Origin of the sequence: Enterococcus sp. AZ067, assembly GCF_051715005.1 — a bacterium.
In the GTDB taxonomy this organism is placed as follows: domain Bacteria; phylum Bacillota; class Bacilli; order Lactobacillales; family Enterococcaceae; genus Enterococcus_D; species Enterococcus_D casseliflavus.
In genome coordinates this window covers 1,000,858-1,058,528 of sequence record NZ_JBIOSY010000001.1, presented here as the reverse complement: position 1 = coordinate 1,058,528, position 57,671 = coordinate 1,000,858, and the positions used below count along the sequence as shown (strand labels likewise).

Here is a 57,671-nt window from a genome sequence, read left to right as displayed (position 1 = left end):
ATTTGATCGACTTCGCTCAAAGCCCCCAAGTGGTGCATGTCAGCGATCGAGGCACGATGGTCCAGCTATTACAGCAGACGGATCTTTATGGAACCGGCTCGGGGATCGTTGCCCAACCAGAACGCCAAGGCTTGGCTTTTCTTCCTTTGTTCGACGCGTCCGAGGGTGAGATCATCCTCATTAAAAAGAACGATCGCCCGTTATCAGTGATCGGCGAGCGTTTCTTAGCAAAATTACGGCATCATCTTACAGCTTTTCCTAGTGATATATAAGCGAAGGCCTCCTCTTCCAACTCCCCATAGATGATTGGCTGCTCCTTCGCATTATATAAAAAATCCTTGAGCCACTTCCCATGCAGGAGGCTCAAGGATTTTCTTTTACGGTTACTGTTGTCGGCAATCACCGCTGATTACAGCTGCTCTGCCTGCATTTGATACATTTGCTGATAGATTCCCTGCCCTTGGACAAGACTTGCATGGGTTCCCCGTTCCACGATCTTCCCTTGGTCTAGGACCAAGATTTGATCGGCTTGTTTGATCGTTGACAAACGGTGAGCGATCATGAAGGTCGTCCGTCCTTTTTGCAAGACGGTCATCGCCTTTTGAATGATGGACTCTGTTTCAGTGTCCACATGGCTCGTCGCTTCATCCAGAATCAAGATTTTTGGATCAAACACCAGCGCACGGGCGAAACTGATCAGCTGGCGTTCTCCACTAGAAAACTCATTGCCTTTTTCAACGACTGGATGATGGATGCCTTTTTCGTAGCGGCTCAAAAGGTAGTCAGCGCCGACTTGCTTCAAGGCATCGATAATCATCGCTTCGGTGATCGTTGGATCGTTCATCCCGATGTTGCTGGCGATCGTTCCAGTAAATAGATAGGGATCTTGCATGACGATCGCCATTGAATCTCTTAAACTATGACGATCATAATCAGCGATCACTTGTCCATCCACAACGATTTTTCCGTGCTGCGGATCATAAAAACGGAACAACAGGTTCAAAATACTCGATTTTCCAGAACCAGTATGACCAACTAAAGCAATGGTCTCCCCTGCTGCAACGTCAAAGTTGATATCGTGCAAGATCGCTTGCTCAGGGTCGTAGCCAAAGGTCACTTGTTGGAAAGAAACATCGCCATTCGTAACAGTCAGCTGCTCACTTTGTTGTTTTTCAACCGGCTGATCAGCAAACTCAAAGACCCGCTGTCCAGCAGCTAATGATTGCTGCACATTGGTGATGGTTTGGACAAGCCCTTCGATGGGATCATACAGGCGGTTGATGTAATCAATAAAGGCATACAGCAAGCCTGCTGAGATCGCCAAGCGGCCATCAAGGAAAAAGGCGGCCAAGGTCGTGATCAAAATCAAGATCGTTGAATTTCGCAACAAGTTTCCTAATCCCCAAGCGATACTTGAATCGAGCAAGAGGTATTTACGTCCAGTTTTGAACCATTTCTCTACTGTTTCATTAAATTCTTTCTGCAACTGATTTTCTCGTTGGAAGGCTTGGATGATCGCCATTCCTTGGACAAATTCATTCAACTGCCCACTGATTTGTGAGATGTACTCCCGCATTGCTAAATTGTAACGAGAAGCATATTTGGTATAAAAATGCTGCCAGATTCCTAAAATCGGGATCAAAATCAGCATCGCTGCTCCTAAGGTGCGGTTCAAAAGAAACAATGCAATAAACGCACCAATGATTTGGATGATGTTGCTTAACAAATTACTGATCACGATCACGTAGAAATTCGACCGCAAGACTTCGGTGTCATTCGTGATTCGTGCAACGACTTTACCTGCTGGGATCTGGTCAAAGTAAGAAACGGGTAATTTATGCATATGGTCAAAAAGCTGATCCCGCATTTTTTTGACGATACTGTTGGACATTTTTCGCAATTGCAGCAAGCTGATATAACGAAAGAGGGAACCAATCAAATTGACCAGCAAATACCCAGCGAGCAATTGGATCAAAAGCATCGTGTCTAAATTGCTACTGTTAACCGCTGGTGTCATCACTCGGTCGATCAGCTGCTTGGCAATCAGTGGGGAAGTCAGTTCGAGCGCTGCAGCCAGCAACAGCAAGATCGCACCCACGGTAAATTGTTTTTTATAATAGCTCAAATACGTGAGCAAACGTTTAATCGTTGAGAACACTCGTATCGTCCTCCTTTAACTGTTGATGATAATACTGCTCTTGGTACCAGCCTGGCGTTTCGATCAACTCCTGATGGGTACCACGCTGTGTGATCCGTCCGTCTTCTAAGACGATGATTTGATCCGCTTCGGTGATGGCGGACAATCGATGGGTCACGATGATGGAGGTCGGTGCCTGCTTCATCGTTTTCAAATTCGTGATGATGGCTTGTTCCGTTTTGGCATCAACTGCCGAAAGGGCATCATCCAGTAAGAGGACTTCACTGTTTCGTAAAAACGCCCGTGCTAAGGACAAGCGTTGTTTTTGTCCACCAGAAAGGGAAACGCCTTTCTCACCGACGACCGTTTCGAGCCCTTCTGGCATCCGCTTGATGTCTTCGCTAAAGCAAGCAGCTTCCAGTGCTTCCCACAATACTTCTTCGGAAGCGTCTGGTTGTCCGAATAACAAGTTCTCGCGAATCGTTCGTGAAAACAAGGTATGTTCTTGCGGTACTTCTGCAAAGTGGTTGCGCACTGCTGTTGTTTGATAGGCCGTCAACAGCTGCTCGTTGATCAAGGGGACTTGATCAGAGTATGGATAGCGGTGACCGAATTGTCTTAGCAGCGTCGTTTTTCCGCTGCCGGTCTTCCCAACGATCCCTAAGACTTCTCCACGAGTGATCGTCAAATCCAGTCCTTCTAACACATAACGAGCTGCTTGCGGGTATTGGAAATGATATGCTTCAAAACGGATCGTATTGATGGCTTGCAGGTCGGCTTCACCTGGCGTTTCTAATTCATCCCCCGTCTGCAGCACTTCATTGATCCGACGCCAGGATGCGGCACCTTGCTGCATCACATTCACAAGATCTCCTGCTGAGATCATCGGCCAAACGACCATTGTCAAGTACACTTGGAAAGAGACCATCGCACCGATGGTGATCGTTTGGTTGGCAACAAGAAACGCCCCCACACCAAAGCTCATCACAAAGCTGATCGCTAAGATGATGGTAATCAGCGGCCCAAAACGGGAATCGATCTCAGAAACGATATTGTTTTTCGCTCGTGTTTCCAGTGTTTTCTTTCGAAACTGTTCCGTGGTGGCTCCTTCTAGTCCATAAGCTCGGACGACCCGAATGCCATCAATGATCTCCAGCACTTCACTGTTCATCTCAGAAACAGAATTCTGCGCTTCCGTAAACGCCTTATCGACTTGCGAGCCCCATTTGAAAATGTAATAGGCTAAAAGCGGCATTGGAATCAGGGCAATCAAGGTCAGTAGCCAAGAAACCGTCCCAGCCATCATCGCTACGATGAAACTTAGATACAAACTAGTATTTAAGAAAACCATCAGTCCATACCCAACGGTCATCCCCATCACTTGGACATCGTCACTGGAACGAGTCATTAAATCACCTGTTCGGAAACGATGGTAAAACGGCGCCCCCATTTTGAGAAAGTGGCTCATCAATTGTTCCCGTAATTGTTTTTGCAAATCGTAGGAACCAATAAATAAATTAAACGTCCAAACAAATTCGGCCAGATATCCTAACAAGATAGCTCCGGCAAAGAGGGTCACGTATTGGACCAGTACCGAATAATCAAAATTATCTTGGATCAGCGCATCAATGAATAAGCGCAAGATATAGATTGGTGCGACATACATCGCACTAGCAATCACCATAAAGACGAATACGAAGGTATAGCGTACCTTATGTTCTTTAAAATACGTTGTTAATTGTTTTAATACATACTTCATGTTTTATCCCTCACATTCTAAAAAAGTACACAAAAAAGCTCTGTCCCTTCGGAAAAAGGACAGAGCATAAACGTCGTTATTATAGACATTATCTGTACACTAATGGTTACCGAATGAGGGATTCACTTTATTCAATTTGGTTGTTTTTTTATCAAATACTTTTTGCATCGTAATCCCTCCTTCTCTTTTTATTTTTGCTGACTACACCTAACACTTTACAGATAAGTTTCTGAGAATGCAACAACTTTTATTAATTTTTTTTCAAAAAGATTGACTTTTCTAAAAAGGCGTTTCTCAATTTTTCGCTTTTTAACAACTATTTTTTGAAAACGAATTCTCGGTTTATCCTAAGCGTTGCAAGGAATCTGGCAAAATAAAAAAACAGATGCCCCTCTCTTCAACAAGCGCTGTTTGGTCAGCACACTTGGTTGAAAAAAGTTCCTCTGTTTTCTTACTGCCTGTTTATTCTGTGACAGATGCTAGGCGATAGGATACTGTTCGTCCAAAAGGAAACACTTGCACCCCTTGCAAACGATCTGTTTTCAAATACGCTACCGCTCCTTGATATAACGGCAAGACGGCTGTATCTTCAACGATCAATTGTTTCTCGAGTTCTTTCAATAAGTCCCAACGGGCAGCTGGGTCGTTTGCTAAAGTCGTCCGTGCTTCTTGTAACCCTTGGTCGTACCTTTCACTAGCATACCCAGAGGTATTCAAGCCACCTGTCGAATCATAAAATTCTAAGAAGTTGATCGGGTCCGCGTAATCTGGTGTCCAAGTCCCGAAGACGAGATCAAATTCACCTTGGGATTGCAAGTCCAAGCGGTTTTGTAAAGGAATCGACTTGGCATCGATGGTTAATCCAGGCAAATTGGTTTCTAACTGTCCTTGGACAAATTCGATGGTTTTCTTGGCTGCTGCTGTATCTGCTGACAACAGTTCCAAAGTGATCTCGTCTTGTCCCAACTCTTCTTTGGCTTGTGCCCAAAGCGCTTGTGCTGCTGTTAGATCATACGGCAGTAAATCGCCATTTTCTTCACGAAAATCTTGGTCTGTTTCAGGATCTTTGGCAAAGTTGCTTGGCACAAAGCCGTTCAATGCAGTGGATCCATCGCCTAAGATATTTTCAGCAAATGCCTCTTTGTCGATGGCTTGTAAAATCGCCTGACGTACCTTGACATTGCCTGTGACTTCTCGTTTTTGGTTGGCACTTAAATACCCCACCAGCGCCTTTGGCACATAGTTGGCTTGAGCTGAGTTTTGGTATTGCTGCGCGTACGTATCCGTTAAGGTGGTGTAGTCCAGTTCTCCTGTTTCAAAAAGGCTGACACCAGTTGCCGTTTCCTTCACTACTTGCACGTCGATCTTGGTCAATTGGACATTCTCAGCATCCCAATAATCAGGATTTTTCGTTAACGTCCATGATTCATTGGTTCCGTTCCACCCTTCGATCAAGAATGGGCCGTTGCCAACAAAATTTTCCGCTGATAACCCATAATCGGCACCTTTTTCTTCAGCAAACGCTTGGTTTTTTGGCATAAAAGGTGTCCCGACCAGAATCTGATCCAAATACGAGATTGGACTTGCCAATGTCAGCTCTAACGTCTGCTGGTCCAATGCTTTGGCTCCTAACTCACTGACCTCAGCATCTCCTTGACGTACTTGACTGCCATTTTTCAACACATCCATTTGATTGCTGCTGCTAGAACCGTTCTCTGGATTGGCAACATATTGAAAGGCGTAGACAAAATCATCCGCTGTAACAGGATCGCCATTGCTCCATTTTGCATCACGAATGGTGAAGGTATAAACCAGTCCATCTTCTGATACCGTAGGCTCTTCAGCGGCCATCGCAAGCTCAGGATCCCCCTCTTGATCCAGACGGTATAACCCTTCTGCCACTTGTCCGATCATATCGGAACTGTTGACATCCGTGTATTGCCCGCTATCAAGGGTCGATAAGGCGCCCGCGGTTGACACTTGAATCTCTTGCGCAACAGCGCCTTGCTCCTCTTGCTGTCCAGAATCCGTCGTGGGACTCGTGGTACTGCAGGCACTTAAAACCAATACTGTGAAAGCAGTGATACCAATCATTTTCTTTTTCATTTTTCTCCTCCTTGCGTGACCCTCTTTCTTACAACACATCAACGACATACTTGAAAACCGCTTGTTCTTGTAAAAGCGCATCATAGGCAAAGTCTGGATGCCATTGAACCGCCAACAAGCGCTGATCCACATGTTCAATGCCTTCAATGATGCCATCAGGACTCCAAGCTGTCTTTTGCAATGGACGAGCCAATCGATCCACCGCTTGATGATGAAAGGAATTGACCTTTGTTTTTTGACCGTATACACGAGCCAACATGCTTTTTTCAGCCGTCGCGATGGCATGGGTCGGCACTTCTTTCGGAATCGGTGCCTGCATATGAATGATCTCACTGAAGGTACTGATGTCTTGCTGCAGCGTGCCCCCAAAGGCCACGTTGACCAGCTGCATCCCCCGACAAACCGCAAAAATTGGTTTCTTTTGCAGCAGCGCTTCATCGATCAGCGCTAGTTCAAACTCATCCCGTGCCAAAAAGCCGCTTCCAGTTGCCTGATGGTCCTCCTGCCCATAAAACTTGGGTGAAACATCTTGTCCACCAGCTAATACCAGTTTATCGATCTGTGAAACATAGTCCTTGGCTGCAGCTGGCTCACTGATTGGCAAGAGCAATGGCAGTCCGCCCGCTTGCTGGATCGCTCGCACATACCCTAATGGTGTGTAGGCGATCGGCAAATGATGCAGCACATCGCCAGCATCTTGCACTTCATTCGCAGCGATCCCTATAATTGGTTTGCCCATCGACATCCCTCCTTGATTAACGATTTTTTCAGAAAAAAGCGACATCTAGCAGTTGAACAAGGCAAGCGCCGCTTTTTCCCTCAAGATATGTTTCAACTATTCTAAACCAATCAGCACTTTTTGTGAAACACTATTTTCACTTTCGCGATCATTTATTACAATCACCATTCTATTTAACCGCCTCTTTGATTCGCAATAAAGAACACCGCTAGTCAGATATAATTGAATTTTACCAACGCTTTCTCTACGTAAAAAAACATGCGAGAAGCCGTGGCTTTCCGCATGTTTCGTCATTAAAATAATCGATTGTCTTTTAAAAACTCCAGCATCTGTGTTTTTAGGGGATCTTTTTCATTACGGATCGACTTTGTTTGCGTCGGTTCATCAAGTGTCGATGGTCGCTTTTTAGGAAAAGGCGCCGCTGGTTCTTCTGCTAACTCTAAAATTTGAAAGGTATCCACCACGACTTCTGCCGCACAAAATCTTTGCCCTTCTGCTGTTTCATACGGACAGCCTTGCAAGTGTCCGTTGATTTTGATACTTGCTCCTTTTTGAGTATACCGTAAAAAGGTCTCTGCCTGTTTCCCATGAACGACACAAGCAAACCATTCATGATGCACTTCTTCACTGTTTTGCCATTGAGATACAATGACAAGATCAAAACGTACGCCCTGATCGTCCGCCGCATCAAACGCTTCTTTACTAGGCATCGCTGCGATTTTCCCAGTAAGAACCACTTTATTCATTGCCACGCTGCATCCTCGCTTTTCTCTCATTTCTTGAGTGATCTAAACTTATGCGACCTATTCTACCATATTCCAAAAAACAAGCAATCAAAGGTTAAATGGCTTAAGAAATGCTTTGAAAAAAATGAACCAACTCAAAGAATTCGTCTGCTCCTGTCAAAAAGCTGTGATTTTTTGACGGAAAAATCCTCTTTGCTCCACACAGCAAAAAAACAGTTGGTTCAATACCCCTATGAACCAACCGTCTTCTGCAAATCTTTATTTAGCAAAGGAATCTTGACTCCCATAGCGATCAAAATGGAGGGTTTCGCTTTCGAGATAATCGATGATCGCTTTGGGGATCAGGACCCCTTCTTGCTGAGCTTTTTCAAAGTGTATTTGACTGATCGCTCCAGGATAGTAGACTTGTGATTGCCCTTTTACTGGCGGGATTGCATGCAGCTCAGTCACCATCTGATCGATGCTTTGCTTGAAGGTTTCGGTGTCCGTAAAACGAGACGGATCGATCACCAAAAGGAATTGTCCTAAGCGACGTTTTTCCGTCAAGTCCGCATACATGGAGGTGACCTGTTTACCAAAAGCCAAGCCTAGCATCGAGCCGGCTAAAATATCCACCATCATCATTAAGCCATATCCTTTGGCACCAGCGATTGGCAATAATCCTTGGACTGCATAGGGGTCGGTGGTAGGCAAGCCTTGCTCGTCTACGGCCCAAGTATCGGGGATCTGCTGTTTCTTCGAGCGAGCGTCCAAAATTTTGCCCCACGCTTGAACCGTTGTCGCCATATCAAAAACCACCGGTGGATGGTTGGCTCGTGGTGCTGCAAACGCAATTGGATTGGTACCAAAATAGTTTTCGGTCCCACCAAAAGGCACCGCCATCGGATCCGATTGACACATGGCGATCGCCACTAAGTCGGCTTCAGCAGCCTGTTTGACGTAATACGCCATCGTCCCGCTATGGCTGGTCTGCTCGATTCCTACTGCAGCGATCCCTGCTTCTTTCGCCAGATGAATGGCGATCGCAATCGCTTCGTTGCACACATAATGCCCCATGCCGTTATCTCCGTGAAAAATTCCGGTAGCGGCGCCTGTTTTTTCAAAAGACATGTTTGGTTCTAGCGTGATGCCGCCTTTTACTAAGCGCTCGGCATAGTAGTCCATCCGCACGGCACCATGAGAATGGATCCCGCACGCATCCGCAAAGGTCAAATGCGCCGCTGTTTCACTGGCCGCGGCTTCTGGCAAACCAGCAGCCAAGAGTTTCTTTTTCATCAATGCTTCTAATTCCAGCAGAGAACGTCTGCTCATTTCTTCCATCTTTTTTCCTCCTTAGAAAAAGAGAAGCACGCTTGGCAACGGCTTCTCTTATTGATTAAACACGCGATAATCCAGTTCATCGGCTGACTTAGCGATCAGCAGCGCTGAATAGACGTCTGAGTTCACGTTCAAAATTGTCCGCAGCATGCCAACAAACCATTCGACACCAGCAAATAGCGCAATGCTTTCGATTGGTAAACCAAGCTGGGGAACGATGATTGCCAAGGAAACTAACCCCGCTCCGGGAACAACTGCATTGGCTAAAGAAACGAAAGTCGCAGTTACAGCTACCGTCACCATTTGGATCCCGTCAAAGTTGATTTGATACATTTGGGCGATTGTCATGACGGTAATCGCCATATGCATCGCTGACCCATTGCTGTTCAAAGACATGCCCAATGGCAATACCAAATTGGTGATGCGGCTACTGAGTCCTAATTTGTTCTGGGATTCTTCCATAGCGATCGGCAGCGTGATGGCAGAGGAGGTCGTCGCCAATGCCATGACCGACATATTCTTCATATTTTTGATCAATCGTAACGGATTGATCCGACAATACACGGTCAACAAGACTAGCCACAGCCCAAGGAACGTGACGGTGGCTAGACCGTAGACAAGCAAATAGCTGCCTAATGGCAAAATGATCTGCAAGCCCAGGGAGCTGATCGTTGAAGCGATCAAAGCAAAAATACCGATTGGTGCCACGATCATCACGTAACGAATGATGGCAATGACGACCTCATTCAGATCCACGATCAGCCCATAAAGAGCTGACTCAGGTTTCTTTTGCATAAAGCGATTGAGGGCAACACCAAAAAATAACCCAAAAACGATGATTTGAATAATTGACCCTTTACTCAACGCATCGAAAATATTCGTGGGAATAAAGTTGATCACTGTCTCTGATATAGAAATTTCTTGTGCTTGCAGAGGTTCGCCGGCAGCTTGTGAAAAGTCGATCCCTTTGCCTGGAGCAAAGAAGAGCGCCATCAGCACGCCCCATGCAGCAGCGAATAAGGAGGAAATCCCAAAGACAGCGATCGTTTTTCCACCCAAACGAGTGAGTTCTTTCGGGGCAATCCCCCCAACTGCTTGAATGATTTGGCCAACGATCAATAATGGGATCGCCATTTGCATCAGACGCAAGAAAAGATCGCCCAAAATTTTTAGGAACGAAGCGGCTTGCCCAAAGAACAAACCGCAAAGAATCCCTAGAAGAACGGCAATAACGATCTGCGTCACCATCGGTAGTTTTTTTGCTTTCACTTTGATCCCCTCTTTATTTTCGAAGTATGGTTCCTGTATGCTGATCCAGTTCAGCTAACTTTTCGATTGAGGTAATAATCGCGGTTCTGGCTGCATCTTCTTCAACAAAATCAATCGCAGCTTCTATTTTTGGCAACATACTGCCCGCTGCAAAATGGCCTTCCTCGATGTAGCCCTTGGCTTGTGCCACACTGATTTCCCCTAAGGCTTGCTGATTCGGCTGGTTGTAATTGATGTAGATATTGTCGACACCAGTCAAAATGATTAGGCGATCGGCCTGCACGTCTTTTGCTAAGACACTAGCGGTAAAGTCCTTGTCGTTGACGGCTTCCACGCCAGTAAACCCATTGTCGTTGCGAACGACAGGTACGCCACCACCACCGGCGCAAATCGTGATCACACCAGCATCGACCAATGTTTTGATGGCTTCTTTTTCAACGATTTCTTGCGGTTTCGGGGATGGAACCACTTTCCGGTAACCACGCCCAGCATCTTCTTGATATACCCCGCCATTGGCTGCCATCGCAGCATTGGCTTCCTCTTCACTATAAAAAGGTCCGACTGGTTTGGAAGGTTTCTCAAAGGATGGATCTGCTGGATCGACACGAACTTGGGTGACTAATGAGATCACCGATGGATGTGCTTGTCGTGTGGCAAACTCATTGATCAAGGCATTTTGCAGCCAATAACCGATACTTCCTTGGGTCATTGCCACGCAGCTGTCTAATTTCAATTGGGGATTTTTTTCACTTTCCCCTGCTTTTTGCTGCAACAGTAAGTTGCCGACTTGTGGTCCATTGCCGTGACAAACAATGACTTTTTCCCCTTTTTCGACAAAATCGGCAATATAACGTGCTGCTTGCGCAACAACTGCTTTTTGTCCTTCATCACTAGGGTCTTTATCTAAAATAGCATTGCCGCCTAACGCGATCACATTCAAACTCATTTTATGCTCTCCTTCTGATTTTCCTTTGCTAATACGGCAAAAACACCTAATCCGATCAGCAGTAATAGACAAGACAGGTAAAACCCGACCTGCATCGATCCTAAAGAATCGGCTAAAAAGCCAGTAACATAAGGTGCTAAGATCGACCCCGACATCCCGATAAAATTATAAGCACTCAAAGTCGTTCCTAAGGCGCCTTTTGGTGCGTTTTTCGTCACAAAGGTCACGACGATTGGATCAAGCGCCAGCTTGCCAGTCAATCCATACAAAATCAAGACAGTGATCAATAAGGTGCGATCCGTTACAAAGGCAATGGCAAATACGGAAAGGGTCGCCAATGGGACCAATAAATAGACTAATTTTTTCGTTGCGCCCGTTTTATCATTCAATCGAGCAAAAATCAACGCACCTGGAATTGATGCCCATGGGACTAAGGAAGCAATAAAGCCGACACTCGCCCCTTCAAAACCACGCTCGGCAATCAAGAATTGCGGCAGCCAAGTAATGATCACAAAGTTTGCATAAATGCTGGTAAAGCATAGAACAAAGGCTGCCACGAGATTGCGGTTTGAAAAAATCTGCTTCAAGGAAATCTTTTCTTTCGGCCCTTCTTCTTTTATTTCTTGTCCTTCATCTTCTGGACGAATCACTTTTTCTTTCAAAACAAAATAGAACAAGACACCGACGATCAAGGTCGGAATTGCCATTAGGAAGAAGGGTTGGCTCCAATGGCCCCCGTTATCCAAGACTAATTTACTAGAAAGCAAGTACCCACCAGACGTTCCAAACGCCATCCCACTGTTGATAATGGCATTTCCGACGGTTCGTTTGTTGTCGGGAATCGCTTCGGTAGACAATGCGTATTGCGGACCGTAATAGGCACCTTGACCAATCCCTGCAATGGCACGAATCACTAAAAACAAAACAAAGCTTGTGGCTAGCCCACTGAAGTACGTAGTCACCGCCAATAAAACAAAGCCTAGAGCGATCACTAATTTGCGACCGATTTTGTCGCCGATGATCCCAAAAGGAATTTGCGCAACGGCATAAGTCAAAAAGAAAATACTATTGGCAAGTCCTAGTTGTGTGTTACTTAAATTGAATTCTTCACCGATCACACCCATGATTGGATTGAAGATCGTCCGTGTGGCGTACATTAAAATCCAGCCGACAAAGAAAATAGCAACGACTTTTTTCCAGTAAGAATTGCTTACTTTGACCGCATCTTTCTGGTTACTGATTTCCATGATTTCTCCCCTTTTCTATTCTTTCTCCTCAAGTGACAATGACTCCAACGCTAACAACAACCCAAAGCTAAGATCTTTGCCTGACGAATGACCGATGGACATCAGCTGCTGCACATCGTTTTCCAGCACCTGCGGGTTTTTACTTTTTACGTCTTGGAATAATTGCAGCATTACCGAATTGACATACCCTTGACTGGCACTTTGAATATAAGCAAGGCTGACATCCGTCGTAGACAGCGGTTTTGCCAATGCTTGTGCTAACGCGTCGGCTTCTGGCTGTTGCAAGGCATAGAGCATCGCTTGATAGGCAACGAGAAGATCATCGCCGCTAGGTGTCAATCCTTTGCCGCGGCCAATCAGGTGAGCAATGATTGGTTCCCAATCTGAGACAGGCTGCCGCAATGCCGCAAACACTGCTTGGGTTTTCTCATCTTCGGGCAACCCAATCTTGGTTTCTAGTTTTTGTTGAAGCAGGATTTCTTTCAAAAGCTGCAATTCCGCAGAGGTGAAGGATAACTCCTTCACCTGCAGCGAAACCAATTCTTTTTCCTCTAATGAAAGAGAAAATGTTCCTTTTGTGCTGTAAAAAATCAGACCATGCTCTCGGACTTGCACGCGATTGCCGACCTCGATCAAAGGCAGGACTTGCTCAAACAATGCATCTGGTAAAAAGACGCCGAAGCCAGTCAAATAGTTGCGATAGTTGTTGATATTGACCAGCTGCTGCCCGATCATCACATTGAATGAACGATCAAACACGCTATGCACCCGACCGATACGACCGAATCGTTGCAGTGGGTCTAGATAATCACTGATTTTGATTTTCTCAGTCAACATCGATCCCCAGATCCTTCGCATAAGCCGTCAAAGCATTTTCAAAACAGCCTAACGGTGCACGCACCGTGCCTGCACCCACTTGACCGACACCTGCTTCTTTATGGGCAATCCCAGTATTAATGATTGGGGTGATGCCTGTTTCAACGACTTTGCGGATGTCGATCCCCAAACAAGTCCCTTGGAAGTCCCATGTTGGGATCGAGAAAGTCGGATTATGACCGAAACAGATTTTTGCCATTTCATTGGAAGTTTCTAGCGCATCTTCAAAACCACCAGCGCCGACAAAGCGTGTTACCCCTGGTGCGGCTACCATCGCCATTGCTCCGACACCGACGGTTTCAGTAATGGCACTGTCCCCAATATCAGGATTGCCATCTGCTTCGGTAAACCCAGTAAAGTACAAACCTTTCGGCGTATTGACTGGTGCAGTATGCCATTGGTCTTCTGTTTGGGCGACACGAACCCCAAAATTGACACCGTTTCTCGTCATGGTGGTCACGATCGTTCCTTTAGCATCGACACGGGCACCGTCAACGATGGCTTTCCCGGTTGCCATCATGATATTCAAGAAGAACTGATCGGTATCTGCTAAGAACTTGATCACTTCATATTTTTGCTTTTCATCGATCTCTGTTTGGATGATCAACGGCGCGATTTCTTTCAAAAAGTTCAATGATGCTGCAATATTTCGTTGATGGAATTCATCCCCCATTGTGATCGACCGGGCAATCAATACATTCAAGTTGATGCCTTCTTCTGTTAATTGTAATGCCTTGGCAATGGTTGGTCCTAAGACGTCTTTGATCCAATCCAAACGATCGATGACTTCTTGTGAATAGGCACCAAATCGTAAGACTTTACCGATCCCTTCGTTCAAAATACAGTAGGCTTTGTTGCCGACAAGGCGGTTTTCAACCACAAAGACAGGCATATTCCCAGAAGTGATTCCCCCCATTGGTCCAACTGCCTGTACATGGTGACATGGCATAAAGCGGACTTCCCCACTTTCGAGTAAGCGGCGGGCTTCGTCTTCATCCTTCGCCCAGCGTTCAAACAAGGCAGCGCCGATACAAGACCCTTGCATCGGTCCCGTCATTTCCGACCATTGGATCGGCGGTCCTGCATGCAGCAAGGTTTTCTGACTTTCGTTTAATTCAGCGATCACTGATTTAGCCGGAACGACATCGATCAAGAATGGTTGGGCATTTTTGATTTTATCCGTCACTGCTTGGTTTTCAGCTGTGATTTTTTCGTCAAATTCTTCTAACGCGTCTAAAATACGGATCATTTTCTTGTTGCCGTTAGCACGAGGACGCCAGTTAAATTGTTCTGTTTTCCCGCCATATTGCAGGATCGATTCATTGAAGCTTTGCAAGCCAACATTGATGATCCGTGGTTTGGTGGTCAACAGCTCCATCACTTTCTCGCTAACTGTCGGCACCTCAACTTTGCTACCAGTATAGTCATTGACCGCTTTGTCTGCTTCAGAAAGAGTCGCCCCTTTTAAGGCGAGGGCTAATTGCACTGCTTGAGCATTGCTTGGTGCCACATAGACGCCAGCTGCTTTCAAACGGTTGACTGCTTCTTGGTAGTTTTGCGGATCTTTTTCAGTTCCGCAGACGGTAGCAACAAAGTATAGCGCGCGATCAGCTGCTTGGGCTGTTTGCTGTGCAGCTTCGATGGCTGGTAACAGTGCACCTACCATATCTGCATGTGCGCCGTAACCTAACACCACATCAAATAAAATGACCCCGGTTTGCTCATCTTGCGCATAGTCTTCGATTTTTTTGATGCGCACTTCAGGATCGATCATTGGGTGCGGTTTGCCTTGGGTATAGATATCATCACCAAGGTCGATCACATCATAGCCGTGGGAATGCAAGATATAGCCTTCTTGTTTTACAAGGCCTTCTAGATTCAAGGCTTCGGAGATCAGCATTCCTGCTTCGGCAGCTAATGTACCGCCAGAATAAAGACCTTTGACCACTTTGTCTTCAGCGAGTTTGGGCACATCTGGGGTTGCCACGCGTTCAAAATAGTTCGCTTTGACGGGTTCTTCATTGGCAAGATCAACAGCGATGCGCGCTGTTTCTTCCAGAGTATGTGCCAAATAGACTTTTCCTTCATGGGCTTCTGGTTTTTCTCCTAAGAAAATCGCTACCACTGGTTTGCTGATACTTTGCAGCAATTGAACGACTTCATCCCGCACTTCTTTTGCAGGTGGTTTCGAGATCACGCAAATCACATCTGTCGGTTCATGATTTTCTAAAGCAACGATGGCATCTTTGACAGTGATCGCCCCAACTTTGTCGCTTAAGTCACGTCCGCCGGTCCCGATGGCATGAACGACACCACCGCCTAATCGGTCAATGATCGTCGTCACTTCTTGAATCCCCGTACCAGAGGCACCAACGACGCCGATGTTTCCTGGTGCCACGACATTCGTGAAGGCAATCGGAATGCTGGAAATAATACCGGTCCCACAGTCAGGCCCCATCATCAATAAACCTTTTTCATGAGCCAGCTTTTTCAAACGCACTTCATCTTCGATAGCAACATTGTCCGTAAACGAGAAAACATGCAAGTCATTTTTCAAGGCTTTTTCCATCTCGGCTGCGCCATATTCCCCAGGAATACTAAATAATGCAACATTGGCATCCGGCATTGCGCTCAAGGCTTCTTGCCATGAAGCCGCCGCTGGCGTTTCTTTGCCTTGATCTTTTGCTGAAAGATCAGCTAAAAATGAATCGATTGCTGGCATTACTTGATCCATGATCTGTTCGTTTTGGCTATCGACTACAATCATCATATCGTTGGGTGAAGCACCTTCAGCCTCTTCAGAAAGCAAGCCAGTGTTATTTAATATGTCTTTGTTTGCATCCGTCCCCATCATGATTTGACTCATTTCGACATCGCCTAGATCATTGATCGTATTCGTCAGCAGCATTAAGTTAATGGAATCTTGGTAGTTATTCTTTAAGATTACTGTGTGCAGCATTTGTTCTCCTCCTTTTCTTACACTCTCATTCTAACGAGCCTTGTTTGCGTTTTCATTGGATAAAGTTCTAAAAAAATGCTATACTTTTTATCCAAAAGAGAAAAAAGGAGCATTTTATGAAATTAAAAGAATTGGTTGAACTGCCGCTTTTTGAAAAAAGTAAAGTCCTGACTGGCTCCATTGGTTTAACAAATTCCGTCGGTTCCGTCATGGTGCTGGAAGCGATGGACATCGAGAAATGGAGCAAAGCCCATCAATTGATTTTGACTTCTTTTTATGCCTTCAAAGACCAATCCCCTGAGGAACTGCGTGTTTTTTTTGAAAAAATGCAGCAAATCGGTGTCAGCGGTTTAGTGATCAAAGTGGATCGCTTGATCCCTATGATCCCAGATTGGGTGATCGAGCTTAGCTTTGCTTATCAGATCCCTTTGATCAAAGTGCAGCAAGAAGTCAGCTATGAAGCCATCATGCTAGCGGTTTACGAACCATTGCTAAATCACCAAACCCAGCTGCTGCGTACCTATTACGAAGTTCGCCAGCGCTTCATGAAAGTTGAGCGCAACCACTCTTCTTTCGATCAGATCATGCAGGAGTTCTATCAATTGATCGAAAAGCCTTGTTCGTTGCGCATCCCCCATTTAGATGTGCATGTGTCCGTCGGTCAATCCTTTAAGAATTTCGTGGTGACCAAACAAGAACCCATGAAAACCATCGAGTTTACCAAGAACCACTACGAATATTTGGAATTATTTTCTCATGAGAACAATCAATATGTGACTGCCATAAAAGTAGAGATCATCAATCCTTACAATGATCTGTGTACCTTGATCGTTTATCAGAAAGATTCGCAGATCCCTGAGGCAAAAGTCATGATCATTGAAAATGTGATCGACGTCATTTATGAACGCCTCCAAATGGAGTATTTGTTGAAGAAAGAACGCTACAATCGCATGAACAATCTTGCCGATGCGATCTTACAAAACACTCCTAGTAATTTGGCTGAGCTGGATCTTTTGTTAGAAGAAGCGCAACTGGATCGCTACGATTTCTACCAAGGCATTGCCTTTGCTTCCAACAGCTTTAAAGATAAGGAGCGTAAGTCCGTCGTTTTGCACAAGCTACGGGCGTTGAAAACACCCCACGTCTTTTTTGAACACCACAATTATTTGGTGATCCTCTATAATTTCCAATCGATCGCCCATCAGGTGACGAAACAGATGCTGCAGACACATTTTGATGATGCCCTGTTAGCCGATGAACATGGCTGCTTGGTGGTCAGCGAAGTCTTGCGCAAGGAACAGATCAAAGAGATCCTGCCAGAGTGTTTGGATGCGATCCGCTTCAATCGGCAGTTTTATTTGGCGCCGATCATTGCCTATAGCGACTTAGGTATCTTTAGTTCCTTTATCAAGGAGAACCAACTGGAAAAGCTGCAGCAAAGCATTCCCCCGAAGCTGTATCAACTCTCGGAAGAAAATGAAGAGCTGTTCAAAACGCTGTATACCTTTTTTATCACGAATCGCAATTACAAAAATACGGCTGAAACCTTGTTTCTTCATGCCAAAACGATTCGTTATCGGCTAAGCAAAATCGAACAGTTACTAGAGATCGATCTGACAAGTCCGATCCAATTAGTCAATTACGAGATCGGCACCTATTTATTAGAGCTTCAGAAAAGGAGTCAAGCAAAATGAAAAAAGAATGGCAATTGACCACCGGTGCTTCGGTGTCCCTTTATCCTGCTTCGGAGAAATACGTGATTTACTTTCACGGCGGCGGTTTTGTTTATGGAACCCGTCAAGACATTCCCGCATCACTGATCGCACTATTTCAAGAGCAGCAATACAGCATCCTCACAGTCGATTATTTACTGGCGCCCAATTCCTCGTTAGCGGAGATTTTGGCGCTGAACTGGCAAAATTTTCAAGAATTGCAAGCAACTGTGCTTAAAGATAACCCGTTTTGTTTCTGCGGACGCTCAGCTGGCGGTTATTTGATGCTGGCGCTGACCCAGCAATTACTGAAGGAACAACAGAGATTGCCTGAAAAACTGGTCAATTTTTATGGGTATACCGATCTTTCTTTTATTGAAAACAAACGAGTCTTGCAGCAGCCGCTCTTAAGCAAAGAGCAAGTCCCTTCTTTGGATCAAACCGAGATCGTTTGGGATGATCCGCAGTTTCAGCGCTATTTGCCTTATGTTTATTGGGTTCAACAGCAAGAACTCACCACGATCTATGGTCTAACAGCTGAAGCTCTTTCTGACTATGCCATTGATCCTGAGCTGCTTGCTCAATTTCCTCCAATTTTCAGCAGTGCCAGCAGTACCGATGAGGAAGTTCCTTTTCGTTACAGCAAAGGCTTGAAGAAAGTGCCTAAAAGCAAATTTGTCCCTGTCTATGATTTGCCCCACGACTTTTTGAAAAACGTCGAGGAGCCGCAAGTCCAAATGGTGTTTCAGCAGCTCGCCCGTTGGCTCAAACAATAATTTGATACAAGTAAAGTGAAAATAATGTTTTTTTATTTCGACGAGTGCACAGAAAAACTCTGATTGCCTTCGCTTCCTCCTTATCTCAAAAAACGTGTGGTTTAATGAAACTCTTTTAATAAAAAAAGGCTTGATACAGGCTCAATTCAAGAGAGAATGCTATACTAAAGGGGAGTATGTTATAGGAAAGAAGGATGAGGTTTTATGCATTTTGTCGGGATTTTGTGTTTGATCCTAATCACGACGACCCTCTTCTCGCATCTGGCGAGACGGATGGGCGTTCCTGCTGTCATCGGGCAGTTGTTAGCGGGGGTTTTATTAGGAGGCGCAGGACTCAATTGGGTCCATCCAGATATTCTGGTTCATGATTTTTCAGAGATTGGTGTTATTTTGCTGATGTTTTTAGCGGGATTGGAAAGTGATATTTCTTTATTGAAACGCTATTTTCGTCCAGGGATGCTCGTTGCCCTTTTGGGGATCGTGTTCCCTATGCTCTTCGGGTATGCCACGGGGGTCGGTTTTCAAAGCAGTCCCACAGAAGCGTTCTTTTTCGGGATCGTATTAGCTGCCACCTCAGTCAGTATTTCTGTCGAAGTATTGAAAGAGTTGAATGTGGTGAATACGAAAGAAGGGTCGACGATTCTTGGTGCTTCCGTCGTGGATGATATTTTGGTCGTGTTGGTTTTGAGTCTTAGCCTTTCCTTTTTAGGCGGCGAAAGCAGCCAAACAACACCACTGCCGGTCACCTTATTGGTAGAATTGATTTATTTTGTGTTGATTTTTCTATTGGTGAAATGGATCGCTCCGTTCTTATTGGCACTTGCAGAAAAGCTATTTGCAAATTCCGCGGTGATCATCATGTCACTGATCATCTGCTTAGGAATGGCGTATCTTGCTGACCTCGTTGGGTTAAGCTCGGTCATTGGTGCCTTCTTCGCAGGGATCGCTGTCAGTCAAACGAAGGTTCGTGAGGAAGTGGAACACAGTGTCGAAGCATTAGGTTACGCCGTCTTCATTCCGGTGTTCTTTGTCAGCGTTGGCTTAGAAGTTGATTTTTCCCGCTTAAATGAGCAATTATTCTTTATTCTTGCCTTTACCGTGGTCGCGATCTTGACCAAACTGGTCGGCGGCTATGTCGGGGCGAAAATCGCGAAATTCTCGAACAACAGTGCTTGGATGGTGGGAGCTGGAATGATTTCCCGAGGTGAAATGGCATTGATCATTTTGCAGATTGGTCAACAAAACCAATTGATTTCGTCCGCATTGTATTCCCCTTTGGTGATCGTTGTCTTGTTGAGTACCTTGATCTCTCCCCTGATCTTAAAATACTTTACGAAAAAGATTTATTAAGCGATGTAGCAACAGCTAGGCGATACCGATGATTGCGAAAAAAACAGCACGGGTTTTGTAGTGACCGCTCAACGGCCGATTGTTGATCGAACGTTGGGCGGTCGCTTCCTTTCCCGCGCTGTTTTTCTTTATACAGTTATAAAAGCGACAATGCTGCTAGTTACTGGAAACCAATGTTAATTTTCCATGATCGATTTGATACACGTCATCCGCGACGGCATCGATAAACGCTTGATCGTGAGATGTGAACAAAACCATGCCTCGATAGCTGCGAATCAATTGTTCCAAGACGGTGATTGTCGGCAGATCAATAAAGTTCGTCGGTTCATCAAGTATCAAGACATTGGCAGGTTGAGTAAAGATGCGTGCGAGCTCGACCCGTGTCGCTTCTCCGCCGCTTAGCACATTGACTGGCTTCATCACGTCAATCTGGCTAAATCCCAGATTGTGTAAAATACTGCGGACCAGTGGTTCCTGATAGTCTGTTTGAGCCATCAATTCCGTCAAAAGCGGTGTGGTGCTGTTTTTTCGATAGCCCATTTGCTCGTAGACCGCAAAGACGATTTTCGGTGATACATAGATTCCCTCTCCGCCTGCGATGATTTCTTTTAGTAAAGTCGACTTTCCCGAACCGTTCGGACCCACGATAGCGATTTTCTTCCCGGCAGCAAACTGGAAACTGCTGCTGTCTAGCAAACGTTTCGCCCCTCTTTGAATGGTTACTTGCTCCCCACGAATCGGTCGTTTATTATGCAGCTCCACTGCAGGGACTACTGGAAAACAAATCACCTGCTGCCGGGCGACGCCCTTCACTTCTTCCAACTGATCCAAGCGGCTTTCCATGGCTTTGACTGTTTTTTGCAATGACTTTTGCACCGTGTCTTTTTGTTTTGATGACGACAAACGGTCTGGTCGGATGTTCTGCTGTCGCTTTTTTTCAGAAATACGACTGCTCTTGATCGCTTGTTCTTTTTTCTTTTGGATTGCTTGGGTCAACTGCTGTTTTTGTTGCTGATACTGCGCAGCCTCCCAGGCAACACGCTGTGCCGCTTGCTCTTTTTGCTGTCGGTAACTGTCATAATTGCCAGAATACTCGGTGACTTTTCCTTGATCGACTTCCCAGATTTTCGTTGCCAGCTGATTCAATAGATACCGATCATGACTGACCACGATCAGGGTGCCATAATGATACTGCAGTTCATCAATCAAGACTTGAATTCCTTGCTGGTCCAAGTGGGTCGTTGGCTCATCGAGCAAAAGTCCTAACTGATAGGAAGATAACGTTTGTGCCAACCGGTATTTGGTCTCCTCCCCGCCGCTTAGTGTCGCCAATTCATTTGTTGGGATCGAAAAACGACCGAACAGCGCCCAGTCAAGGGCCTCCGTCTTTTCAGTCACCTCAGCGATTTGCGGGAAATAGTGAAACGAATTTTCTTTTTGGATCGTTCCTGAATCAGGATCGACCACTCCCGCAATCAACTTCAGCAAGGTAGACTTGCCTTGCCCGTTTGCTCCCACGATCCCGATACGATCCGTTTGATAGGCGCTCAGTTCTTCAATGTTCAGTACTTCTTTGGACCCATAATTTTTGATTAGATTGTTTATTTTTACACTTAATTGTTCCATCAGTCTGTCCTTCCCGTCTAGGAAAACGCAAGCACAAAAAAAGGGCATAGCCTACCGCTATACCCTGATTTTAATAAGAAATTGGAAAAAAGAGGACACTCATCCCTTGAAATCACGATTGCCTAGACTTTTGAAATAGATTTAAATTAGCTATTCAAAAGGTCAATCCACAATTTCATCGATGCTGTCATGTTTTTTCCTCCTCTTTTTGTCGTAGTTGTCTATTGAATGACGAGCGGAAAATCAGCCGATACTGTTTACCGTTTACGGTATTTCAGGAAGCTTCTTTCGTCTATCAACGAATCAATCGTAGCACGTTTTCAAAAAAGAGTAAAGTTTCATCACAAGAATGATTGGTCTTATACGCCATCGGTGATTTTTTCTGCTAATTTGACCGAGGCTTTTTCACCATTGAAGACTGCATGATCCAGTTCTCCTTCATCATGAGCAACGATCAACGCCACTGTGACGTCAGGGTCAACATTCAAGAGGGTCCGAAACATCCCAGAAAACCAATCGATCCCAGCCAGTAAGGCGATGCTTTCATTAGGCAGTCCTAACATAGGTAAAACCGTAGCCAGTGTGACTAATCCGCCGCCTGGAACGACGATCGTTCCCAAGCATGCCAACGAGGACAACAAGACCACTTGCAAAAGATCCCCCCAGCTCAATTGGATCTGGTAAGCCTGAGCAACGGTTACGATTGCCAGGGCTAAAAATAAGGAGAGCCCATTGCTATTTAAGGTCATGCCCAGAGGCATCACGAGCTTATTGATTCGATCACTGATCCCAAATCGTTCTTTGCCATCTTCGATTTGAAACGGCAATGAAACAGCAGAGGAGGTGGTCGTAAAGGAAACCACCGAGAGGCGCCACATGTTCTTTATCAAACGAAACAAGGAAACTTTGCAATAGAGCGACGTCAAGAGAAACCAAAGAAACAAAAAGAGCAAAGATGCTGCTGCTAACGTCAATAAAAAACTGGCTAACATTCCCAACACGCGAATACCGGTATCTTCTACTAAGGAAGCAACTAGGCCGAAAATTCCGATCGGCGCCAACTTCATGATCATGCTGACCATTTTTAACAAAATATGATTAAAACTACCGATCATATCTAGAAACAGCTGATTCTTTTTTTCATGCTTGATCAAGCTCAAGGCAAGGCCAAAGAAGAGCGAAAAAATAATCACTTGGATCATATTCTGCTCCACCATGGCTTGAATAATGTTCAGTGGAACAAAGTTTAAGATGACTTCTTCCATGCTGCTGGTACTTAATGCGGTTTCTGTACTTTGCAGCAGGGACTGATCAAGGCCTGCGCCAGGCTTGAGGATCAAGGCGAACAAGAGACCGAAAATAGCGGCGACGAGGGTCGATCCAGTAAACCAGAGGAAGACTTTCCCGCCGATCCCACCTAATTCTTTTGGATCAAGTCCCCCCACCGCTTCAATCACCGAGCCCATGACCAGTACGACCACAGACATTTGAATCAGTCGCAAGAAGAAGTCCCCGACTAGCTGCATTTGATCACCTAACCCGGGAAAGGAAACGCCCCAAAAAATCCCCAATACCGTTGCAATCATGATTTGGTTGGTCAAACTGATTTTTAAGGATCGTTTTTTCATCTGTTGTGCCTCACTTTTCTACTTGGCTGTTTTCTTAGAGTTTACAGTCAAGAATAAGAATGTACCACCGATCAACAAAATAATTGCGATATAAAAGCCCATTACTTTTGACCCTGTTGCATCCGAGATCGATCCGGTCAATGTTGGTGCGATAACGGAAGACATCATGCCGAAAAAGTTGAAGACCCCTAATGTCGTACCGACCCCAACTTTGGGTGCATTTTCCCCTAGCCAAGAAATGATGATTGGTTCAACCGCTAATTTCCCAAGGAACCCGTACAAGATCAACGCGATCATTAAGAAGGTCGAATTTGTCGCTTGCACCGTTACTAATAACATCAACGCCGCCAACACTTCTAAAATAACGATAAAAGTTACTTTTTTGTGCATATATTTGTCTGCCAAGCGGCTAAAGAATAATGCCCCAGGAATGGAAGCAAATGCTACCAATGAAGAAGAGAATCCGATCGCGACTCCTTGGAAGCCTCGTTCTGTTCCTAAGAAGTTTGGTAGCCAAGTAACCGTCATATAGTAGGCATAACACGTCGCAAAATATAACACATAAGTAAAGAGCATCCGCAGGGAGAACAAGGTCGAAAGGGAAACTTTTTCTTTCGGCTGATCCGTTGTTTCTTCTTCAGCTGCTGCTTGGCTCTCCAAGAAAGCCACGTCTTCTTTGTTGCTGCGGATCACCAATGCAAAAGCGATCGTCATACAAACGATCAAGAAAGCGGATAAATACATCATTGTTTGCCAAGGCATGTTCATCTGAATAACGATAAAGCTTGATAAGATCATCCCAAACCCTGAACCAACGGCAGAACCACTATTGACGATCGCTGTTGAGAAGCTCTTCTTTTCTTTCGGAATGTTCTGTGAGGTCAAAGAATACGCGGAACCATAAAATGACCCACAGCCGATCCCTGCTAAAAAGCTACCGGTATAGATCATGGAGATTGAAGAGGCTTGTGAAATCAGTAAAGCTGCCAGTGCAAATACCACGAATCCTGGAAGCAGAACTGTTTTCTTCCCAATCTTATCCACCAAAAAGCCGGCCGGGATCTGCATGATTACATAGCCGAAAAAGTAAAAGCTGGCAATCGATCCTAATGCTGTATCAGAAATATTGCCGCCAAGTGACTCATTGATTTGCGGATAGACTGGCGATAACGCAGCACGATAAATCCAGATAGTGACCCAGCCTGAACACATTAAGATAATAATTTGTTTCCAGTAGGCAAGCCCACCACGTTCTTTATTGATTTCCATTTTTTTCCCTCCATCAGTTACACAAGTAAAGTTTGTGAAGCACGCCAACGAAAGCGCTTTAAGATAGTCTTAGTGTACGTTTTTTTGCCGACGATTGCATTTGTCATTTTTCACAAAGCGCTTTCATTCGTTGTGCATTTGTGCTAAAAATTTAAGTCGTTTTTTGGTAGTAATTTAACGCAGCGATGAGCGCTTTGCCAGCAGAAATTGGTGCTTGCTGGTACAATAGTGCCCCTTCTAACGCGGCTAGGACATGTAAAATATTTTCTTTGCGGCTGCTGTAGCCCATATTTCCAATCCGCCAGATTTTTCCTTTTAGATCACCAAATGAACTAGCAATCTCTACACCAAAGGAGTGAAGCATCTCTTCTCGGACAGCTTCGCCATCAACACCTTCTGGAATAAAGATAGGGGTAACTGTCGGCATTTTGGTTGCTTTTTCGCCATAAATCGACAGCCCCATTGCTTCCAGTCCAGCGACCAACGCGCCTTCATTCGTCAATTGACGTTGATAGGCTGCATCGAGGCCTTCGTTTAGCAGTATCCGTAATCCTTCATGAAGCGCATAGATCATACTCGTCGCTTCTGTGTGATGGTTGATTCGTTCAGTGTTCCAGTAGCGTTGCAGTTGACTCAAATCCAAGTAATTGCTCATAATGTGCCGCTTGTTTCGATCCGTTTTACTCAAGCCTAATTCTTTTTGGTAACGAGCATTAAGGACGGCTTCGACGCGCTCGTTGTAGGTCACTAATGAAAGACCAGACGGCACACTTAAACACTTCTGTGTACCGGCAATCGCTAAATCGACACACCAATCATCGACTGACAGGACCACGCCACCATAAGTCGCCACCATGTCAACGACAAAGAAAATATCTTTTGCGCGACAATACTGCCCGATTTCTGCTAACGGCTGCATTTGCCCATTGGCGGTTTCCCCGTGGACCATCGCCACGATCTTGGGTTGAAATGCGTCGATTTCTTTGATGACCTCTGCGGGTGCAAAAGGAGCCGTCCATTCTTTTTCTACATATTTGACTTGCGCTTGGGCACGTTCACAGATTTCTCCAAGTAAGAAAGCAAAGCGCCCATAGGCGGGGATCAAGACTTTGTCCCCTGGTTCGATCAAAGCGATCAGCGCCGCTTCTAAACCAGCTCGGGAAGTCCCATCAATGGCAAATGCCTCTTTGTTTTTGGTTCCAAACGGTTGTTTGATCATTTCTTTGACCTCATCCATGATCGCCAAAAAATTCGGATCAAACTGTCCCAAAATACGATTGGTCATTGCTTGAAGAACAGCTGGATGGGCTTCTACAGGCCCAGGTGTCATGATCGTACGTTGTGCGATCGTTAACTCTTTATACATCTTTTCCCCTCATTTCTCTTTTTGATTTCACTGTCCAACGCCTTGTCAACGTTTCCAAGTTTGTTGTACAATAAAGCTAAAAAAGGACATGTTTTTGTTTGTTTTGTTCAATTCTAAAAGGAGTTTCTCTATGAAGTTAGTTGCTGAATTGCTTGCTATACCACGCTTTTCCAATTTGCGTTTGTTGACAGATCCCATTACCGCGGAAATTCCCGTCGACAGTATCGAAATCACTGAGACCCCTGATATCGCCCACTATATTCCTGAGCATACCTTTATCTTAAGCACGGCGATGGTTTATAAAGATAATCAAGGAGCACTGCTTGAACTGATCGATTCCCTCGTAGCCAAAAATGCCGCTGGATTAGGCATCAAGATCGGTCGTTTTTTGGATGTCATCGATCCTGAAGTCATCGCCTACGCCGATAGTTTAGGTTTCCCCATCGTAGAAGTACCTGCCACGATGCCGCTGGGCCGTTTGATGCACCAGCTTTTGAATTTACTATGGAACACCAAAACCGAGCAGCTGAGTTATGCCTTAGATATCCAAAAACGGTTCTCTGCTTCCTTGATGAAGGATGTCAGCATCGCTCGCTTTATCGCTGATTTTGGCCAAATGGTCAATACACCGATCATTTTGTTGAATCCTTTTAAACAAGTGATTGCCCACTCCAAGCATTTCACCCGCATGTCAAAACCCGCGGAGTACTACATCCATCAATTAGGACAAACGAAAGGGGTTTTTACTGGTGAAAAAAGCGGGGCGATCCCTATCAAAGATCTTCATGAAAAAACGTCACAAATTTCTTATTATGCTATTGAAACCTCCACTTATTTCCCCCATTATTTAGTCATTTTGAATCCTGAGGCGATTCCTTATCCTGTCTCGGATTTTGCGCTGGAACAAGCAGCCTTGGTCTTGTCGTTTATGCTTTACAAGAACCAAAAAGTGCAAGAATCTTTTGAAGATTTAAAAAGTGACTTTTTAACACGAATGATCGAATACCAGCAATCGACCAAGCAAGAACAAAAGGATTGGTTAGATCTCGGAAAAACTTACGGGTTAGTCAAAGCCCGCCATTATCGTGTCATCTATGGTGCCTGTGAACCAACCAAAGAAACCAAAGGCAAAGACAAATACTTAAAAGAAGAAAGTGACCTGGTCTATCAGTGGTTTAGTGAACAACTGCCTTATCGCATCAAAGATGTTTGTCTCTTTCGCTTAAAGGGCAGCAATCACTTTGCGATTTTCGTGCAGCACAAGTGTGATGCCTTAGAAGACCATTTGATCGAGACCGCCAATGCTTTGACCAATCGGTTGCCATTTCGAATGGCCTTTGGTGTAGGGAGTGTCTGTGAAAGTATCAATGATTTAGCCAGCTCCTACATCGAAGCAAAGACTGCTTATGAAGAACGAAGAGGCCAACATGATTCGTCCATCGTCTCTTTCTACCATCAACGGGGAATGCGGAGTCTATTTGAAAAAATGAGTCCTGAAGATATCCATTATTTCTGCCGTACGATTCTTAAAGAATTGGCGTTTCCGCAAGAAGATGCCACCATTGAATTGCGTAAAACCTTACGGGCTTACTTGGATTATCAATGTGAGATCACCCGCACCGCTAAAGCCTTGTTCGTTCATCGCAACACGATCAAATACCGCATCGAACAGTGTCAAAAGCTGCTAGGAAAAAACGTGCATGATCCTAGCATCAGCCTGGATCTGCGTTTAGCCCTTGAGCTGTCGGAAGAAGGCGACTAATAGGCGAATCAAGCAGTTGGATCGCTGGTGTTACCCAGCGATCCTTGTGCCTGCTTCACCTAACAATGCTAAGTCCGCTTCTTCCAATGAGCAGATGATTGCTGTCTTTCCTTGTTTGGCAAACGCAATCGCCGCTTCCATTTTCGGCCCCATACTACCTTCTGCAAAATGCCCCGCATCAAAATATGCTTGCGCTTCACTTACGGATAAGCCCGTTAATTTTTCTTGCTCCGGTGTTCCGTATTTGATATAAACGTTGTTGACGTCGGTCAGCATCATAAATACATCGGCATCCACTTGTTCTGCCAGTTTTTTCCCAGTTCGATCTTTATCGATGACTGCTTCGATCCCTTTCAAGCCTTCCGCTTGTTTTACGACTGGAATCCCTCCGCCACCACCCGCGATCACGATGGTATTTTGATTCAATAAATGAACCATTGATTCCACGCCGTGGATCGTCACAGGTTGTGGAGATGGCACGACGCGACGGTACCCACGTCCAGCATCTTCTTCCATCACCCAATGTTTTTCCTCAGCCATCTTTTTTGCTTCTTCTTCTGAGTAGAACAAACCGATTGGCTTCGTTGGCTTTTCAAACGCGGGATCATCCGCTGCCACTTCCACTTGGGTCAATAAGGTCACGACATTGCTGGTCAATTCTTCTTGCTCAATTTTATTTTTGATGCTTTGCTCCATTAAATAACCGATAAAGCCTTGTGACTCTGCATTGCAGACATCCAGTGGAAAAGGCGGCACGACTTCTTTGGCTTCTTCATTTTGTCGTAAAATATTGCCGACTTGCGGACCATTGCCGTGCGTCACGACGATTTGATGGTCAAGCTTCTCGATTTTAGCGATCTGTTCTGCACTTAACTGGATATTTGCAAGCTGTGTCTCAACGGTCGCTGGTTGATTCGGTTTTAAAATTGCATTGCCCCCTAGAGCGATGACCACTCGTTTTGCCATATGAATTCCTCATTTCTATTGTTTTGAAATTGATCGATACTGCGAGCAAACCCTGCCAAAAAGTCAGCCCCCGAAGTATGACCGATCGTTAGTATCTCTTTGATTACTTGGGAAAAAGCCGCTGAATCGGTACACCTGGTCAAGGATAATGCCGATTGATTGAATGCGCCTGTCAACGCATGCAGAAGATAATGTTTACTGACGTCAGTCGTTAAATCATTGACTGTCAACAGCCTTCTTTGTAGATAAGCCACCAAGCGGGTATCTTCTTGCCCCATCACTCGGCGAGCCAGCAAATGACCAACTAGCATATCATCGCCTGTGGGGGTCAATCCGACACCCCGTCCGACTAAATAAGCGACTGCTTGCCGTTGTTCCTTAAATGAAGGCGTGCATAGCTGATCGATTGCGTCATAAAACGGATGATTGCTGCGAATGGTTGCTGAAACAGCTTCTTGAATCCCCGTCTTTTCCGTGACGTTTTGAAGGATTGACCAAAACAGTTCTCGATCAAATGGGACTGTGCCAGCCGGAACGGTCGTTGTAAATTTGGCTGCCTTTTGAAAAGACAGACGATGATGCGGAAAATGGATCACCCGTTGCTGAACCAAAAGAGTGGTACCAGCAACTAAGCCTGTCGCCAACGCTGCATAATCGTCGGCAGCTAAAATCATCCCCTTGGGCACGCGAGCCGCTTGTTTGGAGACACAGATCAGCTGATCCTGACGAGGATCTTGCAGATTGAAACTATGCTGAAACACACTGTGAACGAGCCAGTTGCCATTGATAAATGCGGGTTCAAATAAAGCTTGGTCGATCCATTTTGCCTGTATCATCGCTCGATTGCTCCTTTTTCACGTTTTCAGTCCCTGATTTATTCTTCAAATCCTAATTTTTTTGCATAAGCCAAGACAGCTTTTTCAAAGCAATCCATTGGTGGTGTCACTGTCCCGGCACCAATTTGTCCTCGTCCAGCTTGTTTGTTGGCGATCCCTGTATTGATCACCGGTAAGATCCCTGTTTCCACGACTTTACGAGCATCGATCCCTAAACAGATCCCTTTGAAGTCCCATGTAGGAACGGGAAAATTCGGATTGGTATCAATGGAGATCTCTAACATCTCATTGCTGGTTTTCAACGCATCGTGAAATCCACCAGAACCAACGAAGCGTGTCACAGCTGGGGCAGCAATCATTGCCATTCCCCCAACACCAAAGGTTTCCGTAATGGCACTGTCGCCCATATCTGGAGAGGCATCTTCTTCACTGAATCCTGAGAAATACAGCCCTTTTGGTGTATTGACAGGTCCAGTAAACCACTCATCTCCCATGCCAGAAATACGGATACCGAATTCATGCCCGTTGCGACACATTGCGGTCACAACCGTGCCTTCTTCAATCGTCCGGGCGCCATCAAGCACCGCTTTTGAAGAAGCCATCATGATATTCAAGAAGAACTGATCCGTGTCTGCTAGAAACTGAATGACTTCTGGTTTTTCTTTTTCAAATCCTTCCAGAGTAACGATCGCTGGTGCTACTTCTTTTAAGAACGCCAACGAAGCAGCGATATTCCGTTGATGGAACTCATCCCCCATGGCGATTGCTTTTGCGACTAAAACATTGATGTTCAAGCCATCGGGTTTTGTTTGTAGTGCAGCACTTAAAACTGGTGCTAACGTATTTTTCATCCAATGCAAGCGATCAATGACTTCTTGAGAATAGGCGCCAAATCGTAAAACTGCCCCGATCCCTTCGTTCATCGTACAATACGCTCGGTTACCATCGGTTTTGTTTTCCACTACGAGCACTGGCATATTGGCAGAGGTGATGCCCCCCATTGGGCCAACCGCTTGCACGTGGTGACAAGGAATCAGTTGAACTTCCCCAGATGCTAATAAATGACGTACCTCTTCTTCCGTTTCGCCCCAGCCTTCAAAAAGCCCCGCACCAACACAAGCACCTTGAATCGGATCGATCATCTGATCGTAGCGGATCGGTGGTCCTGCATGCAATAGGACTTTTCCTTCACCTAATTCTGGAATGACACTGACTGCTGGAACGACATCCAACAAAAAAGGCGAACCGGCAACGATCTTGGCAATAACGGCTTGGTTTGCTTCTTCAATAGTTTCGTACACGATAACTTCCTCCTACTCTGATAGTGACACTTGTGCTAAGAAACGTAAGGCTTTTTGTAACGTTACGTTTCCACCAGCAATTGGCTGCCAGTCATATTGAACGACTTGACCGTGATGCGCCTGGATCGCTTCCGCAAAGCTACGCAATCCTACATTGATGAACGCGTCATTCGCCAACAATTCACGGCTCTTTTCAGATGGCTCTGGCAACGCATCGGCAGTTGTCACTGCTTTTGGCAACAGCTTACGACTAATTGGTGAAAAAGGGTGACCGAGCATTGCTAAAGCTTGTTTGACTGCTTGGGCATTGCTTTGACACAAAATCACGCCAGCTGCGGTTAAAATCTCTGCTTGCTCGTTGCTGTCTTGGGGGTCTAAATCAGTTCCGACGATCGTAGCGATCACCGCTAACTCCCGGCCAGCTGCTTGCGCTGCTTCCTTCAACGATTTGATGGTCGGTGCCAATTCACTCGCCATATCTTGATGAGAGCCATACCCTAAAACGATATCTAACAAAATCACTGCCGTTTCAGGATCTTCTCCGGCTTGCTTCAACAGTTCGATCCGCTTTGTTGGGTCGATCATCGGATGGGGCTTGCCTTGCGTATAGATGTCATCACCTAAATCGATGATCTCATGGCCAGCTGCTTTTAAGATGTACCCTTCTTGATGGGCATCTTCTTGTTCTAGATTTAATCCTGCTTTGACTAGCATCGCTGCTTCGTACGCCAATGTTCCGCCAGAATAATAAGCTTTGATTTTTTGCTGTTCAGGTCCAAAAGCGGCAGCTACCGTTTCCTCTTTTACTGGCTCTAATCCAATCTGTTCTTGACGTAGCAGCTGCACAGCTAATTGTGCCGCTTCTTCCAGTGTGTAGGCTCGGTAAAGATTTTCTTCGTGATCCGTTGGTTCTTCCCCAAGAAAAATCGTGACTGCAGGTTTTGTTCCTCTTCTTAATAATGCCAATACTTCATCGCGGACACGTGGTGCAGGTGGTTTGGAGATCACCACGATCACCTCCGTATCAGGATCATGTTCCAAGGCAAGAATGCTGTCTTTCATGGTAATCCCACCGACTTCTTCTTTGAGATCTCGTCCACCGGTTCCGATGGCTTGTGTCACACCAGCACCCAATTTATGAATGATGGTGGTGACTTCTTGGATACCCGTACCCGAAGCGCCGACAACACCGATTTTCCCTTTACGGACGGCATTCGTGAAGGCTACTGGTATCCCATTGAGAATCCCTGTGCCACAATCTGGTCCCATTAAAAGAAGTCCTTGTTCATGAGCCATTTTCTTTAGTCGAACTTCCTCTTCCAATGAAACATTATCACTGAAACAAAAAACATGTTTGCCTGCTGCTAATGCGGTTTCAATTTCTGGTGCTGCCATAGTACCAGGAATCGATAAGACAGCGACCTTCGCATCTTTTCCAAGATCTAAGGCTTTTTCCCAAGTTTTGACGCTTTGGGTTTCTTCTCCTGCGCTATTGCTTTGGTCCGATAAGAAGGCATCGATTTCTGACAGGACTGTTTCGATGATTTCTTCCTCTTCAATGTCTAAAACGAGCACCATATCGTTGGATGTCGCATTGCTCATCTCCTCGGTATAAAGACCACCTGTCTTGAAGATATCCTTATTGGCAGGTGTACCCATCATGACCGAAGCGTTGTTGATCCCTTCGATCGTCAGTAAACGATTGGTCAAAAGCATTAAAACAATGGAATCTTGGTAATTGTTTTTTTGAATAATAGTGTGTAACATGGGTCTCCTCACTTTCCTGTTGCTGTCTGTGCAAAGGCATCTGACCCAGAATACTGGTCAAAATGAACCGTGTCGCTAATGAGATAGCGATAAATGTTCTTTTCGATAGGAATGCCTTCTGCCATATATTTTTCGTAGGTTAGTTGATTGATCTCGCCTGGATAATAGACTTGCTGGAACTGTTCAGCAGCCGGTATGGCGTGCAGCTCTTCGATCATCGTTTCGACTGACTCTTTAAATGTCTCTAAATCTGTAAATCGTTGCGGATCGATCAGCAAAATAAACTGCCCTAAGTCGCGACCTTTCGTCAGATCGTTGTACATAGAGGAAACATGCTTGCCAAAAGGCAGCCCAAGGAGCATTCCAGACAAGATATCCACCATCATCATCAACCCAAAGCCTTTTGGTCCTGAGATTGGCAATAACCCATGAACATGATGCGGATTTGTCGTTGGCTTGCCATGGGCATCAACGGCCCATGTTGCTGGAATCTCTTTATCTTTGGAACGAGCATCTAAAATTTTGCCCCACGCTTGGACCGTCGTTGCCATATCAAAAATTACCGGCGCACCATGCTTTCGCGGTGCCGCAAAGGCAATCGGATTGGTACCAAAATAATTTTCTTTGCCGCCAAAAGGAACCACCATTGAATCCGATTGGCACATAGATAATGCAATCAAGTCAGCTTCTGCGGCTTTTTTGACATAATAGGATAGTGCCCCACTATGACTCGTTTTCCGCACACCAACCGCCGCGATCCCAGAACGTTTGGCCATCTCAATGGCATGCTTTGTCGCTTCTAATACGACGACCTGCCCTGCGCCATTTTGACCGTGAACGATCCCGCTGCTCGGTCCAGTCTCTTCAAACGTGATCTGCGGGGTGCGATTCATCCCGCCTTTAGCGATCCGCTCTGCGTAATAGTCTACCCGCACAGCCCCGTGAGAGTGGATCCCGCTGGCATCGGCAAAGACCAAATGCTCTGCAACGATGGCTGCGTGCTCTTCAGACAAACCAGCAGCCGCTAATTTGTTTTGGATCAATTGCTGTAACTCTTGTGACTGTACAATAACCGTTTCTTCCATCTTCTAAACTCCTTTAAATTTCCGGATCGCGGTTGCAATCTTTGGAATAAATATAGGTCAATGGTTCGTCACGACCAACGCCATAGGCCGCTTGCTGTACATAGGCACTCATGAAAATGTAGTCGCCTTTTTCCACTGGGAACCACTCATTATCTAAGTTATACATCCCTTTACCTGACAGTAAGTACGCTCCATGTTCTTGGTAGTGGGTCTCAATGTAGCCATGACTTGCCCCTGGTTCAAAGGAAAGGATATGGATATTCATGTCAAAGCCCAGCTCTTTGGGCAGGAAATCCCAAAGTAGGACGTCTGCCATCCCTTCGTATTGGATCGGTGTCAACTCTGAGAGATTCCCCACTACTTTGTAGGCTTGGTGATTTTCAAGTGGTTGGTAACGTTTCTTATACAAGAACACTTCTGTCGCTTCTTCTTGGAGATTTTTCATATACAGTTTTTCTCCAGCAGGCAGATAGATATAGCCTCCGTCCGTCAATGTATGGGTTTCTTTGCCATCACTCACTTCCAGTTTGCCCGAGATGACATACAAGAAACTCTCGATCTCTGGACCGCCGAAGCCCAATTGGTTGGCGCCATCTTTTTTGAATGAAATGATGTAATCGACAAAAGACGCCCCTAATTTTGGTGTGCCGAGTATCGAACATTCACAGTTTTCGAATCCCGGAATGACATTATTCACTAGCCCGTCATGCGGCAAGATCGCAAAATTATTTTTTCTAATGACTGCACGTGATTGCAGCAATCCATCTAAATAGCCCGTATTATTATTTTTGTATCCCATGTGTGTCCCTGCTTTCTATTCTTTGTATGCTAGCTCGTAAAGGGAAGCTGCTAAAACTTCTACCCCAGCTGTTAAATCTTCGATAGTCGTTGCTTCGGCGGGGTTGTGGCTAATCCCATCAATACTTGGTACAAACAGCATCGCCGTTGGAAAATGTGGTGCAATGATTTGGGAATCATGCCCCGCCCCACTATGCATGACTTTGTAGCGTTTGCCAGTTTGCTTCACCGCTTGTTCCACCGTGGCAACGATCGTCTCGTCCATCGGCACAGGGCGTTCATCCATCCATAGATCCATCTCCACTGTCAGGTCGTGCTCTTTGGCGATCGCTTGAATGATCTGTTCTGCTTCAGCAGTAAAGGCATCCAATAGCTGCCCATCGGTATGGCGACAATCCATCGTAAACAACACTTCACCAGGAACCACGTTGACCGTATTCGGTTTTGGCTCAACTTTACCGAATGTCACTACTAATGGATCCCCAAGCTCTAAGCCACGGTCGATCACTGCGGCACACATTTTGGCAAAACCATACACAGCATCTTGGCGATAGCCCATCGGTGTGGTTCCTGCATGATTGGCTTGTCCTTTTAAGACAAAGGTGTAGCGCTTTTGACCAGCGATACTATTGACGACACCGATCTGCAAATTTTCTTTTTCTAAAACACTGCCTTGTTCGATATGGATTTCCACGAAGGCTTTGATGTCTGATCGAACCGGTTCTTGTGGGTCGCGAAAATCAAAGCCTTGGCGTTGCATCTCTGCCACGAAGCGATTGCCTTCAAAATCTGCGATCGCTTCAACATCGGCTTTTTTGGCCTCTCCGACAAAGTTTTTACTTCCCCAAAAAACGGTTGGAAAACGACTGCCTTCTTCTTCTGCCATTGAGATGACTTCCAAGGAGCGTAAAGGTTGCCCATAGGTCTCTTTTAAATACTTGATCGCTAAAGCAGCAGCAACGACCCCGTATTGACCGTCTAATGTGCCACCGTTAACGACGGTATCGATATGTGACCCTGAAAGAATCGTTTCTTCTGGATACTGGCTGCCTTCCATTCTGCCGAAGAGATTGCCGACTGCATCATAGGACGTCGTTAAGCCAGTTTCTTTTAATTGTTTTTCTACAAATGATTGCGCTTCTTTCCATGAATCGGTATAAAGCAGTCTAGTCATTCCTCCAGTTGGATCACTCCCAATCTGAGATAGTGCATCGATCATTGCCGCTACTTCTTTTTTCAACTCCATTGTTCTGCCTCCTTTGATTTATACGGTTATTGTAAGCGTGTTACTGAAGGACATCATTGTTCACTTTCGACAAAACCGTTTCTATTTTTAGTCATAACGCTGTTTTTTAAACCGCTTCCTTCTCCTATACTCTTCCTTATACTATCGAAGAAGAGAAAGGAAGAAAACAATGGTTTATCCTAAAAATGCCTTTGCGCAAACAGAAAAAATCCAATTTGACACCTACGGCACTTTGCCGTTAGAAGTGACGATCCTAAAAGCAGCGCAGCCTCGGATCAGCCTTTTGTATTTTCATGGTGGTGGCTTCCTCTATGGTCAGCGAGAAGACCTTCCGCAGGATTATATCCACCAATTGCTGGCTGCCGGTGTTAGCCTTTATCTCTTTGATTATCCACTGGCTCCCGAAGTAGCGCTACACGATATCTGCCTTCATGCAAACAAGGCAGTGGAGTGGTTTTTGGCCGAAGGCTGGCAGTTCAGCGGCGTTGGTGCAAATGAGTACATTCTATTCGGTCGCTCCGCCGGCGGTTTTTTAGCGACCTTACTGACCGCACGCACAAAGCATCCGGAGCAAAAAGGCTTGATCCGATTTTACGGATACCAAGAGTTGTTTTATAAAGAATTTTTGCAGCCGTCACGCTTTTACACGCAATTTCCGAAAGTCCCGCCACTCGACGCCGAAGCTATGATCGAAAGCCAACCAATCACCCACGGCACGCTAGAAAAACGATTTCCTTTGTACCTTTCCGCCCGTCAATATGGCAACTGGCAGCGTTATTTAGGGAATCGGGAACAGCTAGCAGCCTTGGCGATCCCTGCTGCCGCTTACCAAGACTTTCCTCCATGTTTTGTCGTTCATTGCAAAAAAGATCCAGACGTTCCCTTCAGCGCCTCCGAAGCTTTCGCTGCACAAGTCCCCCGTGCCAAAACACTTTGGCTCGACTTAGAACAGCATGACTTTGATCGGACACCAAATGCGAGCGCTGATGAGTGCTATCGAGAGATGATTGGGTGGCTGACTAACCAATTCTGAAACTCTCAGCTCTTGATAGGTGATGATTTTGAAGCGATCGGTACGCTGTGATCTTGCGTACAGCAAAAAAGTGACCATTAGAGAACCAACTCTAATGATCACTTTTTTTGATTTGATTACTAGTATATGGGCACAACGATTTCTTAAAAAATCTAACGCTTTGCCTCGCAATTTTACTGAAGTCTTCAGAATAAAACAGCGAGATGATCTTCTCAAAAGAAAGGATCATCACGCTGTTAAAATAGCAACTGATCAGCAGATCGTTGTTAAGGGAAACTTGCAGAAGTATCTTTCATTTCTTCGAATTTCGTACCTTTAACAAGATTACATCAACGAACGATAAAGCTCAATAATCTCTTCTAAAGTCGTATCCCGCGGGTTGCCTGGTGTGCAGACATCATTCAAGGCATCTTTGGCGATGGATGGGATATCTTCTTCTTTGACGCCTAATTCAGAAATGGTCGCTGGAATACCCACATCTGTGCTTAACTGATCGATTGCTTGGCAAGCAGCATCTCGGACGTCTTCAAGTGACATCGTTTCTGCCCCTTCAATGCCTAAAACGATCGCGATCTCACGGTATTTTTCACCCGTAAAGTCTTTGTTGTATTTCATGATGGTTGGCAACAAGGACGCGCACGCTACTCCGTGAGGAATGTTGTACCAAGCGGATAATGGATGGGCCATGCCGTGGACTAAGCCCAAGCCGACGTTTGAAAAGCCCATACCGGCAATGTATTGTCCTAACGCCATCGCTTCTCGTCCTGCTTGATCGCCATTCACGGAATCTCTCAATGAGCGGCCGATGATCTCAATTGCTTTGATGTGCAGCATATCAGTCATTTCCCAAGCGCCTTTGGTGATGAAGCCTTCGATGGCGTGGGTCATGGCATCCATTCCCGTTGCGGCTGCCAAGCTCTTAGGCATCCCCATCATCATATCGCTGTCCACAAAGGCTACCAGAGGAATATCGTGAGGATCTACACAAACAAATTTCCGATGATTGTCTTCATCTGTAATCACATAGTTGATCGTTACTTCGGCTGCAGTCCCAGAAGTTGTCGGTACCGCTAAAATCGGCAAGCATGGATGTTTCGTGTCTGCCACGCCTTCCAAACTAATCACATCGGAAAATTCAGGATTCGTAGCAATGATCGCGATCGCTTTTGCCGTATCGATCGGTGAACCACCGCCAATCGCAATGATACAATCGGCTTGGGCTTCTTTGACAAACGCTAAGCCGTCTTTGACATTTTGGATCGTTGGGTTCGGCACGATCCCATCATATAACGCATAATCGACACCTGCTTCATCCAATAATTTCGTCACTTTGGTCGCAACTTCAAATTTCACCAAATCTTTGTCGGTGATCACTGCCGCTTTTTTAAACCCTCGTGCCTTGAATTCGGTCGGTACGTTCTCGATCGCTCCTTTTCCAAAATACGATGTTTCATTCAAAATCATTCTATTTGCCATTCTTCCTACCTCCATTTGTTTGTTTATTCACAATATAGTTTAAATAGAAAAGACTGAAAGCCTTTTCTATTCTTCTACCATTGATTATACCTCAAGATAGCCTGCTCGGGGAGTGACTTTGAAAGCGTCAGCCAGTTTTTTCAGATTTTCATCTGTAATGGTTTGTAAAATTGGGCCTTGCGCTTTGACATAGGTGTACACTTCCGCAGCTTTCTCTGCCGTTTCAATCAAGCCAAAGACTTCGTCCATATCTTTGCCAGCGCCATAGATGCCATGTTGTGGCCAAAGAACCAAACGGGTCTCTTTCATTTTAGCAGCCGTTGCTTCGCCGATCTCATTCGTTCCTGGGACCATCCAAGGAATGATGGAGACGCCTTCTGGGAAGACCACCAAGCACTCCGTACACATTTGCCACAAGGTCCGCGTGAAACTGCGTTCATCCAACTCATGGGTAAAACTCATGGCTAAAAGATGAGATGCGTGGTTATGCATGATGATTCGGTTTTCTGGATCGACCGACAAGCGTGCGATATGACTCATGAAATGACTTGGCAGTTCACTCGTTGGCACCGCACCATTTTCCAAGCCCCAAAGCAATTCCAATGTTTGCCCATCTTCTTTGACTCGGATCACACCAAGGTTTTCCGCTGGATGTGCCGCTACATTTTTAAAGTATTTTCCTGAACCTGTCACGATAAAGTACTTGCCAGCTAGTGCCGTGGCATCAAAAATCATGGGAATTTCCCGCAAGACGCTTTGCGGATCGATGAAAGGCAAGATCTCTTCTTCTGTTAATAAGTAAGAAATATTGCCGCCGTTGCGCTCATCCCACCCTAAACGGTAAAGATTTGCTGTCGTTTCCATCATTTCTTGTACAAAATTCGCTTGTAAAATATCAATCTTTTTCATCGTTCTCCTACTTTCTGGCTTTTAAGACGGTTTCTTCATAGGCTTTCACTTCTGATAGCCAATCCAGACCTGCTGGTACCCCTTGGCTTTCACAGAAGTAATTCCAAACATCTGCATACGGATAGTCTTTTAATTCTTCCGTCATGGCTAAACGAGTGGTGAAATCACCTGACAATTCGATTGCTTTTAGTTCTTCAATCGGTTCTAGCATCGCTTTTAGCAACGCTTTTTGAGTATTGCGCGTCCCGATCACCCACGCAGCGACCCGATTGATCGTCGCATCAAAGAAATCTAACCCAATGTTGGTTTTTGGCAATAAGTCATTGCGAACCAATTCGCGGCCAATCTCTTGCAATTCATCGTCCATGATCACGACATGATCACTATCCCAGCGTACAGGACGGCTGACATGCAGCAAAATGCCTTTGCTGAATAGTGCCAATGAAGACAATTTATTGGAGATCACTTCGGTTGGATGGAAATGTCCAGCATCCAAACAAATCAATTTATCGCGCGTCAAGCCATAGCCCATATAAAATTCATGAGAGCCGACGGTGTAGGCTTCGGCACCAAGACCAAACAACTTGCTTTCCACGGCATCTACCGTGTATTCCGCTGGCAATTCTTCAGCAAAAATCTCATCTAATGCTGTCATCAAGCGTTCCCGTGGTGTAAAACGATCGATCGGGTTGTCTTTGTAGCCATCTGGCACCCAGAAATTATTGACACAGACTTGCCCAGTTTCTTTCCCCATATAGGCAGCGATTTGACGAGAACGTTTGCCGTGTTCGATCCAGAACTGACGAACTTCTTCATCTGGTGAAGCAAGGGTAAAGCCATCTTTGAACATGGGATGTGAGAAAAAGGTTGGATTGAAGTCTAAACCTAAGCCTTGTTCCTTCGCCCAAGCGACCCATTTTTCAAAATGCTTCGGCTCCAATTCATTTAGATCCACTGCTTCCTCGGTGTCTAAATAGATGGCGTGAAGGTTCAATTTGTGTTTTCCAGGAATCAAAGAGTAGGCTTTTTCTAAATCTTGGCGCAACTCCTCTGGGGTATGGGCAGCACCAGGATAATTCCCCGTTACAGAGATCCCACCAGATAATGCTTCATCACTCAAAAATCCTTGGACATCGTCCCCTTGCCAAACATGCATCGAGATTTTCACATCGGCTAATTTTTTCAAAACCGCATCCGTGTCGACGCCTAATTTGGCATATGCTGTCTTAGCTTCTTCATAACGCTGTTGAATCGTTGTCATTTTTTTCCTACTCCTTCTATAAAACGTTGATAGTTGCTTAAAATCTTGTGATCAAAAGGCTGTGGTTCATGAACACTGCAAGGAAATGAGTGTTTGACCGCGCGGCGTGCTTCAGCCAGCGACGTGAAGATGCCAGCACTCATCATCTGCATTAAAAGATTACCGATCGCCGTTGCTTCACTTGGGCCAGCTTCGATCGTCAGCTGCGCAACATCAGCCGTCAGTTGATTTAAAAAGCGATTGTTGGAACCGCCCCCCACGATATGCAGTTTTTGCAGCTTGCTCGTCGTACCTGTCAGCTGTTCCAGCTTTTGCAATTCACTGGCATAGCAAAGCGCTAAGTTATCATACACACAGCGAGCCAGTTCCCCTGCGGTTTCTGGAACTTTCTGCTGGGTTTCTCGACAATACGCTTGCAGTTCAGTAATCATGTTTTCTGGATTCAAAAAACGAGGATCATTGACATCGACAAACTGTTGAAAAGCAGGTGTTGCTTGCGCCAATTCCGCCAATTCTGCATAGGAATACTGATAGTCTTGCTGCCGAGCCACTTCTTGGATCAGCCACATGCCCATGATGTTTTTTAAAAAGCGAATCGTGTTGTGGGCACCCCATTCGTTCGTATAATTTTCATTAAAGGCGGCAAGGGAAACATTGGGTACTTTGGTTTCGATCCCCAGCAATGACCAAGTCCCGCTGCTGATGTAGCCCCAATCTGCCCCCTCTCCAGGTGTACCGATGATCGCTGATGCCGTATCATGACTAGCGACAGTGACAAAGGTCGCTTGTGGCAAATCATAGGCTGGAAACTTCTGTGTTTGCAGTGTGCCTAAAACCGTTCCAGCATCAACCAATGGTGGGAATAGGCCTTCTGTTACGCCGATCTCAGCTAACAATTCTGTATCCCATGTTTGGGTGTTGGCATTTAGAAGCTGCATCGTCGAAGCATTGGTTTTTTCCGTGACCATCTTGCCAGTAAAAACGTAGCCCAAGAAGTCTGGAATCAGCAGCAGCTTGTCGGCTTTTTGCAGCAGTTGCGCTTCTTCTGCGGCTAACTGAAAAATCGTGTTGAAGGGCTGCAGCTGAATGCCTGTTTTCTCATACAGTTTTTGCAAAGAATAGCGCTGACCAAAAGCCGCGATCGCATCATTGGTGCGACTATCTCGATAAGCGACTGGGTCGCCTAAACGTTCGCCTGCTTGATCGATCAAACAGTAATCCACTGCCCAGGTGTCGATTCCGACGAAGCAGTCATTGATACCTGCTTGTTTCACTTTTTGCAGTCCTATTAAAATCTCTTGGATCAAATAATCGATCGCCCAACGGTCAAAGCCTTCATGAGGACGAAAGCCGTTTTTAAAGCGATGGATCTCTTCTAAAGTGATCTGCTCATTTTCCCAACGGCTCAGCATCAGACGACCGCTTGATGCACCGATATCGATTGCGATAAATGTGTTCACTGGTCTCCACCTTTCATTATCTTGTTTAAAAATAAATCGATTACAATTCACTGATTCATTCTTGTTGCCTCAATTTTAGCTTGACAATCAACGAGTTTCATCACACAATTTTGATAAAGACTTGCACAATCTTGGTAAAAAGGAGGATCCGATGGATTACTGGGAAAAAGCCAACCACTCATGGTCAACTGATTCACTGCGTTACATCAATACTTCAACCCAAAAGCAGCGTGAACTTTTCTATTACATTCAAGAAATCGGCTATTTCAAAGCCAGCAAACCTTACTTTACAGAACGAGAGAACCTGCCTTCTTATTTGATCAAATATACATTGTCCGGCTGCGGTGAATTGCGCTACAAAGGAAAAAGCTATCAATTGAAAGCAGGTGATGTGTTTTTTATCGACTGCCTAGACTATCAGTACTACCACACCGTTAGTCAAGAGCCCTGGGAAATGGACTGGATCCATCTATATGGCGCCAACGTCGCAGCGTTTTATGAGGAATTCCTCAAAAATGGCAGTCCAGTTTTTCACACCAATCCTGCCAGCAGCCGCCAAAATCCGATCCATTTGGTCTTACAAGATTTATTGATGTTACAGCCAGAACCAAATGCGAAAACTGCCTTCCAAAGCTCTGTTTTGATTCATCAGTTGCTCAATGAACTGCTCCTGCAAAAATATCATCTCGACTTTTCGGAAAGTGAAATCCCGCCTTATATTTTGCAGATTCGTGACCAGCTAGAAGAAGATTTCCGTCAAGGGATCACCTTGGAATCTTTGGAGGAAAGGTATCATATCAATAAGTATCAAATCGTCAAGGAGTTCTCCAAATATATGGGCTTGCCCCCCATCGAGTACCAGATCAGCAAACGCATCTCTTATTCGAAAGACCTTTTACGCTATTCTCGGCTTTCCATCAAAGAGATCTCATTGGCGATCGGCATCGAAAACACCGCCTATTTCAGCCGTTTATTCAAGAAAAAAGTCGGCATTTCACCTAGTGATTATCGACAGACGGAGAATGGACGGTAACTATTTTTCTTTACAAAAAACAGCCCTTGCCGGCACCTTTTCGATAGGCATTGCTGGCAAGGACTGTTTAGAAACGATAACAAAAGAGCAGCTTTTCTGGTGACTATTCATTGCTGCGTCTAAAAAAATAAAGACATTTTTGAGAAATGAATGTCTATACTATCTCATAAAATGCTTTTTAAAATTCGCATCGCCAGTCAGCAGCTGGCGATGCGATAATCTAACCGCTGAAACAATTGCAGAAACACTGTATCAACTGCTGTGTTTTTCCTCAAACTCTTTCTTACTTTTCTCATAAAATCTGTTAATTAAATAGAACAGCAGTGTGCCCGCACAAAGAATACCAATTGCTAAATAAAAAGCATAAACTTTTGTTCCTGTCGCATCTGAGATCATACCTGTTATTGAAGGAACCAGCACAGAGGCGGACATTCCAAAGAAATTAAAGACACCATAAGTAGTTGCTATACTTTTTCTGGGGGCATATTGTCCTAGCCAAGAAATGATAATCGGTTCAACTGCTAATTTCCCTAAAAATCCATACGCTATAATCCCAAAAATCAGCAAGGATGGATTTGATGTCGTGACTGTGATAAACAGCACAAAGGCAGCTGCGATTTCCAGAAAAATAATGATCGTCACTTTCTTACTTGGAATTCTGTCTGCAATTCGGCTAAAAACCAAGGCACCAGGGATTGCAGCGAAAAAAACTAAAGAAGAAATCACCCCGATTGCAGTTCCTTGAAACCCTCTTTCAGTTTCTAAAAAGTTTGGCAGCCATGTGTCAATTAAATAATACGCATACAATGTTGAAAAATAGAGAATATAGGCTGAAATCATTGGAAGCTTAAATAAACCTTTTAAAGAGCTTCTACTTTTTTTAACAGGCGCGTTTTCTTTCTTCGATGCAGGCAGTTCTTCGCGAATAAATTTCTGGAAAATGACAATCATGATTAAAACTAAAATAGCTGTTATGTATAGTAAAGACTGCCAGGGTAAAATCCCTTCTCCAACGAAAAAACTAGAGGAAATCAGACCAAGACCGCTTCCAACCGCAGTTCCACTATTTACGATAGCAGTTGCCAAACTTTTTTTGTTTAACGGAACATGTTCAGTCGTTAATGAATAAGCTGCACCATAGTAGGTTCCGCAACCCACTCCAGCAAGGATACTTCCAATAAAAACCGTCGAAATTCTCTGAGAGAGCGCAACTACCAAAGTACCTATGCCTAAAAGCAGAAACCCAGGGATTAAAATTTTCTTTTTTCCAAGACGATCAACCAAAATACCAGAAGGAATCTGCATACATACATATCCTAAAAAATAAAAGCTGGAAATATTTCCCAGACTTGCATCGCTTGCTCCGCCAAAAAAACTGCTAATGATTGGATAAATGGGTGTTAAGATCGTTCGATAGATCCAAATAACAATCCAGCCGGCTGTTAAGACAAAAACGATCTGCTTCCAGTAGGGAGCTCGCTCACGTTCTGTTTTTTCTCTCATTTCACACGTCCTCCCTGAATTTAAAATTACGATGAACCGCGGAAAAATCCGCAGTTCATCGAATGAATCGTTTCAGTTAGAAAAATTTTCCAGAGAATGCTTCTGTTACTCCAGTTTCTTGACTATAAATCGTTTCTCCGCGTAAAATCGTTTGCACGACTTGCGCGCCAATCTCACGACCAATATATGGGCTGATTTTGTTGCGATACTCTAAGTCCTCTGCTTTTAGTATATAAGGCGCGTTCGGTTTAATAAGAACAAAGTCGGCATCTTTTCCGATACTGATGCGTCCTTTTGAGTGCAGATTATAACGATCAGCAGGATTTTTTGCTATTATATCGGCAAACATTTTCAAGCTCATCCCTCGCTTTTGGACACCTTCGTCAAAGAGAACGTCGACATTGTTTTGAACCCCAGAAATTCCTCCCCATGCTTCAAAAGCATTTTCTTTGTCTTTCAAATCTGGCGTACAAGGAGAATGATCGGAGGTTATAAAAGATATTTCACCGGCTAAAACCTTTTCCCATAATGCTTCACGAGCAGATAAATCACGAATTGGCGGTGAACATTTCACTACAGGGCCAATCGAGTCGAGCTCGGCTGTATGAAAGTATAAATAATGCGTACACGTTTCGCATGTTACATCCACACCTTCAGCGCGAGCTTTCGTGATTTCTTCTACACCTTCTGGACAAGCAACATGGACAATATGGATGCGGCAGCCAGTTTCTTTTGCAAGAAGAATGGCACGGCGAATAGGTTCCACTTCCGTAAAGACAGGACGCGTGTTGACATACGCTTCAAGTGTGGTCTCTCCATTTTTATATGCTATTTCACCTAACTTATCAGTGATAGGGGCGTTTTCCGCATGGATGGCCAACACTTTTCCAGTTTTAGCTATTTGCTTCATTCCTTCATATAATGAATAATCGTCAACATTCATGAAATCGCCGTCAATTGTCCGATCGCCGCAAGTCCCCATGAAACATTTATATGCAGTGACGCCGCCTTCATCCAGTTCTTGAATACCACCGTCTAAGTTTAACGGAGTAAGCCCGCCGAATGAGGCAACATCTACCCGCAGTTTATTTTTTCCTGCTTGGTACTTGATAGCCAAACTCTCTGCATCGGTTGTTGCAGGAACTTGATTTAACGGCATTTCCATAAATGAAGTAACGCCGCCTTTGGCGCACGATGCGGTTCCAGTTTCGTATCCTTCCCAATGATCACGATAACCTCCGCCAGGATCAGTAATATGAACATGAGCATCTAGCATACCGGGACTTACTACCAGTCCTGAGGCATCAATTGTTTGAGCGCCAGTCAGATCTTTTCCGATCGCCGATATTATCCCGTCCTTGACTGCAACATCCGTTTCTACCTCTCCATTTTCCAAAATTACTAAACCATTCTTTATAACCAAATCATGACTCATTCTACTTCCTCCTTTTTAATTAACGGCTTCTTCAGTATTATCTTCAGAGCCTAATTTCTTTAAACCAACGTAGATAATGAATGCACAGGAAAATCCAACTAACCATGAAACATTAGAAACCGCTTGCAATACTGGAATAAATTGTCCGCTAAATGAAATCAGCAGCGCAAGAATGGTTGCGGTGTAGGCTTGTCGATTCAGCCCGCGATAGCTATTTTTGGTATTGTCCTTTTTGCGATCAATATACAAATCGTCTAAACAAATGGTTTGTTTCCCGATAAAAAAATAATGCGCAATCATCACACCGGCAACCGGCCCCAATACAGCGCCAATTGAATTCAAGAAAATAAAGATACTGTCCGCATTTTCCATTAACTTCCACGGCATAATCATGAAACTTATCAAGCTTGCAATGATAACCCCTTTCTTGTAATTGACCTTTGTTGGAAACAACGCAGACAACTGATACGCTGCAGGAATAATATTACCGGTAGCATTCGTAGAGATTGTGGTAAGTAAGAAAACCGTCATTGCAATCACGACTGCAGGAAAACTGTCCCAGCGTTCCACAATATTCAACACATTCCACTCTTGAATGCCATAATGAATGGACCCGCCGATTAAGATCGCAGCACTGGAGAATGCAAAAATAATATAAGCAACCAGCAGACTTGCCATCTGTCCAATCGTTTGGTCTCTAGTGGACTTGGCATTTTGCGTAAAGTCAGAGACACTTGCTCCCGGCGCAGCCCAAACTGCTAAGACAGAATTAATAATCATAAAATAGGCAAAAATCGGGTTGACACTTTGCGCTGCACCGCTTGTATCAAAAGCTAAGATTTCACCTATCCCTCCAGCGGCTTGAATAGCCCACACCGCCATTCCTCCGAATACCAGATAGATTAACGGACTTAAGATCGCTGTAAATTTATTAAGAATGTTTCCACCGCCAAGTCCAATCAGCATATTGATCAGCCAAAAAAGTGTAAATGCAATGAGTCCAGGAATACTGATACCGAAAAAATCGGCAGAGCCGCCAAGCGTCAAAAATTCGGGCCAAATTTTACCGATCAATACTAAAAGTGCTAAAGAGCCGGTATAGTTCTGCAAGCCAAACCAAGCAATCGCAGCCACACACCCTCGTAAAAATCCTGGCAATTTTGCTCCGACATCCCCATAGACCGATCGAAGATGGATAGCAAAAGGAATGCCATATTTCGAACCAGCTCTTCCATTCATGGTCATGAATAGCGCAACGACAAATGCGCTGAGTATAAGGGCTAACATCACATTAATGGGAGACAAACCTAGGAACAAGAAACCGCCGACAGCCGTATAGGTGGGGATGTTATGTACCGATCCCATCCAAAGTGTAAAATAGTTTTTTGTTCCCATATTTCTTTTCTCACGTGTTTTAGGAAGCATATCTTCGTTGTACCCTCTTTCCCGGTATCGTGCGGCTTCCTCTTCTGAAACTTGGTAATCTTTATTTTCCACTATTCCTCCTCCTTGTCTTTATTTGTCTCGATCGATCATTTTCACAAACAAAATGCTGATAGCTATCGCAAATGATTCAGAGATGATCAATCAAGCGAATCCGTATAGAAGATTGATATAAAAGCGTTTTCATGTGTTATTCATATTGTAATGTGCGAATCGTTTCCTTACATTTAACAGGAAACACAAATATTTTTATACGTTTGTGCAAATTAGCTAAAAATAAATTTATTTTTTGATTAAAATAATCATAAAGAAGGTAAAAAACTTATTTTGTTGAAGGTTAATACCTGTTTTTCTCATTTAACCATTTTCTTGTCTTTGCTTGTCTTTTCTACATTCGTCTTTTTGCATCCTTTATCCCTATCATGTAAAACTTAATCTGGTATTTGCTCTCCTCTCTCCCCTGTATCATTTTTCTCGTTATGATCGGCCTTTGATCAATCAGCCAGTCAAAGAATCAATTCACTTTGTCATTCTTCACTGCTCAATAGCAAGACGGACAGAAACTTTCCCCCCGTGTTCCTCTTCAACAAATTCAGTACCTGCTATAGCAAGAAATCAGCGCCATAGTTTTCCAGATACGTTTTTTAAGGAAAGTCGAGCGAACTTTGGGGAATTATCAAGGAAAAAGCAGTATTTCTCCTAATGCTTATTGAAAAAACAACCGGCAAAGCTTTTTCATAACTCAAAAAAAACAGCAGGTGAAGCCATGAACAAAAATGACTGCACTTGCTGTTTTACTTATTTGAAAAGTTGGCATGTTTATTGATTCGTTTCAATAATGATCGCCAGATCCTCCGACTGATTCAATTTAGGGTTTCTTAAGGCACGATATCCGTCAGTTACAACGACGGTAAACGCCTTTTTTTGCTGGATCGTAAAGGTAAGTAACTTTATAAGTAGACGATCTTTTAGATTACCGTTCACTATCAGCCGTACATTCGCTTCGGAGACGATTTTTTGTACCTGCTTAATGCTTTGAAATACATTGACGGAAAGCTCTTTAAATGTGACAAAATGGATCACTTTTTTGGGATGACTGCCCAATAAAAGATCGACATCTGTTAGTGGCTCCTTGCTTGTCGCTTGTCTGTTTAAGAGATAATCCATTATTTTGTTCATCATATCCCCCCTTTTCATTTCTCACTGCTTGCTTTTTCAACCGATCGAATCCTCTAGGTGGCAAACTGGCTCTGATAGATCTCGCTATATAGTCCTTCTTGCTGAAGTAATTCTTGATGGCTACCTTTTTCAACGATCGTTCCTTTATCCATTACAAGAATCAAATCAGCATTTTTAATGGTGGACAAGCGATGAGCGATCACAAAGCTGGTGCGTCCACCCATTAAATTATCCATTGCTTTTTGGATTTCGACTTCTGTTTTCGTATCCACACTGGAGGTTGCTTCATCCAATAGTAAGATATGGGGATTCGCTAGAAACGCTCTGGCAATACACAGCAGTTGTTTTTGCCCTTGAGAAAGATTTGCTGTTTCATCACTAATCACTGATTCATACCCCTTCGGCAATGTGCGAATAAAATAATCCGCATGGGCCATTTTTGCGGCTTCAACGATTTCAGCCTTCGTTGCCTTATGACGGCCATAAGCAATATTGCTACTGATGGTGTCATTACTTAACCATGAATCCTGCAAGACCATTCCAAAAAGCGAGCGTAAGTGATGCCGTTTGAATTTCCTGATATCTAATCCATCAATCGTGATCGAACCATCATTCAATTCATAAAAACGCATCAGTAGATTGATGAGTGTTGTTTTCCCAGCGCCTGTTGGTCCGACGATCGCTACTTTTTGGCCTGCTTTGACCTGAAAATTGACCCCATCCATCAGTAAATCTTTGCCATAGCCAAAGCGGACATTTTCAAAGCGAATGTTTCCTTTCGGCAATTCTGTCAAATTCACACCAGCAGAATCGTTCAATTCCTCTGTTTCGTCTAAAACGTCAAACACTCGCTCTGCCGAAGCGATCGCTGCTTGAAATGAATTTGCGACATAGCTGGCTTCTGCTAATGGTTCCGAAGCTTGGTTGACATATTGGAAAAATGCCTGAATATCACCAATCGAAAGTCTCCCTTCAATCGCTAATTTCGCACCTAATGCAGCAATAATGACATATCCTGCTTGATTGGCTAAACGAATCAATGGCGTAATGACATACATGCCAAATTGTGCCTTTTTATCATCTTGATACAACTGCTGATTCGCTGCTTGCGTACGCTCATTGACTTCTTCTTCAAGGGTAAATACCTTGATTTCTGTTTGAGCCGAAAAGTATTCTTCGATACGAGAGTTGAAGACTCCTAACGAGCGTTGACGATTGGCAAAATACTTACCGATTTTCACACTAACGAGCGCGGTAAGTAGAATGCCCGCAAGGATCGTAGCCAATGAAACCAAAGTCATCGTGTAGTTGATGCGCCACATTAAGAATAACGCACCGATAATCGTTAATACTGAGGTAAACAAACGCATGATCCCAGACTGCAACACCTCGTTGACTCGTTCCAAGTCATTTGACACACGACTCAAAATCTCTCCTTTTTGACGATCATCATAAAATCTCAGAGGAACGTTCGTTAGTTTTTCGCTCAATTCTTTCCGCAAGGTGAGCACGAGTTTCTGAGAAACAGTTGCCATCAAGTATTCTTGCATATACATCATTCCCGCACTGAGACTATACAAAGTCAAAAGGACCAGCATGACTCTTCCAAGTTCCCGAAAATCGATAGCAGCTGGACCAGCTCCCATGAGCATTGGCATAACTCCTTCGACGATCAAGTCGATTCCTTCACTAAAAATCAGTGGTGCTCTAAGCGTCAAAACGACACCCATGCTGGCAGACAGAAAAGCTGCCAGCAGACGTCCTTTTTGCTGCATCAAATAGTTGACTAAACGGGTTAGTGTTTCTTTGCTGTTTCGAGCTTTATCTAATGAAAATTCAGCGTCGATAGTTCCAACTGACTGCTCATTATTTTCTTGATTCAAACGAGTTCCTCCTCACTCAATTGTGATCTTGCAATATCTAGATAATGTGGGCAGGAACGTAACAGCTCGTGGTGCGTTCCTTTCCCTACGACGTTCCCTTCGTCTAAAACAATAATCTGATCTGCATCCTTGATCGTACTGATTCGCTGCGCTGCATAAATAACGATTGCCTCTTTCGTTTCTTCTTTTAACGCTTTACGCAAAGCGGCATCTGTTTTAAAGTCCAGTGCGGAAAAACTATCGTCAAAAACATAGACTTGAGGCTTTTTCATCAGCATTTTGGCAATAGCCAAACGCTGTTTTTGCCCACCAGAGAAGTTTGTCCCACCTTGGGCGACAGGAGCATCTAATCCATTTGGCAATGATTCGATGAAGGCAGACGCTTGGGCGATCGTTACTGCATGGTTCATCTCCTCCTCGGTTGCATTCTTGTTTCCATGGCGAAGATTATCCGCGATCGTGCCACTAAATAGGAATGCTTTTTGAGGAACAAAACCGATCTTTTGGCGCAGCTGCGTTTGCGGCAGCTCTGCCAGCGATCGACCATTCAATAAAATTTCGCCCCCTTGGACATCAAACAATCTGGGAATCAATTTTGCAATCGTACTTTTCCCGGACCCTGTTCCACCGATAATTGCTGTTGTGGTTCCCGCTTCACAGCTAAAACTCACATTATGCAGCACAGGGTTTTCCGCATCGCTGTAACAAAAGCTCACCTGTTTGAATTCTAATTTCGTTGGCTTTGTTTCACTAAGTTTTTCTGCACCATCTACGATTTCTGGACGATGATCCAACACTTCCCGGATTCGTTTCGCACACGTGATTGCTCGCGGCATCATGACAAAAGAAAACAGTGCCATGACTGAATAAAAAAGAATATTCATCGCATATTCCATCACTGCTGTAATGTCACCGATCTGCATCTCCCCAGTTGTGATCCGATCAGCCCCAAACCAAACGATCGCCACAGTTGCTATATTCAAAATCAATAAAATCAGCGGCATCATCAGAGCAAACCAGCGATTGATCCGAATGTTCAACTCTGCAAATGCATGGAATGACTCATCCATTTGCCGCTGCTCTAATTTTGTTCGGTTGAAAGCACGAATCACCCGAATCCCGGAAAGAAATTGACCCACTCGCTCATTGATCCGATCCAATCCCGTTTGAACTTTTTCAAAAATAGGCAGTACTTTCTTGATCAGCAAAACAGCGATCGTTACGAAGATAACCATCGTGATAAAGATAATCAACGCCATTTGCGGCTCTCTTAAATAGGCCAGAACCATCCCGATAATGACGACAAACGGCATCGGCAGTAACATCTCAAAAAACATACTCAGCATTGTTTGGACTTGTTCTACATCATTCGTTGCTCTCGTGATCAGCGAAGAGGTTTTGAACTGTTTGAAATCTTGCACAGACAACTGCTGGGTTTGCTCAAACAGTTGACTGCGCAGATTACGTGAGAACTTTGTCGAAACTTCCGCTGCTAAATACGTCGAGAAAATCGCTGCTGCTCCCGTTCCGCCAGCGACCAAAAGCATCATTCTCCCGGTTTGATAGACCTGATCTAAGTTTGCCTGTAACACCCCGTCATTTAAAATGGTGGCAGTCAAGGTTGGCAAATACAAAGTTCCCAGCACTTGCAAGCTGATAAATACGAGCAAAAGCAACAGCTTGTTTTTGTTTATTTTGGCTCGTACAAATAAATTCCACATAAATCTACACTCCTTTAATCATAGTTCCCTTTGTCAGTTCAAATAAAACTGAGAAAAACTCTTTTCATCAAATAATCGAAGCTTTTTCTTTTTTAACGACCGAACAAAAGGTATACTCTAGTTATAAAGTATCCCTTAAAGGGAAGGTCAAGGAGAAATTTATGGAGACCAAACATTTGATCACCATCGGTCAATTAGCAAAAATCAGCGATGTCCATGTGAAAGCCTTGCGGTATTATGAGCGAATCGGTCTTTTGCCACCCACTTACGTCAATCCTGAAAATGGGTATCGCTACTTCAGCCATACCCATGTCTATCTAATTGAAGTCATTCGACTATGGACAGATCTTCAGCTTCCATTAAAAACACTGAAAGAATTCGTTTCTACAGACGGCGTCCAAGTCGAACTAACAAATTTGATCGATTTTGCCACGAAAGCGGCAATAGAGAAAATAGCGGAAATGAAAGAAAAAGTTACCTTATTAACCGAAATAAAAACGGAGATCCAACGTTCGGAAGAAATCAAAAAGCGTGAAGTTGTCCACACATTGGAAATTCCTGAAGCTCATTTTTGGCTGGTTCCTTATGAAGGAAAAATTGGTGATATTGCTTACCATAAAAAAATGGCAGCGGCTTATGATACCATCGTTTCACATCAGCTAACGCCTACCTATGAGTGTGGCTTGATCAGCTTTGTCGACCAGAATAAGTTCGAGACCTATCTCTTTATCGAATTAGCAAAATCAAGTGTGCTTGAAGAAATGGAACAAATCCTTCATTTACCAGCAGCAACCTATGTCACCCTAACAACAAAGGAATCAAACATCCAAAAAGCAAGTACCGTCTTTTCAGACCTTTTGCGTACATCAAAACCTCGCGTCCTGTTCCAAACGGAACTTTTTTCAGAAGTCGTTAATGCTGATGCCTTCAGTTATGAGATTTGTTGTTCGCTATAAGAAACGTTTTGTATGTCAGCCGTTCCTTTTATTGATGTGCATTCCGTATAAATCAACCTTCAGGCACCACAAAAGCCGATCCTCTCTAGAGTAGGATCGGCTTTTATCAGCGGTTGGCTCTTTTTGATTGCTTGATTTGCTTCAACAAGGGTCGTAATGTGCCTTCCCTCTAGCTCTACGGTGGCAACACCGATATGGGTCGAAAGTTCGACATCTTGCTCACTGGTCAAGACGATCACATGCTTTGTCGGAACTAAGGCAGCAACTACAACATCAAAGAAAAAGAAGAAATGATCCTATTTTGCCACTTGTTTAAATAAAAAAATGTGGCATAAGTTAACTATTCATGTTCTAAACAAAACAAAAAAAGAGTGGCTACCCACTCTTTGATTTTTAAATAAGTTATTTATTGGTTAAACCATTATCTGCTATTTTATTGGTCGCTAACTAAAATTGCTCAACTGATAAATTTATTTCAACCAACTCATCCCTAATACACCAACAATATAGAGCAAGCTACCAAGAGCAACAAATTGCTTTTCTCTGCCAACTTTTCGTTCTTTTAAGAAAATAATACTTCCATAGGTGGCAACAAGTAAGCTCATTTGAGAAAATGAATAGGTTACGCCTACACCCAAAGAAGACGACACAGCGAATAACGAAGCATTCGCGAGAACCCAAGTGCTACCAGTACCTAAATTGCGGATTATTTTGCGGAAACGCAGTTGTTTCTTACTTTTCAAGGAAATCACGCTTCCCCCGAGAAACATCCCTACTGCCTGAGGCAAGTAAATCTGTGCGCCACTTATCTGAAACAGACCAGTGACTGTCACATATAGCATCAAAAAAGCTGAAGAACAACACAGATAAAGAAGTACTTGCTGTGACAAGCTTGTTTTCTGATGAGATGTCTTAGTTACAAGGAAAACACCTGTTAGGATGACTCCTAGTGCCATGATTGAGAAAATTACAGTCGTTAAATCTTTCCATTCTTTGAGAAAGAAGCCAGATGCTAATGTAACAAATAATAATTGGGTACCGACGGAGACGGGCATTACTTTAGAAACCTCCGCTTTTTCCAAAGCGAGAAATTGGAAGTATTGTCCGCAAGCCCAAAAACCCCCAGATAATAAACTGATGAAAAATGGCACCATGGCATAACTCACTTGATTCAAAAAACCAAATACACTACCGAAAATCAAGGCTGCGATTGTTGTTCCTAGCAGTTGTTCCTCTGATTTCCCTCCCATCAATTTAGCGACGATTGGCATTAAGCCCCATCCTAGTGCAGGCAGTGAGGCAAGCAATAAAAGTTGTACGGACATAAAAACTCCTTCTAAACATTGTAAAAAGCGAGAACACAAAATCTTGTAGAGGAAAACGTTACAGAAGCAATTCCTTCTCGACAAATTTTGTGTTCTTTATTCCTAGTTTTTAGTTAATAAATAGGTTGCTACCCCATAAGCATGGATGATATGATCCGCTTCAAGCGGTTCTTCTAATGCATTGATTCGTTGACATGCGTACCCATTAAATAATTTGTTTGGCTCAAGAGATCGTTCTTTGTTCGTTGAATTGACGAAGCGGATAACGATTCCCTCAGAGTAATACGCATTATGAAGCGCGCTGACTCCCACACCTGGTTCTAAGCTGCAGGACAACAAAGAAAGAGACATGTCGGTCAGAGATAATGGATCAATGCGCTTTTGAATTTTATTATCTATGCGATAAATAAAGTAATTCAAATCTTGCAATTGATAAGAAATCGATGGCTGTTCTTTAACAGTTTTCCAAGTAGCCAACAACTCTTCAGAAAGAGCTGTTGATGCAACTCGCAGGGAAAAATCGAAGACCATCTCATAGTTTTCCATTTGAGCAAGAGGCGTTTCCATCATAATATGTCCCTTTTTGGTTGTATCGCCAGAAGCGCGACCTGGTCGATACAACAAATCCGGTTTTCCAAGGGAGTCGGTTGTAGCTAGTACCGTTACATATAAGGAGTCGTCGAGATATTCATACTCTTTGCTCTGCTCACTATAAAAAACGAGGGCGTTTTCTTGATCATAAACAACCACTTGTTTTTCAAATGGTTCAATATTGACGGGTTTTTCTGCATATTTTTCTTGCCAATTTTCCAGTGTTTGATTTCTCTTTTCAAGATAACCAAATTGAATGGCTGCAACCGCTCTTTCTATCGGCTTGTTTAGTCGAGCTTTCACTCGAATCCGATGATTTAAAAGCGTATTTTTAAAACGTAGCTTTGCGTTTACCTCACCGTTTTTTGTCAGTTGGAGGATCAATGTATAGGCGAATGTTTTGGTTGCGATCCCTTTCATCCGTTCTTCGATCGTATACGGTAAATTTAAACTTCCTTCCAAAACCAATGTTTCTTGCTTTCCTTTGCAGCTGGCAAAAGAAAGCGTGATCGGTTGATCATTCAAAATAGGCGAATAGTCATACGTATCACCGGCATTACTATCATCGATGATCGACAAGAAATCCACGATCTGTTGTTTTCCATCTGAATAAATCAGGTGGCCGTCTTCAAAAGAAAGCGTGTATTTCCCATTTCTAATCCATGGGTTTTGATCTAAAGACAATTCAGGAGTTATCTCTTGCTCTTCAAATGTAAAGACTCGATAACCAAGGCCTGAAAAGGCACAAGTCACTTGAACAGTTAACAGATAATACCCCTCTTCTTCAATAAAACGGTTGCCAGCAGGCGTTTCTTCCATAATATTTTTCCTGCTTGGGATATACACTGCTTCAAGAACAGATGAATCAGCTCCAATAACCTTGATATTGTTGGTCCTGGATACGATCTTAACGAATTTCTCCCCTTGAAATGGCACTGGTGTTGGATGAAGAATCAGAAATTGATTGGCTTGTAAAGCGAGTCCTTCACTGATTCTTTTTAAAATCAAATTTTCAATACTAGCACAAATCTCACTGATTTCTTTTACTCGATGACTGATATCTTGAGCAACACTATCTGATACACAGCCTGCCAAACTATCATGGGCTTGACATTCAAATAACTTTTTCCAAGCTTTCATTAGCAATCGATTACTTAATTCAATCCCTAAATCTTTCGCAATAACTAGCATTGGTTCAATTTCTAAAACTAATTTGTTTTCTAATCGAAAAATCTCACGTTTCAGATCCATTCGTACAGAACCAATTGTTTTGTGGACCCGAGCAAAAACCGGTGCACGAAACTCTCCTTGATAAACTTCCAGTTCTTTTTGACGGACGATCTCCATAAATGCTGGATAGGTGCTCAATTGATACTTGTATTTTCCAAGCTGATTGATTTTCGTTAGTTTTTCTTCTATGTCAGAAACAATGCCTAACTGATCATTTCCAGTTGGAATCAAGATTTCAGGTTCATTCGCGTAGCTCTTAATAAAATCGACACCTTTATCGAGTCTGCCATCTACATAACTGCTCGTTGGCTCCAATTGCTGCTGTGCACCATATCCTTGAGGAAAATTCACCGCATACAGTGAATCTTGCCCACTTAAACTCGTCCATTTAAAGTAAGGGGATTTGACCTGTTCCCCTAAATCGATGCCTCGCCAAAAGATAATGTTATCAAGTCCAACTTCGTTCAATATGGTTGGCATTTGAGCATTAAAACCAAATGTATCTGGCAAATAGCCGATCGGCATATAGCTGCCATATTTTTTGCTATCAAATATACCAATCATGGCATTTCGAATGATGGACTCACCAGAAGCAAAAAAGGCATCTGTTTGGGTGTACCAAGGACCGATGAACAATTGACCATTGGCGATCAACTCTTTGACCTCAGTCAAGCGCTCAGGATAGAGTTCTAAATAATCGTCTAGAATAGACAGTTGTCCATCTAGCACGAAAGAAGCAGTCGGTTGCCTCTTTAGTTCTTTTAGTACATCACTAAATAATTGGTCACTCAAAACGACACAGTCCATTGAAGTAAAATACCATTCACGATCCCAATGGGTGTGGTTTACTATGTGTACATTTGTCATAGCTATGCTTCCCACTGCTCTTCCCAAGCAGCTTCGTCAAATTCTTCCATCGTGGTATCTGTTTCTTTCCCCGCATCTTTTGAACGTAGCAAGCTTGTACAAATCGCAATGAATAATGAGCCAGTAGCAATCAATAAAACATACAGTGGCCATTTTTCTACAGTGAACCAGCCATAAAAACCAGAGATTGGGGCTGTATTGACAGCTCCTAGACCAACAGCCATTGCAGAACCAATCGCTGAACCAATCATATTCACTGGGATCACTTTTAGGGGATTTTCCACCGCAAATGGGATCGCTCCTTCTGAAATGCCTACTAGACCCATAATGATCGACGATTTTCCTGCTTCTTTTAATTCGTTATTGTATTTATTCTTTGCAAAAACAGTCGCTAAGCCTAAACCAATTGGCGGAATAATGATCGCCACTTGCGCTGCAGTGTTTGGTGCATAAACGTTACTTGTCAATAAAGCCATCGCGGTTGTCACAGCTGCCTTATTTACTGGTCCCCCAAGGTCAAATCCAACCATTGCCCCTACAACTGCCGCCATCACGATCGCATTTCCGCCACTCAATCCGTTCAACCATGACTCTAAGCCCACATTGATAGCTGCAAATGGTGTACCAATCACATAATTCACAAGTAGGACAGTGACTAAAGTACCTAAAACAGGAACTAAGAACACTGGAACTACCGATGCCATCGATTTTGGCAGCTTTATATGGTTTTTGATCCACAAGCAGATGTACCCAGCGATCAGGCCTGAAACAATTGCG

General features: G+C 44.2%; 43 protein-coding genes and 1 pseudogene (2 of these 44 only partly in view). 8 read left to right on the top strand and 36 right to left on the bottom strand.

What is annotated here, in order from left to right; translation table 11 throughout:
* Positions 1-272 carry the end of a LysR family transcriptional regulator gene (locus tag IGI82_RS05015; protein WP_438841809.1) on the top strand. Its footprint begins 640 nt before the window's first position, so 272 of the gene's 912 nt are visible here — the last part of the coding sequence; its start codon lies off the left edge, out of view; the stop codon is at positions 270-272.
* A gap of 137 nt (positions 273-409) precedes the next feature.
* On the opposite strand, the gene IGI82_RS05010 is transcribed toward IGI82_RS05015, so the two are convergent.
* The 11 genes from IGI82_RS05010 to fdrA (IGI82_RS04960) all read right to left on the bottom strand — a co-directional run bounded on the left by IGI82_RS05010 (position 410) and on the right by fdrA (IGI82_RS04960) (position 16,101).
* Positions 410-2,158: an ABC transporter ATP-binding protein gene (locus IGI82_RS05010; RefSeq protein WP_087627082.1), complete on the bottom strand. Its 1,749-nt coding sequence runs from the start codon at positions 2,156-2,158 to the stop codon at positions 410-412.
* Complete coding sequence (locus IGI82_RS05005) at positions 2,142-3,896, bottom strand: ABC transporter ATP-binding protein (RefSeq protein WP_438841808.1); 1,755 nt, start codon at positions 3,894-3,896, stop codon at positions 2,142-2,144. Before IGI82_RS05005 ends, IGI82_RS05010 begins: the two co-directional genes overlap by 17 nt.
* Before the next feature lie 462 nt (positions 3,897-4,358).
* Complete coding sequence (locus IGI82_RS05000) at positions 4,359-6,002, bottom strand: peptide ABC transporter substrate-binding protein (RefSeq protein ID WP_142967059.1); 1,644 nt, start codon at positions 6,000-6,002, stop codon at positions 4,359-4,361.
* A 28-nt stretch (positions 6,003-6,030) separates the two neighbouring features.
* Positions 6,031-6,741: a gamma-glutamyl-gamma-aminobutyrate hydrolase family protein gene (locus IGI82_RS04995; protein WP_087627079.1), complete on the bottom strand. Its 711-nt coding sequence runs from the start codon at positions 6,739-6,741 to the stop codon at positions 6,031-6,033.
* Between the two features lie 293 nt (positions 6,742-7,034).
* Positions 7,035-7,517 (bottom strand): single-stranded DNA-binding protein, encoded by a 483-nt coding sequence (gene ssb / locus IGI82_RS04990; protein WP_016610622.1) that lies wholly within the window; start codon positions 7,515-7,517, stop codon positions 7,035-7,037.
* A 228-nt stretch (positions 7,518-7,745) separates the two neighbouring features.
* The gene (gene allD / locus IGI82_RS04985) at positions 7,746-8,807 is read right to left on the bottom strand and encodes an ureidoglycolate dehydrogenase (protein ID WP_375856914.1); all 1,062 of its coding nucleotides are present in this window, start codon (positions 8,805-8,807) and stop codon (positions 7,746-7,748) included.
* A gap of 48 nt (positions 8,808-8,855) precedes the next feature.
* Positions 8,856-10,073 (bottom strand): dicarboxylate/amino acid:cation symporter, encoded by a 1,218-nt coding sequence (locus IGI82_RS04980; protein WP_194193159.1) that lies wholly within the window; start codon positions 10,071-10,073, stop codon positions 8,856-8,858.
* A 13-nt stretch (positions 10,074-10,086) separates the two neighbouring features.
* On the bottom strand, positions 10,087-11,019 hold the full coding sequence (gene arcC, locus IGI82_RS04975; RefSeq protein WP_008379201.1) for a carbamate kinase: 933 nt from the start codon (positions 11,017-11,019) through the stop codon (positions 10,087-10,089).
* Positions 11,016-12,266, bottom strand: a complete 1,251-nt coding sequence (locus IGI82_RS04970; RefSeq protein WP_005225376.1) for an MFS transporter — start codon at positions 12,264-12,266, stop codon at positions 11,016-11,018. The genes arcC (IGI82_RS04975) and IGI82_RS04970 overlap by 4 nt, the downstream gene beginning before the upstream one ends.
* 15 nt (positions 12,267-12,281) lie before the next feature.
* Positions 12,282-13,103: a DUF2877 domain-containing protein gene (locus tag IGI82_RS04965; RefSeq protein WP_438841807.1), complete on the bottom strand. Its 822-nt coding sequence runs from the start codon at positions 13,101-13,103 to the stop codon at positions 12,282-12,284.
* Positions 13,093-16,101 carry a DUF1116 domain-containing protein gene (gene fdrA, locus IGI82_RS04960; RefSeq protein ID WP_015509195.1) on the bottom strand — a complete coding sequence of 1,003 codons (3,009 nt, stop codon included), beginning with the start codon at positions 16,099-16,101 and terminating at the stop codon, positions 13,093-13,095. Before fdrA (IGI82_RS04960) ends, IGI82_RS04965 begins: the two co-directional genes overlap by 11 nt.
* Positions 16,102-16,217: 116 nt before the next feature.
* Between fdrA (IGI82_RS04960) and IGI82_RS04955 the strand changes: the two genes are divergently transcribed.
* The 3 genes from IGI82_RS04955 to IGI82_RS04945 all read left to right on the top strand — a co-directional run bounded on the left by IGI82_RS04955 (position 16,218) and on the right by IGI82_RS04945 (position 19,939).
* Positions 16,218-17,795, top strand: a complete 1,578-nt coding sequence (locus tag IGI82_RS04955) for a PucR family transcriptional regulator (RefSeq protein ID WP_005225373.1) — start codon at positions 16,218-16,220, stop codon at positions 17,793-17,795.
* Complete coding sequence (locus tag IGI82_RS04950; protein WP_087627072.1) at positions 17,792-18,589, top strand: alpha/beta hydrolase; 798 nt, start codon at positions 17,792-17,794, stop codon at positions 18,587-18,589. The genes IGI82_RS04955 and IGI82_RS04950 overlap by 4 nt, the downstream gene beginning before the upstream one ends.
* A gap of 204 nt (positions 18,590-18,793) precedes the next feature.
* A complete protein-coding gene (locus IGI82_RS04945) occupies positions 18,794-19,939 on the top strand; it encodes a cation:proton antiporter (RefSeq protein ID WP_438841806.1) in 1,146 nt (381 codons plus the stop codon).
* A 156-nt stretch (positions 19,940-20,095) separates the two neighbouring features.
* Here IGI82_RS04945 and abc-f read toward each other — a convergent pair whose 3' ends face one another.
* The 4 genes from abc-f to IGI82_RS04925 all read right to left on the bottom strand — a co-directional run bounded on the left by abc-f (position 20,096) and on the right by IGI82_RS04925 (position 25,828).
* Positions 20,096-21,565 carry a ribosomal protection-like ABC-F family protein gene (gene abc-f, locus IGI82_RS04940; RefSeq protein WP_087627071.1) on the bottom strand — a complete coding sequence of 490 codons (1,470 nt, stop codon included), beginning with the start codon at positions 21,563-21,565 and terminating at the stop codon, positions 20,096-20,098.
* Positions 21,566-21,924: 359 nt separating this feature from the next.
* Positions 21,925-23,193, bottom strand: a complete 1,269-nt coding sequence (locus IGI82_RS04935) for a dicarboxylate/amino acid:cation symporter (protein ID WP_087627070.1) — start codon at positions 23,191-23,193, stop codon at positions 21,925-21,927.
* Positions 23,194-23,211: 18 nt separating this feature from the next.
* On the bottom strand, positions 23,212-24,462 hold the full coding sequence (locus IGI82_RS04930) for an MFS transporter (RefSeq protein WP_005225368.1): 1,251 nt from the start codon (positions 24,460-24,462) through the stop codon (positions 23,212-23,214).
* Positions 24,463-24,613: 151 nt separating this feature from the next.
* Positions 24,614-25,828 (bottom strand): pyridoxal-phosphate-dependent aminotransferase family protein, encoded by a 1,215-nt coding sequence (locus tag IGI82_RS04925; protein ID WP_438841805.1) that lies wholly within the window; start codon positions 25,826-25,828, stop codon positions 24,614-24,616.
* 130 nt (positions 25,829-25,958) lie between these two features.
* Between IGI82_RS04925 and IGI82_RS04920 the strand changes: the two genes are divergently transcribed.
* The gene (locus tag IGI82_RS04920) at positions 25,959-27,590 is read left to right on the top strand and encodes a PucR family transcriptional regulator (RefSeq protein WP_142967048.1); all 1,632 of its coding nucleotides are present in this window, start codon (positions 25,959-25,961) and stop codon (positions 27,588-27,590) included.
* 30 nt (positions 27,591-27,620) lie between these two features.
* On the opposite strand, the gene arcC (IGI82_RS04915) is transcribed toward IGI82_RS04920, so the two are convergent.
* Genes arcC (IGI82_RS04915) through allC form a run of 7 tightly spaced genes read right to left on the bottom strand, consistent with a single transcriptional unit; the run spans position 27,621 to position 35,589 of the window.
* Positions 27,621-28,556 carry a carbamate kinase gene (arcC, locus tag IGI82_RS04915; protein WP_087627068.1) on the bottom strand — a complete coding sequence of 312 codons (936 nt, stop codon included), beginning with the start codon at positions 28,554-28,556 and terminating at the stop codon, positions 27,621-27,623.
* Positions 28,529-29,392, bottom strand: coding sequence for a DUF2877 domain-containing protein (locus tag IGI82_RS04910; protein WP_438841804.1), 864 nt, complete (start codon positions 29,390-29,392; stop codon positions 28,529-28,531). Before IGI82_RS04910 ends, arcC (IGI82_RS04915) begins: the two co-directional genes overlap by 28 nt.
* A 38-nt stretch (positions 29,393-29,430) precedes the next feature.
* Positions 29,431-30,693, bottom strand: coding sequence for a DUF1116 domain-containing protein (locus tag IGI82_RS04905; protein WP_005234461.1), 1,263 nt, complete (start codon positions 30,691-30,693; stop codon positions 29,431-29,433).
* Between the two features lie 12 nt (positions 30,694-30,705).
* Complete coding sequence (gene fdrA, locus IGI82_RS04900; RefSeq protein ID WP_438841803.1) at positions 30,706-32,460, bottom strand: acyl-CoA synthetase FdrA; 1,755 nt, start codon at positions 32,458-32,460, stop codon at positions 30,706-30,708.
* A gap of 8 nt (positions 32,461-32,468) precedes the next feature.
* Positions 32,469-33,545, bottom strand: a complete 1,077-nt coding sequence (gene allD, locus IGI82_RS04895) for an ureidoglycolate dehydrogenase (protein ID WP_438841802.1) — start codon at positions 33,543-33,545, stop codon at positions 32,469-32,471.
* A 13-nt stretch (positions 33,546-33,558) separates the two neighbouring features.
* Entirely contained in the window at positions 33,559-34,344 is a 786-nt protein-coding gene (gene allE, locus IGI82_RS04890) for a (S)-ureidoglycine aminohydrolase (RefSeq protein WP_005225360.1), read from the bottom strand.
* Positions 34,345-34,359: 15 nt separating this feature from the next.
* On the bottom strand, positions 34,360-35,589 hold the full coding sequence (allC, locus tag IGI82_RS04885) for an allantoate deiminase (protein WP_142967044.1): 1,230 nt from the start codon (positions 35,587-35,589) through the stop codon (positions 34,360-34,362).
* Positions 35,590-35,758: 169 nt separating this feature from the next.
* On the opposite strand from allC, the gene IGI82_RS04880 reads away from it, so the two are divergent.
* Positions 35,759-36,622, top strand: coding sequence for an alpha/beta hydrolase (locus tag IGI82_RS04880; protein WP_438841801.1), 864 nt, complete (start codon positions 35,759-35,761; stop codon positions 36,620-36,622).
* A gap of 324 nt (positions 36,623-36,946) precedes the next feature.
* Here IGI82_RS04880 and fucO read toward each other — a convergent pair whose 3' ends face one another.
* The 4 genes from fucO to rhaB form a co-directional block, all read right to left on the bottom strand.
* Positions 36,947-38,098 carry a lactaldehyde reductase gene (gene fucO / locus IGI82_RS04875; protein ID WP_438841800.1) on the bottom strand — a complete coding sequence of 384 codons (1,152 nt, stop codon included), beginning with the start codon at positions 38,096-38,098 and terminating at the stop codon, positions 36,947-36,949.
* A gap of 84 nt (positions 38,099-38,182) precedes the next feature.
* Entirely contained in the window at positions 38,183-39,007 is an 825-nt protein-coding gene (gene rhaD / locus IGI82_RS04870) for a rhamnulose-1-phosphate aldolase (protein ID WP_005234418.1), read from the bottom strand.
* Between the two features lie 7 nt (positions 39,008-39,014).
* Complete coding sequence (gene rhaA / locus IGI82_RS04865) at positions 39,015-40,268, bottom strand: L-rhamnose isomerase (protein ID WP_016612607.1); 1,254 nt, start codon at positions 40,266-40,268, stop codon at positions 39,015-39,017.
* Complete coding sequence (gene rhaB, locus IGI82_RS04860) at positions 40,265-41,680, bottom strand: rhamnulokinase (RefSeq protein ID WP_438842595.1); 1,416 nt, start codon at positions 41,678-41,680, stop codon at positions 40,265-40,267. The genes rhaA and rhaB overlap by 4 nt, the downstream gene beginning before the upstream one ends.
* Before the next feature lie 199 nt (positions 41,681-41,879).
* Here rhaB and IGI82_RS04855 point away from each other — a divergent pair, with 199 nt between their 5' ends.
* On the top strand, positions 41,880-42,761 hold the full coding sequence (locus tag IGI82_RS04855; protein WP_438841799.1) for an AraC family transcriptional regulator: 882 nt from the start codon (positions 41,880-41,882) through the stop codon (positions 42,759-42,761).
* A gap of 252 nt (positions 42,762-43,013) precedes the next feature.
* Here IGI82_RS04855 and IGI82_RS04850 read toward each other — a convergent pair whose 3' ends face one another.
* From IGI82_RS04850 to IGI82_RS04825, 6 genes are all read right to left on the bottom strand, one after another.
* On the bottom strand, positions 43,014-44,264 hold the full coding sequence (locus IGI82_RS04850) for an MFS transporter (protein WP_413158517.1): 1,251 nt from the start codon (positions 44,262-44,264) through the stop codon (positions 43,014-43,016).
* A gap of 76 nt (positions 44,265-44,340) precedes the next feature.
* A complete protein-coding gene (gene allB, locus IGI82_RS04845; RefSeq protein ID WP_325816607.1) occupies positions 44,341-45,699 on the bottom strand; it encodes an allantoinase AllB in 1,359 nt (452 codons plus the stop codon).
* Between the two features lie 15 nt (positions 45,700-45,714).
* Positions 45,715-47,196: an allantoin permease gene (gene allW / locus IGI82_RS04840; RefSeq protein WP_413158515.1), complete on the bottom strand. Its 1,482-nt coding sequence runs from the start codon at positions 47,194-47,196 to the stop codon at positions 45,715-45,717.
* 765 nt (positions 47,197-47,961) lie between these two features.
* Positions 47,962-48,321, bottom strand: a complete 360-nt coding sequence (locus IGI82_RS04835) for a hypothetical protein (protein WP_413158514.1) — start codon at positions 48,319-48,321, stop codon at positions 47,962-47,964.
* 53 nt (positions 48,322-48,374) lie between these two features.
* Positions 48,375-50,204: an ABC transporter ATP-binding protein gene (locus IGI82_RS04830; RefSeq protein WP_413158513.1), complete on the bottom strand. Its 1,830-nt coding sequence runs from the start codon at positions 50,202-50,204 to the stop codon at positions 48,375-48,377.
* Positions 50,201-51,925, bottom strand: coding sequence for an ABC transporter ATP-binding protein (locus IGI82_RS04825; RefSeq protein WP_413156484.1), 1,725 nt, complete (start codon positions 51,923-51,925; stop codon positions 50,201-50,203). The genes IGI82_RS04830 and IGI82_RS04825 overlap by 4 nt, the downstream gene beginning before the upstream one ends.
* A gap of 161 nt (positions 51,926-52,086) precedes the next feature.
* Here IGI82_RS04825 and IGI82_RS04820 point away from each other — a divergent pair, with 161 nt between their 5' ends.
* On the top strand, positions 52,087-52,881 hold the full coding sequence (locus IGI82_RS04820; protein ID WP_167821632.1) for a MerR family transcriptional regulator: 795 nt from the start codon (positions 52,087-52,089) through the stop codon (positions 52,879-52,881).
* Between the two features lie 59 nt (positions 52,882-52,940).
* Here IGI82_RS04820 and IGI82_RS04815 read toward each other — a convergent pair.
* The 4 genes and pseudogenes from IGI82_RS04815 to IGI82_RS04800 all read right to left on the bottom strand — a co-directional run.
* Positions 52,941-53,147 (bottom strand): annotated as a pseudogene (locus IGI82_RS04815) (PTS glucose transporter subunit IIA); the annotation flags it as partial.
* A gap of 204 nt (positions 53,148-53,351) precedes the next feature.
* Positions 53,352-54,206, bottom strand: a complete 855-nt coding sequence (locus IGI82_RS04810; protein ID WP_413158512.1) for a GRP family sugar transporter — start codon at positions 54,204-54,206, stop codon at positions 53,352-53,354.
* Between the two features lie 102 nt (positions 54,207-54,308).
* A complete protein-coding gene (locus tag IGI82_RS04805; RefSeq protein ID WP_413158511.1) occupies positions 54,309-56,894 on the bottom strand; it encodes an alpha-mannosidase in 2,586 nt (861 codons plus the stop codon).
* Positions 56,895-56,896: 2 nt separating this feature from the next.
* Positions 56,897-57,671: the 3' portion of a PTS fructose transporter subunit IIC gene (locus IGI82_RS04800; RefSeq protein WP_438841798.1), read on the bottom strand. The gene runs 362 nt beyond the window's last position; only the last 775 of its 1,137 coding nucleotides appear in the window; its start codon lies beyond the right edge, outside the window — the gene reads right to left on this strand; its stop codon occupies positions 56,897-56,899.

What these genes read in the sequence shown, in the direction of transcription:
- IGI82_RS05005 (WP_438841808.1), bottom strand. Translation starts at nt 3,896, where the DNA reads ATGAAGTATGTATTAAAACAATTAACAACGTATTTTAAAGAACATAAG.
- IGI82_RS05000 (WP_142967059.1), bottom strand. Translation starts at nt 6,002, where the DNA reads ATGAAAAAGAAAATGATTGGTATCACTGCTTTCACAGTATTGGTTTTA.
- IGI82_RS04995 (WP_087627079.1), bottom strand. Translation starts at nt 6,741, where the DNA reads ATGGGCAAACCAATTATAGGGATCGCTGCGAATGAAGTGCAAGATGCT.
- ssb (WP_016610622.1), bottom strand. Translation starts at nt 7,517, where the DNA reads ATGAGAGAAAAGCGAGGATGCAGCGTGGCAATGAATAAAGTGGTTCTT.
- allD (WP_375856914.1), bottom strand. Translation starts at nt 8,807, where the DNA reads ATGGAAGAAATGAGCAGACGTTCTCTGCTGGAATTAGAAGCATTGATG.
- arcC (WP_008379201.1), bottom strand. Translation starts at nt 11,019, where the DNA reads ATGAGTTTGAATGTGATCGCGTTAGGCGGCAATGCTATTTTAGATAAA.
- IGI82_RS04970 (WP_005225376.1), bottom strand. Translation starts at nt 12,266, where the DNA reads ATGGAAATCAGTAACCAGAAAGATGCGGTCAAAGTAAGCAATTCTTAC.
- IGI82_RS04965 (WP_438841807.1), bottom strand. Translation starts at nt 13,103, where the DNA reads ATGTTGACTGAGAAAATCAAAATCAGTGATTATCTAGACCCACTGCAA.
- fdrA (WP_015509195.1), bottom strand. Translation starts at nt 16,101, where the DNA reads ATGCTGCACACAGTAATCTTAAAGAATAACTACCAAGATTCCATTAAC.
- IGI82_RS04955 (WP_005225373.1), top strand. Translation starts at nt 16,218, where the DNA reads ATGAAATTAAAAGAATTGGTTGAACTGCCGCTTTTTGAAAAAAGTAAA.
- IGI82_RS04950 (WP_087627072.1), top strand. Translation starts at nt 17,792, where the DNA reads ATGAAAAAAGAATGGCAATTGACCACCGGTGCTTCGGTGTCCCTTTAT.
- IGI82_RS04945 (WP_438841806.1), top strand. Translation starts at nt 18,794, where the DNA reads ATGCATTTTGTCGGGATTTTGTGTTTGATCCTAATCACGACGACCCTC.
- abc-f (WP_087627071.1), bottom strand. Translation starts at nt 21,565, where the DNA reads ATGGAACAATTAAGTGTAAAAATAAACAATCTAATCAAAAATTATGGG.
- IGI82_RS04935 (WP_087627070.1), bottom strand. Translation starts at nt 23,193, where the DNA reads ATGAAAAAACGATCCTTAAAAATCAGTTTGACCAACCAAATCATGATT.
- IGI82_RS04930 (WP_005225368.1), bottom strand. Translation starts at nt 24,462, where the DNA reads ATGGAAATCAATAAAGAACGTGGTGGGCTTGCCTACTGGAAACAAATT.
- IGI82_RS04925 (WP_438841805.1), bottom strand. Translation starts at nt 25,828, where the DNA reads ATGTATAAAGAGTTAACGATCGCACAACGTACGATCATGACACCTGGG.
- IGI82_RS04920 (WP_142967048.1), top strand. Translation starts at nt 25,959, where the DNA reads ATGAAGTTAGTTGCTGAATTGCTTGCTATACCACGCTTTTCCAATTTG.
- arcC (WP_087627068.1), bottom strand. Translation starts at nt 28,556, where the DNA reads ATGGCAAAACGAGTGGTCATCGCTCTAGGGGGCAATGCAATTTTAAAA.
- IGI82_RS04910 (WP_438841804.1), bottom strand. Translation starts at nt 29,392, where the DNA reads ATGATACAGGCAAAATGGATCGACCAAGCTTTATTTGAACCCGCATTT.
- fdrA (WP_438841803.1), bottom strand. Translation starts at nt 32,460, where the DNA reads ATGTTACACACTATTATTCAAAAAAACAATTACCAAGATTCCATTGTT.
- allD (WP_438841802.1), bottom strand. Translation starts at nt 33,545, where the DNA reads ATGGAAGAAACGGTTATTGTACAGTCACAAGAGTTACAGCAATTGATC.
- allE (WP_005225360.1), bottom strand. Translation starts at nt 34,344, where the DNA reads ATGGGATACAAAAATAATAATACGGGCTATTTAGATGGATTGCTGCAA.
- allC (WP_142967044.1), bottom strand. Translation starts at nt 35,589, where the DNA reads ATGGAGTTGAAAAAAGAAGTAGCGGCAATGATCGATGCACTATCTCAG.
- IGI82_RS04880 (WP_438841801.1), top strand. Translation starts at nt 35,759, where the DNA reads ATGGTTTATCCTAAAAATGCCTTTGCGCAAACAGAAAAAATCCAATTT.
- fucO (WP_438841800.1), bottom strand. Translation starts at nt 38,098, where the DNA reads ATGGCAAATAGAATGATTTTGAATGAAACATCGTATTTTGGAAAAGGA.
- rhaD (WP_005234418.1), bottom strand. Translation starts at nt 39,007, where the DNA reads ATGAAAAAGATTGATATTTTACAAGCGAATTTTGTACAAGAAATGATG.
- rhaA (WP_016612607.1), bottom strand. Translation starts at nt 40,268, where the DNA reads ATGACAACGATTCAACAGCGTTATGAAGAAGCTAAGACAGCATATGCC.
- rhaB (WP_438842595.1), bottom strand. Translation starts at nt 41,680, where the DNA reads ATGCTGAGCCGTTGGGAAAATGAGCAGATCACTTTAGAAGAGATCCAT.
- IGI82_RS04855 (WP_438841799.1), top strand. Translation starts at nt 41,880, where the DNA reads ATGGATTACTGGGAAAAAGCCAACCACTCATGGTCAACTGATTCACTG.
- IGI82_RS04850 (WP_413158517.1), bottom strand. Translation starts at nt 44,264, where the DNA reads ATGAGAGAAAAAACAGAACGTGAGCGAGCTCCCTACTGGAAGCAGATC.
- allB (WP_325816607.1), bottom strand. Translation starts at nt 45,699, where the DNA reads ATGAGTCATGATTTGGTTATAAAGAATGGTTTAGTAATTTTGGAAAAT.
- IGI82_RS04835 (WP_413158514.1), bottom strand. Translation starts at nt 48,321, where the DNA reads ATGAACAAAATAATGGATTATCTCTTAAACAGACAAGCGACAAGCAAG.
- IGI82_RS04825 (WP_413156484.1), bottom strand. Translation starts at nt 51,925, where the DNA reads ATGTGGAATTTATTTGTACGAGCCAAAATAAACAAAAACAAGCTGTTG.
- IGI82_RS04820 (WP_167821632.1), top strand. Translation starts at nt 52,087, where the DNA reads ATGGAGACCAAACATTTGATCACCATCGGTCAATTAGCAAAAATCAGC.
- IGI82_RS04810 (WP_413158512.1), bottom strand. Translation starts at nt 54,206, where the DNA reads ATGTCCGTACAACTTTTATTGCTTGCCTCACTGCCTGCACTAGGATGG.
- IGI82_RS04805 (WP_413158511.1), bottom strand. Translation starts at nt 56,894, where the DNA reads ATGACAAATGTACACATAGTAAACCACACCCATTGGGATCGTGAATGG.